Annotated in this window: 44 protein-coding genes; 20 read left to right on the top strand and 24 right to left on the bottom strand. The window is 69.9% G+C overall.

All coding sequences use genetic code 11. The features are described from left to right. Positions 1–110: 110 nt before the first annotated feature. The 4 genes from ABZ319_RS25635 to ABZ319_RS25620 all read right to left on the bottom strand — a co-directional run bounded on the left by ABZ319_RS25635 (position 111) and on the right by ABZ319_RS25620 (position 3,440). The gene (locus ABZ319_RS25635; protein ID WP_354989025.1) at positions 111–1,505 is read right to left on the bottom strand and encodes an amino acid permease; all 1,395 of its coding nucleotides are present in this window, start codon (positions 1,503–1,505) and stop codon (positions 111–113) included. A gap of 152 nt (positions 1,506–1,657) precedes the next feature. Further along, positions 1,658–2,077 (bottom strand): pyridoxamine 5'-phosphate oxidase family protein, encoded by a 420-nt coding sequence (locus ABZ319_RS25630; protein WP_354989024.1) that lies wholly within the window; start codon positions 2,075–2,077, stop codon positions 1,658–1,660. 73 nt (positions 2,078–2,150) lie between these two features. Continuing rightward, a complete protein-coding gene (gene ligD / locus ABZ319_RS25625) occupies positions 2,151–3,146 on the bottom strand; it encodes a non-homologous end-joining DNA ligase (RefSeq protein WP_354989023.1) in 996 nt (331 codons plus the stop codon). Positions 3,147–3,251: 105 nt separating this feature from the next. Then, positions 3,252–3,440 carry a hypothetical protein gene (locus ABZ319_RS25620; protein ID WP_354989022.1) on the bottom strand — a complete coding sequence of 63 codons (189 nt, stop codon included), beginning with the start codon at positions 3,438–3,440 and terminating at the stop codon, positions 3,252–3,254. 138 nt (positions 3,441–3,578) lie between these two features. Between ABZ319_RS25620 and ABZ319_RS25615 the strand changes: the two genes are divergently transcribed. Together ABZ319_RS25615 and ABZ319_RS25610 are read left to right on the top strand one after the other, a co-directional pair. Next, positions 3,579–4,481: an aminoglycoside phosphotransferase family protein gene (locus ABZ319_RS25615; protein WP_354989021.1), complete on the top strand. Its 903-nt coding sequence runs from the start codon at positions 3,579–3,581 to the stop codon at positions 4,479–4,481. Between the two features lie 183 nt (positions 4,482–4,664). Beyond that, the gene (locus tag ABZ319_RS25610) at positions 4,665–5,462 is read left to right on the top strand and encodes an SDR family NAD(P)-dependent oxidoreductase (protein ID WP_354989020.1); all 798 of its coding nucleotides are present in this window, start codon (positions 4,665–4,667) and stop codon (positions 5,460–5,462) included. 77 nt (positions 5,463–5,539) lie between these two features. Here the strand turns inward: ABZ319_RS25610 and ligA are convergent, their stop codons facing one another. After that, entirely contained in the window at positions 5,540–7,528 is a 1,989-nt protein-coding gene (gene ligA, locus ABZ319_RS25605; RefSeq protein WP_354989019.1) for an NAD-dependent DNA ligase LigA, read from the bottom strand. Between the two features lie 83 nt (positions 7,529–7,611). After that, a complete protein-coding gene (locus tag ABZ319_RS25600; RefSeq protein ID WP_354989018.1) occupies positions 7,612–8,346 on the bottom strand; it encodes an HAD family hydrolase in 735 nt (244 codons plus the stop codon). A 164-nt stretch (positions 8,347–8,510) separates the two neighbouring features. Here ABZ319_RS25600 and ABZ319_RS25595 point away from each other — a divergent pair, with 164 nt between their 5' ends. From ABZ319_RS25595 to ABZ319_RS25580, 4 genes are all read left to right on the top strand, one after another. Further along, positions 8,511–8,978, top strand: a complete 468-nt coding sequence (locus tag ABZ319_RS25595) for a hypothetical protein (RefSeq protein WP_354989017.1) — start codon at positions 8,511–8,513, stop codon at positions 8,976–8,978. A 9-nt stretch (positions 8,979–8,987) separates the two neighbouring features. Continuing rightward, positions 8,988–9,143 (top strand): hypothetical protein, encoded by a 156-nt coding sequence (locus ABZ319_RS25590; RefSeq protein WP_354989016.1) that lies wholly within the window; start codon positions 8,988–8,990, stop codon positions 9,141–9,143. Between the two features lie 51 nt (positions 9,144–9,194). Then, complete coding sequence (locus ABZ319_RS25585) at positions 9,195–10,109, top strand: 2-hydroxyacid dehydrogenase (protein ID WP_354989015.1); 915 nt, start codon at positions 9,195–9,197, stop codon at positions 10,107–10,109. A gap of 262 nt (positions 10,110–10,371) precedes the next feature. After that, the gene (locus tag ABZ319_RS25580) at positions 10,372–12,456 is read left to right on the top strand and encodes a heavy metal translocating P-type ATPase (RefSeq protein WP_354989028.1); all 2,085 of its coding nucleotides are present in this window, start codon (positions 10,372–10,374) and stop codon (positions 12,454–12,456) included. 4 nt (positions 12,457–12,460) lie between these two features. Here the strand turns inward: ABZ319_RS25580 and ABZ319_RS25575 are convergent, their stop codons facing one another. Continuing rightward, positions 12,461–13,063: a hypothetical protein gene (locus tag ABZ319_RS25575; protein WP_354989014.1), complete on the bottom strand. Its 603-nt coding sequence runs from the start codon at positions 13,061–13,063 to the stop codon at positions 12,461–12,463. A gap of 442 nt (positions 13,064–13,505) precedes the next feature. Between ABZ319_RS25575 and ABZ319_RS25570 the strand changes: the two genes are divergently transcribed. From ABZ319_RS25570 to ABZ319_RS25560, 3 genes are all read left to right on the top strand, one after another. Beyond that, positions 13,506–14,426: a universal stress protein gene (locus tag ABZ319_RS25570; protein WP_354989013.1), complete on the top strand. Its 921-nt coding sequence runs from the start codon at positions 13,506–13,508 to the stop codon at positions 14,424–14,426. Further along, positions 14,423–15,418, top strand: coding sequence for a hypothetical protein (locus tag ABZ319_RS25565; RefSeq protein WP_354989012.1), 996 nt, complete (start codon positions 14,423–14,425; stop codon positions 15,416–15,418). Before ABZ319_RS25570 ends, ABZ319_RS25565 begins: the two co-directional genes overlap by 4 nt. 93 nt (positions 15,419–15,511) lie before the next feature. Then, positions 15,512–16,933 (top strand): protein kinase, encoded by a 1,422-nt coding sequence (locus ABZ319_RS25560; protein WP_354989011.1) that lies wholly within the window; start codon positions 15,512–15,514, stop codon positions 16,931–16,933. A 3-nt stretch (positions 16,934–16,936) separates the two neighbouring features. Here ABZ319_RS25560 and ABZ319_RS25555 read toward each other — a convergent pair whose 3' ends face one another. Further along, positions 16,937–17,692 (bottom strand): M15 family metallopeptidase, encoded by a 756-nt coding sequence (locus tag ABZ319_RS25555; RefSeq protein ID WP_354989010.1) that lies wholly within the window; start codon positions 17,690–17,692, stop codon positions 16,937–16,939. A 407-nt stretch (positions 17,693–18,099) separates the two neighbouring features. On the opposite strand from ABZ319_RS25555, the gene ABZ319_RS25550 reads away from it, so the two are divergent. Beyond that, on the top strand, positions 18,100–18,834 hold the full coding sequence (locus tag ABZ319_RS25550) for a TerD family protein (protein ID WP_354989009.1): 735 nt from the start codon (positions 18,100–18,102) through the stop codon (positions 18,832–18,834). 8 nt (positions 18,835–18,842) lie between these two features. Here the strand turns inward: ABZ319_RS25550 and ABZ319_RS25545 are convergent, their stop codons facing one another. From ABZ319_RS25545 to ABZ319_RS25515, 7 genes are all read right to left on the bottom strand, one after another. Further along, on the bottom strand, positions 18,843–20,018 hold the full coding sequence (locus ABZ319_RS25545; RefSeq protein WP_354989008.1) for a YhjD/YihY/BrkB family envelope integrity protein: 1,176 nt from the start codon (positions 20,016–20,018) through the stop codon (positions 18,843–18,845). Between the two features lie 678 nt (positions 20,019–20,696). Next, on the bottom strand, positions 20,697–21,746 hold the full coding sequence (locus ABZ319_RS25540) for an ABC transporter ATP-binding protein (RefSeq protein ID WP_354989007.1): 1,050 nt from the start codon (positions 21,744–21,746) through the stop codon (positions 20,697–20,699). Further along, positions 21,743–22,504: a molybdate ABC transporter permease subunit gene (gene modB / locus ABZ319_RS25535; protein WP_354989027.1), complete on the bottom strand. Its 762-nt coding sequence runs from the start codon at positions 22,502–22,504 to the stop codon at positions 21,743–21,745. Before modB ends, ABZ319_RS25540 begins: the two co-directional genes overlap by 4 nt. 106 nt (positions 22,505–22,610) lie before the next feature. Next, positions 22,611–23,387 (bottom strand): molybdate ABC transporter substrate-binding protein, encoded by a 777-nt coding sequence (modA, locus tag ABZ319_RS25530; RefSeq protein ID WP_354989006.1) that lies wholly within the window; start codon positions 23,385–23,387, stop codon positions 22,611–22,613. Positions 23,388–23,392: 5 nt separating this feature from the next. Next, a complete protein-coding gene (locus ABZ319_RS25525; protein ID WP_354989005.1) occupies positions 23,393–23,794 on the bottom strand; it encodes a helix-turn-helix transcriptional regulator in 402 nt (133 codons plus the stop codon). A 43-nt stretch (positions 23,795–23,837) separates the two neighbouring features. After that, a complete protein-coding gene (locus ABZ319_RS25520; RefSeq protein WP_354989004.1) occupies positions 23,838–25,046 on the bottom strand; it encodes a molybdopterin-binding protein in 1,209 nt (402 codons plus the stop codon). A gap of 115 nt (positions 25,047–25,161) precedes the next feature. Further along, positions 25,162–25,716, bottom strand: a complete 555-nt coding sequence (locus ABZ319_RS25515; RefSeq protein ID WP_354989003.1) for a cytochrome C5 — start codon at positions 25,714–25,716, stop codon at positions 25,162–25,164. Between the two features lie 230 nt (positions 25,717–25,946). Between ABZ319_RS25515 and ABZ319_RS25510 the strand changes: the two genes are divergently transcribed. Next, positions 25,947–26,351 carry a pyridoxamine 5'-phosphate oxidase family protein gene (locus tag ABZ319_RS25510; protein ID WP_354989002.1) on the top strand — a complete coding sequence of 135 codons (405 nt, stop codon included), beginning with the start codon at positions 25,947–25,949 and terminating at the stop codon, positions 26,349–26,351. 266 nt (positions 26,352–26,617) lie between these two features. On the opposite strand, the gene ABZ319_RS25505 is transcribed toward ABZ319_RS25510, so the two are convergent. From ABZ319_RS25505 to ABZ319_RS25495, 3 genes are all read right to left on the bottom strand, one after another. Continuing rightward, positions 26,618–27,538: a TauD/TfdA family dioxygenase gene (locus ABZ319_RS25505; RefSeq protein WP_354989001.1), complete on the bottom strand. Its 921-nt coding sequence runs from the start codon at positions 27,536–27,538 to the stop codon at positions 26,618–26,620. Beyond that, the gene (locus ABZ319_RS25500; protein ID WP_354989000.1) at positions 27,535–28,194 is read right to left on the bottom strand and encodes a TetR family transcriptional regulator; all 660 of its coding nucleotides are present in this window, start codon (positions 28,192–28,194) and stop codon (positions 27,535–27,537) included. Before ABZ319_RS25500 ends, ABZ319_RS25505 begins: the two co-directional genes overlap by 4 nt. A 74-nt stretch (positions 28,195–28,268) precedes the next feature. After that, positions 28,269–29,465 carry a nitric oxide synthase oxygenase gene (locus ABZ319_RS25495; protein WP_354989026.1) on the bottom strand — a complete coding sequence of 399 codons (1,197 nt, stop codon included), beginning with the start codon at positions 29,463–29,465 and terminating at the stop codon, positions 28,269–28,271. Positions 29,466–29,935: 470 nt separating this feature from the next. On the opposite strand from ABZ319_RS25495, the gene ABZ319_RS25490 reads away from it, so the two are divergent. Next, positions 29,936–30,424, top strand: a complete 489-nt coding sequence (locus ABZ319_RS25490; protein ID WP_354988999.1) for a hypothetical protein — start codon at positions 29,936–29,938, stop codon at positions 30,422–30,424. 1 nt (position 30,425) lies between these two features. Here ABZ319_RS25490 and ABZ319_RS25485 read toward each other — a convergent pair whose 3' ends face one another. Next, positions 30,426–31,622: an LLM class flavin-dependent oxidoreductase gene (locus tag ABZ319_RS25485; protein WP_354988998.1), complete on the bottom strand. Its 1,197-nt coding sequence runs from the start codon at positions 31,620–31,622 to the stop codon at positions 30,426–30,428. A gap of 452 nt (positions 31,623–32,074) precedes the next feature. Between ABZ319_RS25485 and ABZ319_RS25480 the strand changes: the two genes are divergently transcribed. From ABZ319_RS25480 to ABZ319_RS25470, 3 genes are all read left to right on the top strand, one after another. Continuing rightward, positions 32,075–32,854 (top strand): M50 family metallopeptidase, encoded by a 780-nt coding sequence (locus ABZ319_RS25480; RefSeq protein WP_354988997.1) that lies wholly within the window; start codon positions 32,075–32,077, stop codon positions 32,852–32,854. Positions 32,855–32,991: 137 nt separating this feature from the next. After that, positions 32,992–33,801, top strand: coding sequence for an SAM-dependent methyltransferase (locus ABZ319_RS25475; RefSeq protein WP_354988996.1), 810 nt, complete (start codon positions 32,992–32,994; stop codon positions 33,799–33,801). Positions 33,802–33,835: 34 nt separating this feature from the next. Continuing rightward, the gene (locus tag ABZ319_RS25470) at positions 33,836–35,107 is read left to right on the top strand and encodes a sensor domain-containing diguanylate cyclase (RefSeq protein WP_354988995.1); all 1,272 of its coding nucleotides are present in this window, start codon (positions 33,836–33,838) and stop codon (positions 35,105–35,107) included. 4 nt (positions 35,108–35,111) lie between these two features. Here ABZ319_RS25470 and ABZ319_RS25465 read toward each other — a convergent pair whose 3' ends face one another. Then, on the bottom strand, positions 35,112–35,903 hold the full coding sequence (locus ABZ319_RS25465) for a 3-oxo-5-alpha-steroid 4-dehydrogenase (RefSeq protein WP_354988994.1): 792 nt from the start codon (positions 35,901–35,903) through the stop codon (positions 35,112–35,114). A 123-nt stretch (positions 35,904–36,026) separates the two neighbouring features. Here ABZ319_RS25465 and ABZ319_RS25460 point away from each other — a divergent pair, with 123 nt between their 5' ends. Further along, positions 36,027–37,037 (top strand): hypothetical protein, encoded by a 1,011-nt coding sequence (locus tag ABZ319_RS25460; RefSeq protein ID WP_354988993.1) that lies wholly within the window; start codon positions 36,027–36,029, stop codon positions 37,035–37,037. A 13-nt stretch (positions 37,038–37,050) separates the two neighbouring features. Here ABZ319_RS25460 and ABZ319_RS25455 read toward each other — a convergent pair whose 3' ends face one another. After that, positions 37,051–38,469 (bottom strand): cytochrome P450, encoded by a 1,419-nt coding sequence (locus ABZ319_RS25455; protein WP_354988992.1) that lies wholly within the window; start codon positions 38,467–38,469, stop codon positions 37,051–37,053. Positions 38,470–38,539: 70 nt separating this feature from the next. Here ABZ319_RS25455 and ABZ319_RS25450 point away from each other — a divergent pair, with 70 nt between their 5' ends. After that, positions 38,540–39,187, top strand: a complete 648-nt coding sequence (locus ABZ319_RS25450) for a TetR/AcrR family transcriptional regulator (RefSeq protein WP_354988991.1) — start codon at positions 38,540–38,542, stop codon at positions 39,185–39,187. Here ABZ319_RS25450 and ABZ319_RS25445 read toward each other — a convergent pair. Next, a complete protein-coding gene (locus ABZ319_RS25445) occupies positions 39,154–40,479 on the bottom strand; it encodes an NAD(P)/FAD-dependent oxidoreductase (RefSeq protein ID WP_354988990.1) in 1,326 nt (441 codons plus the stop codon). The genes ABZ319_RS25450 and ABZ319_RS25445 overlap by 34 nt on opposite strands. Positions 40,480–40,830: 351 nt before the next feature. Between ABZ319_RS25445 and ABZ319_RS25440 the strand changes: the two genes are divergently transcribed. Beyond that, entirely contained in the window at positions 40,831–41,829 is a 999-nt protein-coding gene (locus tag ABZ319_RS25440) for a pyridoxal-phosphate dependent enzyme (protein ID WP_354988989.1), read from the top strand. Positions 41,830–41,839: 10 nt separating this feature from the next. Here ABZ319_RS25440 and ABZ319_RS25435 read toward each other — a convergent pair whose 3' ends face one another. After that, positions 41,840–42,427: a TetR family transcriptional regulator gene (locus tag ABZ319_RS25435; protein WP_354988988.1), complete on the bottom strand. Its 588-nt coding sequence runs from the start codon at positions 42,425–42,427 to the stop codon at positions 41,840–41,842. A gap of 100 nt (positions 42,428–42,527) precedes the next feature. Between ABZ319_RS25435 and ilvD the strand changes: the two genes are divergently transcribed. Then, on the top strand, positions 42,528–44,381 hold the full coding sequence (gene ilvD / locus ABZ319_RS25430; protein WP_354988987.1) for a dihydroxy-acid dehydratase: 1,854 nt from the start codon (positions 42,528–42,530) through the stop codon (positions 44,379–44,381). 233 nt (positions 44,382–44,614) lie between these two features. Next, entirely contained in the window at positions 44,615–45,550 is a 936-nt protein-coding gene (locus tag ABZ319_RS25425; RefSeq protein WP_354988986.1) for a hypothetical protein, read from the top strand. Positions 45,551–45,657: 107 nt separating this feature from the next. Here ABZ319_RS25425 and ABZ319_RS25420 read toward each other — a convergent pair. Further along, positions 45,658–45,844 (bottom strand): hypothetical protein (locus tag ABZ319_RS25420; protein ID WP_354988985.1); only part of this gene is annotated, 187 nt, incomplete at its 5' end.

Raw genomic sequence — 45,844 nt, 5'->3', positions numbered from 1 at the left:
CCGGGGTGGTGGGCGGTGGACTTTACGGTGCTTTAAATTGTGGGCAGTACACCGCTTTGGGGGGGGGGGCGCCCCGGGGCGGGGCGGGCCGCCACCGGCACGCGAGAAAGTCAGGCGGCGCGTCGGCCGCGCGCGAGCAGCGGGTAGGCCGCGCACACCAGCGCACCCCACACCACGCCGACGATGATCGCGGTTCGACCGGCCTCGGTGAAGAACAGCAGCACCACCACCAGCAGCAGGAAGCCCAGCGCCAGCGCTGTGCTGACCGGCGCGCCCGGCAGCCGGTAGTCGCTCGCGGGCAGCAGCCCCCGCCGTACCCGGGCCCGGTACAGGAAGTGGCAGACCAGGATCATGCCCCAGACGAAGATGATGCCGATGGTCGAGACCGAGGTGATGTACGCGAACGCCTTGTCCGGGGAGAAGTAGTTCACGCCGACGCCGATCACCATGACCGCCGCCGACAGCGCGATGCCGGCCGAGGGCACCGACCGAGAGCTGAGCGCGCCGAGCCGGGCCGGGGCCTCCTCCCGCTGGGCGAGGCTGCGCAGCATGCGCCCGGTGGAGTAGATGCCGGAGTTGCAGGACGAGAGCGCCGCGGTGAGCAGCACGAAGTTGATGATGGCGGCCGCGCCGGGGATGCCGATCTGCTCGAAAACTTCCACGAAGGGACTGCGCCCGGCGTGGAAGGTCCGCCAGCTCGAGACCGACATGATGATGACGAGCGCGCCGATGTAGAACAGCCCGATGCGGAACGGCAGCGTGTTGATGGCCTTGCGCAGGGTGTTCTTCGGGTCGCGGGCCTCGCCGGCGGTGACGCCGACCAGTTCCACGCCGACGTAGGCGAACAGCACGATCTGCAGGACCAGCAGGGTCTGGCCGAAGCCGTTCGGGAAGACGCCGCCGTCGTTCCACAGATTGGCGACCGTCGGGTTCGTGGCCTGTCCGAAGTGGAAGATGAGGACACCAAGGCCGATGAGGATCATGGCGATGATGGCGGTGACCTTGATGGCCGAGAACCAGAACTCGCCCTCGCCGAACAGGCGCACCGAGACCATGTTCGCCAGGAACATGATGCCGAGCACCACGAGCGCGGTCACCCACTGCGGTATCGCGAACCAGTACTGCACGTACTTGCCCGCCACGGTGATCTCGGCCATGCAGGTGGCGACCCAGACCGCCCAGTAGGTCCAGCCGGTGGCATAGCCCGCGAAACGGCCCAGGAATTCGTTGGCGTACTCGGCGAAGCTGCCCGCGACGGGCCGATAGGTCAGCAGTTCGCCCAGCGCACGCATGATGACGAAGATGGCCAGACCGGCCGCCAGATAGGCCAGGATGAGCGCCGGGCCCGCCTGCTCGATCGCGCCGCCCGCGCCGTAGAACAGGCCGGTGCCGATGGCGCCGCCGATCGCGATCATCTGGATGGTGCGGGGCGAGAGGCCGCGCGCATACCCCTCGTCGGTGGTGGCCGAGCCCGGCTCGGTGGCCTGTCTTTCCGAGGCTGTCACAAACGTTCCTTCCACACGTGCGTGCGGCCGCACCGAGCCTCGCCGTCGTGCGCGCGGGACGCCGGGGACCGCGCCGAGCTTGCCGACGGGTTGCCGAGCTCGGTCCGAGGCGTGTCAGATTACCGGAGGCGAACCACACGTCCAGACCGGAGTTACCGGTCGGTATCCTCGTCCACCAGCTCCAGGCCGGTGACCACCTCGGTCTCGATTCGAATGACGTGATCGCTCGGCATGTTGACCCACGGGTCCAGCAGGGTCACGTAGCGCCGCACCTGTTCTCGGTCGGTGACCACCCGGGCGACGCCGGTGACGATGACGCTCCAGCCGCTGCGGGTCTGCTCGTCGAAATCGTCAACCTCGTAGGCGACGACCTGCCCGTCACCCCGCAGCAGACTTGCGCCCAAATGCGCACGCACGACGACGGCGTCCAGCTCCACAATGTGATTGACGGGCCGAATGATCGGAACACCGCGGCGGGAGAAACAGATTCGGCCGTATTGCGCCCCGGCCAAGCGTTTCAGTGAATCGGCAGCCGAGAGCTCGCGGAGCTTTCGAACACCATCGCCGACCATCTCTCCGATTGTGGCCGAAACATCCGATTTATGCCAATTGTGTTGCCGCAACGCGCGGTTCGGGATGAGATTCTCAGCGCACCGGGGGCACGTCTACCTGGGCCGGAACCTTGTCCGTGCGCAAGCCCTTCCAGCTCGGCATGCGCAGCCGCCCACCTCGGAATTCGCGGTACTGTACGTCTCCCACCAGGATGGTCTCGACCCAGCGCCAGCCGGCGGCGGCCGCCTCGGGCGGCGTCTGCTCGAAAGGACTTGCCGGGACCGCGATTTGATCGAGCGTGTCGCGAATGGCGCGGCGCGCCGCATGGGTGAATCCGGTACCGACATTCCCCAGGAAGACCAATCGCCCGTTCTCGTCGTGCGCGCCCAGCACCAGCGAGCCGAAGGTCGATTCCATCGCGCCGGTCCCCGGCGTCCAACCGGCAACCACCACTTCGGTGTTGTTCCGCAGCGCGGTCTTGATCCAGGCGGGTGAGCGGCGGCCCGGAAGGTAGACCGAATCGATGCGTTTGGAGACGATTCCCTCCAGCCGGTGCTCTTCCGCGGCGTAGAGCAACTTCCGGGCGTCCATGCCGACCCAGTGCGGCGGGGCGGACAACGGCGCGGGCAGGTCCAGGTCGGCGAGCCGGGCCCGGCGGTCCAGGTAGGTCTCGCCCGTGACGTCCAGGTCGCCGACGGTCAGGACGTCGAAGACGAAGAAGCGCACGGGCACCTCGGCGAGCAGTTGCTCGCCCGGGCGCTCCACGTGCATGCGGCGCTGCAGCAGCCCGAAGGACGGCGCCCCATCGCGTTCGGGGGCCACGATCTCACCGTCGAGCACGAGGGTTCCGTTGCCCGGCACCGCTTTCAGGGCCGCCACGATCTCGGGGTACGAGGAGCCCACGGCGTTGCCGGCACGACTGTAGAGCGAACACTCTCCGTCCCGGCGCACCGCGATGATGCGGACGCCGTCCCATTTCATCTCGACTGCCCACTCGGGGCCGTTCGGCGGGCGGCCCGCGGTCGCCAGCATGGGGGCGGGAACGTGTGCGAGCGGCCAGACCACGGCGGCCGCTACCCGCGCCGGCAATCAGACATGGGGAACATGCCCGGGAGTTTGCCTCCAGATCGCGCGCGGGTCGCGGCGGCTCGCCGTGGTCGACCCGGTTGTTACGCCGCGGGGCGGCTGTCCGCGCTACTTGGCGGAGATGCCCTGCTGACGCAGTACGTCCAGGACCTCGCCGTAGCTGAGCGAGGAGGTGACGTCCAGGGTCTCCGACGCGGCGTCGGTGCTGACCGCGCTGACCGAATCCATGCCGCGCAAGGTCTGCTCGGCGAGGTTGGCCTCGCTGGAGAAATGCGGCAATTCGAACCTGTAGCCCATGACGGCCACCCTTTCTACGGGGTTCCACTGACACGGACGCAGTAGCCGGATCGGCGCGGGTCAAACCTGCCGGACCCGGTCGCGCCCCGTCTCCTTTGCGCCACAGCCCTTCTCACCGCACCGGCCTAGAGTCGGTTCATGATCGCGATTCCGGACGCCTTCGCCCAGCTCACGATCGCCCGCGAGGGAGCGGCCGGGCGAACCTGGATCGCGGCGCTGCCGGGCCTGTTCGACGAACTGCTGGACAGCTGGTCCTGCACCCCGGCGGGTGCGGCGATGCACGGTCATGTCGGGGTCATCGTCCCGGTCCGGCACGCGGAGCTGCCGCCGGCGGTGCTGAAGGTCTCGTTCCCCCATCCCGGCAACGTCCACGAACCCCATGCCTTCGCCGCGTGGAACGGGCGCGGGGCGGTACGGCTGTTCCGGCGGGCCGACGACCGCTTCGCCATGCTGCTGGAGCGGGCGGGTTCGGACACCCTGGCCACGGTCACCGATCATGAACGGGCGCTGCGGATTCAGGGTGACCTCGCGCGGCGGCTGGCGGTGCCCGCGCCGCCCGGGGTCCCCGCGCTGGCCGACGCCGTGCCGCGCTGGGAACGCGACATGACTTCGACCGCGGCGGCTTTCGATCATCCGCTGCCGCCCGCCGTGTACGGCGCCGCGCTGGCCACGCTGCGCGAACTCGGTCCGGAGCGGCCCGCGACGCTGGTGCACGGCGATCTGCACGACGCCAACATCCTGGCCGCCGAACGGGAACCGTGGCTCGTCGTGGACCCCAAGGGGCACTCGGGCGACCCGGCCACCGACGCGCTCAACGTGATTCGCAGTCCCCGGTACCTGGAAGTGCTGCGCGGCCCCGATCTGCGGGCTCGGGTCCATCGCCTGCTGCACGTGTACTGCGACGCGGCGGACATCGACTTCGACCGCGCCCGCCGCTGGACGCAGGCCGGGGCGGTGCGCGAATCCCTGTGGGGCAGAGCGCACGGCGACCCCGACTGGCTGGTGGCGGCCACCGACGACCTGGCAGCGGTTCTGACCTGATGGTTCGTGCCGAGACCGGCGGCGGCGACCGCGACGTGGCGGGCACGCTGTCGCGAACATCGCTCGCCGCGACGGCGGGTTCACCCATCGGCTCGCGGCGCGAGCGACGCCGCGGGCTGTCATTGTATTGGGCGACAACAGGACGATGGATGCGCCGACGCGCGTCCCGGTGAGGAACGAACAATGAGCTTCGCGGACAAGTACGGCCCCTGCGCGCTGGTGGTGGGCGCGGCCATCGGATTGGGGGCCGAGTTCAGCCGGCAGCTCGCCGCGCGGGGTCTGGATCTGATCCTGGTGTCGCTCGAGACCGACGAACTCGCCGCGCTGGCCAAGGAACTCGAAGCAGCGCACGGGATTCGGGCGCAGACCGTCGTGGGCGACATCACGGCGCCGGAGACCCTGGCGCAGATCGAGCTGTGCGGGGCGGGCACCGAGATCGGCCTCGTCGTCTACAACGCGGGACTGTCGATCTGCGGGGAGTGGGTCGATACGCCGCTGGAGAGTCATCTGAAGGTGCTGGACGTCAACGTCACCGGCATGTACCGGGTCGTGCACCGCTACGCCGCGCCGATGCTCGAGCGCGGGCGCGGCGGCGTCATCCTGCTCAGCTCCATGTCCGGATTGCTCGGCACCCCGATGTACGCGTCCTACGCGAGCACCAAGGCGCTCACCCTGCACCTGGCCGAAACCCTGTGGGAGGAATGGCGATCCAAGGGCGTGGACATCACCGCCGTCATCCCCGGCGCGACCGAGACCCCGGGGTATCGCAAGGACAACCCCCGCGAAAACCGTTCCACCCCCGACGTCATGGCGGTGGGCCCGGTGGTGGCCGCGGGCCTGAACGCGCTCGGCCGCCGGCCGTCGGTGATTCCGGGTCGGCTCAACAGAATCAGCGGCACGCTGCTGACGAGACTGCTCCCCCGCCGGACCGCCATCGGCATCATGGGACGCTCGATGCGCTCGACCTACGGAGGCCGGTAACCCGGGAAACTCACCGCGTGGGAATCCGTTCGCGGCCGACGTGCCCGGCTGCGAACGGATTCCGCGTTCTCGGCCGGCTAGACGACCTTCGCGTCGATGAGCAGGGTCCAGATCTCGGCCTGATCCACCACCTGCACGCCGAGCTTCTCGGCCTTGGTGAGCTTGCTTTCGCCCACGCCCGCGCCGGTGATCAGCATGTCGGTGTTGGCCGAGACCGAGGACGCGGCGGTGGCGCCGGCCTTCTCGCACAGCCGCTGGAAGGTCGGCCGGGCCACCTTCTCACCCGAGCGGGGATCCGCCAGCGCGCCGGTGATGACGACCGTCTTGCCCGCCAGCGGCGCGCCCGCGGCCACCACCGGGGGCAGATCCTCCGCGCGAACGTCCAGGGAGACACCGTATTCGCGCAGGCGCTCGAGCTCGGGCCGCAGCCGCGCCAGGTGCGAGGTCAGTGACGCGGCCACCTTGGCGCCGATGTCCTCGACCTCGACCAGGCGCTCCTCGCCCGCGTCGGCGACCTCCTCGAGGGAACCGAAGCCCGCGCGGGCCAGCCGCGCCGCGGTGCCCTCCGAGGCCATGGGAATCGACAGGCCGATGAGTGCGCGGCGCAGGCCGACCTGGCGGCTGGCGTCGATCGAATCGATCATGCGCTGCGCGGAAACCTCACCGACGCGGTCGAATTCGAGGAGCCGATCCTTGGTGAGGGTGTAGAAGTCCGAGGGGTTCTCCAGGATGCCCGCCTCGGCCAGGCGCTCGATCCACACCTGGCCGATGGCGTCGATGTCCGCCGCCGCGCGCGAGGCCCAGTGGATGAGCCTGCGCACCGATTGGGCGGGACAGGAGGCGTTGGTGCAGAACAGTTCCCGGCTGTTGCCCTGTTCGGTGACCGGCTGGGCGCAGGACGGGCAGACGGTCGGCGCGACGATGTCGATCTCCTCGCCGGTGCGCTTGGCGGCGTCGAGAACGCCCGCCACGAACGGGATCACGTCGCCCGCGCGGCGCACCAGCACCGTGTCGCCGACCTTGATGTCGCGGGCGCGGATCACCTCCTGGTTGGCCAGGGTGGCCTTGGTGACCGTGGTGCCGCCCACGAAGACCGGCTCGAGCCAGGCCACGGGGACGATCTTGCCGGTCTTGCCCACATCCCAGATGACCTCGCGCAGCAGGGTGGTCTTCTCCTCGGCCGCGAATTTGAACGCCAGTGCGCCGCGCGGGGAGTTGGAGCGGGTTCCGGCCGCCGCGTAGGCATCTCGATCGGCCAGGCGCAGCACCGCGCCGTCCAGGTCGTAGTCCAGGTCGTTGCGATCGGCCTCGATGACGCCGATCGCGGCCTGCGCCTGCTCGGCATCGGCGCAGTGCCGCATCCGCGCGCCGGCAATGCCGAGCGTGCGCAGCCCCTCTTCCAGGTCGACCGCGGTGTCCTCGTCGGTGTCCAGGTCGAAGCCGAAGAACTGCAGCCGCCGTTCGGCGACCGTGGCCGGGTCCTTGGCGCGCAGTGTGCCCGCCGCGGCGTTGCGCGGATTGATCAGCGGCTTGTCCGGATGCGCGGTGTTGTAGGCCAGGAAGGTCGAGCGCAGCATGACCGCCTCGCCGCGCACCTCCACCCGTCCCGGGGTGTCGATGCGGTCGGGCACGCCGTCGACCAGCGCGCGCACCAGCGGGGTCACGTCGTCACCGGTGGTGCCGTCGCCGCGGGTGGCCGCGACCTGTAGCCGCCCGTCCTCGTAGACCAGGGACAGTGACAGCCCGTCGAGCTTGGGCATCACCACGACCGACTGCCCCGGGAACCGGTCCAGGAAGGCCGCGACCTGCTCGGGCTTGGTCGCCTTCTCCAGCGAGAGCATGGGCCGCGAATGCCGGATCGGGGCGTGCAGCACGCCCGGCGCGCCGACCTCGTCCAACGGGTTCGGGTCGGGCGCGAGTTCGGGATTGGCCTCGATCAGAGCGCGCAGCTCGTCCTCGACGGCGTCGTAATCGGCGTCCGCGACCAACGGCGAGCCCTGATAGTAGGCCTCGCGCAGCTCCACGATGCGTGTCGCGAGCTCTCGGATGTTCTCCCCAATTTCCACGACATGGGACGCTACCCATACCCACTGACAGCCGCATGAACCGACCGGTACTGCCGGGCGGCGGGCCGGGCCGGGCACCCGCGTCAGCGGGGATCGCCGTGACCGGCGACGAAGGCCGCGACCCGGCCGAGTTGCCGGGTGGCCGGGTCGGTCAGCGGCTCGACGATCAGGGCCGGCATGCCGACCCGCCGCGCCGCGCCGTCCCGGTTCTCCCGATCCCCGACCATCAGCGTCGCCGCGGCCCGGGTTCCGAGCCGCGCGAGCATCTCCTCGAAGATCGCCGGGTCCGGTTTCTGCACGCCGGCCTCGCACGACAGGACGAAGGCCCGCTCCGGGATTCGATCGAACGGCGGGTCGCGGAAGAACGGCCTGATGTCGAAGTGGATATTACTCAGCACGCCGACCGCGCGACCGCTGTCGAATAGGGCGGCAACGGTTTCGGCGGCGTCGGCGGCGAAGGTGTTGTACGACGGATCCGAATCCACGTCCCAGAGTGCCCGGGCGAGAGCGTCATCGAGCCCCGCGTCGGCGAACACCCCGAAATAGGTTTCGCGATGGCGTTTTTCGCCGATGTTGCCGTCCGGGGCCTGGAGCCGGCGGCGGAGTTCGGGGGTGTGGATCCTGCTCAGTACCGCGTCGATCGCCGCGTCGTCGACGACCGCGCCCGAGGCTGCGGCGTGGCGTCGTCGCAGCGCCTCGCGCACCCATCCGCGCGCGTCGAGTTCGCTGACAAGGGTGCCGCGCCAATCGAAGACGACCGCGGCGATCCCGGAGGCGGGCGAAACCGGCAGCTCGGGACTGTCAGGTGAATTCGGCATGATGTCCGACATCAGATCAGGCGCGGCCGTGTGGCCGACGCGGGACCCGCGCACGGCGACCGCAGAATTCCTACGCCCGCAGGCGCGAAAACCGGGAGCGGCGCGCCGCGAACAACGCTCCGATCGCCAGGTTTGATGCCTCGAGCAGCGGGAATTGCAGCACCATGTTCACCATCATCGGGCTTATCGCCCTCCTCGGCGCGGTGGCCATCGGTGTCGCCGGCATACAGGCCAACAGCGGCGAAGACCACGTGCTCGCCAATGGTTTCACCGTATTCGACCACGCCTACGGCGGCTCCTCGGGGCTGTTGTTCGCCTATGGCATCCTCATCGGCGCCGTGGGTACCTGCGGGCTCATCATGATGCTCGCGGGGCTGTGGACCACATCGCGGCGCGGCGCCATCGCCCGCCGGGAGCTGAGACAGTCACGGCGCGAAATGGCCGCGGCGCGAACCGAACTCAGCAAGCCCGTACCCGCCCCGACTGCGCCGAAGCCCTCGGCGCCCGCGGCTGCCAAGCCCGCGGCGGCCGCACCGGCTCAGGAACCGACCTGGTCGTTCAACAAGTTCCTGAACCGCACCCAGAGCTCCAAGCCGGTGGGCTCCGGCGCGGCCGAATCGCTCTCGAAATAGGAATCGATCATGGTTATTTTAGGTCTTGTCCTGCTCATCGCCGGTTGGCTCCTCGGCTTCTCGCTGCTGACCACCCTCGGCATCATTCTGCTGGTGGCGGGCGTGGTCCTGTGGGCGCTCGGCTCGGCCGGCCGGCCGGTCGGCGGGAGACGCTGGTATTACTGACCCACTGCTAGGTACAGAGCGCCGCGGGGCCCATCCGCTAGCGTCGCACCCATGACGGTGACGGTGCTTGTTCCGGATGATTACGGCCTCGCGGCGCTTTCGCGCGTGGACGGGGTTCGCGCGCTGCGCTTCTCCCCCGGCAAGCCGTTGCCGGACGGCGCCGAGAAGGCCGAGATCCTGGTCCCCGGATTCCTGGTCGGTCCCGAGGCCGCGCGCATCGTGCACGCGCTGCCCGGCCTGCGCCTGGTGCAGTTGCTCACCGCCGGCGCGGAGTCCTGGGTCGGGAAAGTGCCCGAGGGCGTGCGCATCTCGATCGCACGGGCCGCGCACGGGGCCAGCACGGCCGAATGGGTCATGACCGGACTGCTGAGCGTGTATCGCGAATTCACCGGGTTCGCGGTGGCACAGCGCGAGCACCGCTGGACCCAGCATCAGACCGATACCCTGCACGGCAAGCGAATTCTGATCGTGGGCGCGGGAAATCTCGCCGAGGAACTGCGGCGCATGCTCGCCCCGTTCGGCACCACGGTGGCGCTCGTAGGCACCACCGCTCGCGACGGCGTACACGGGATCGACGAATTGCCCTCGCTGCTCGGCGATTTCGACGCCGTCGTGCTCATGGTCCCGGTGACGAGCCGGACCGTCGGCATGGTGGACGCGGCCTTCCTGGCCCGCATGGCCGACGGCGCGATTCTGGTCAACGCGGCACGCGGCCCGGTGGTCCGCACAGATGATCTGCTCGCCGAACTTCACACCGGCCGCCTGCGCGCGATCCTCGACGTCACCGACCCCGAACCCCTGCCCGCCGGCCACCCGCTCTGGGACGCGCCCGGCCTGCTGCTCACCCCGCACGTGGGCGGCAGCAGTCGCGGCAGCATGGAACGCGGCTGGGCCGTCGCCACCGAGGAGATCGCCCGCTACGTCGCCGGCGAGGAACCCCGCAACCTGGTGCACGGCGAGTACTGACCCGAGAATCCGCAGCTCAGCCGCCCGGCCACCGGCCGAAACCCCGCCCGCACGCCGAAAGCACCTCCCGACAGATACCCACCTAGGGTATATAGTCGAGATCATGTCCACTGATCATGCTTCGTCCGGTTCCGGCACGGACCCGACCCATTCGGGCCATGAGCACGACGGACACGCGGGCCACACCCCACCGGCCACCCACCCGCCGACGGTGGCCGATTCGGGCAACGGCACCGGATCCGCGGGTTCCGGCCCGGCCGGCATGACCAGCCATTCGGACCACGCCGACCACAGCACACGGCCGGACCACGCCGGGCACGACGGGCACGGACAGCACAGCGGCCACGGCGGGCACGGGGACCACGTCGCCATGTTCCGGCGGATGTTCTGGATCATGCTGGTGATCGCGATCCCGACCGTCGCGGCGGACATGATGTTCGCGGACCTCGTCGGGTACAGCGTGCCCGGGGCGCTGAAGTGGGTCTCGCCCGCGCTGGGCACGCTCATGTACGTCTGGGGCGGGCGGCCGTTCCTGACCGGGGCGGTGTCCGAGATCCGGGCGCGGCAGCCGGGGATGATGCTGCTCATCGCGCTGGCGATCACGGTGGCGTTCGTCGCGTCCTGGGGCTCGACGCTCGGGCTGCTCTCGCACGAGCTGGATTTCTGGTGGGAGCTGGCGCTGCTCATCGTGATCATGCTGCTCGGGCACTGGATCGAGATGCGCTCGCTCGGGCAGGCGTCCAGCGCGCTGGAATCGCTGGCCGCACTGCTGCCCGACGAGGCCGAGCGGGTCGAGGACGACGGGACGGTCACCACGATCGCGCTGGATCAGCTGCGGACCGGCGAGCTGGTCGTGGTGCGGCCGGGCGGGCGCGTGCCCGCGGACGGCGTCGTGGAATCCGGCGCCGCGGACGTGGACGAATCCATGGTGACCGGCGAATCCCGCCCGGTGCGGCGCGGCCCCGGCGATCCGGTGGTCGCGGGCACAGTCACCACCGATTCCGCACTGCGCGTGCGCATTTCGGCGGTCGGCACCGACACCACGCTGGCCGGGATTCAGCGCCTGGTCGCCGAGGCCCAGAACTCGACCTCGCGCGCGCAGGTGCTCGCCGACCGGGCGGCGGGCTGGCTGTTCTGGTTCGCCTCGGGTTCGGCGGTGCTGACCGCGATCGTGTGGACCCTGCTCGGCGAGCCGGATTCGGCGGTGACGCGCACCATCACCGTGCTGGTCATCGCCTGCCCGCACGCGCTCGGCCTGGCCATCCCGCTGGTCGTGTCCATCGCCACCGAGCGCGCGGCCAAGGCGGGCATCCTCATCACCGATCGCCGGGCGCTGGAAGCCATGCGGACCGTGGACGCGGTGCTGTTCGACAAGACCGGCACCCTGACCCGCGGCGAACCGGCCGTGGTCGGGGCCGCGGCGACCACGGCGGCGATCAGCGAGGACGAGGTGGTTGCCCTGGCCGCGGCCGCGGAATCCGACAGCGAGCACCCGCTGGGCCGAGCCATCGTGCAGGCCGCGGCCGATCGCGGGCTGACCGTGCCAACGGCCGGAGACTTCGCCGCCCGCAACGGAATCGGGGTCACGGCGACCATCGGCGGCGCGACCGTGAGCGTGGGCGGTCCCGGCATGCTCACGGAGCACCAGCTCGATCCCGCCCCCGAGGCGGCGCACTGGGCCGAGCAGGGTTCGACCGTGCTGCACGTGCTGCGCGACGGCGCGGTGGTCGGCGCACTCGCCCTGGCCGACGAGATCCGGCCCGAATCCGCCCGCGCGGTCGCCGATCTGCACGCGCGGGGCATCCACGTCGCCATGATCACCGGTGACGCCGAACCCGTGGCCCGCACGGTCGCCGAGCAGCTCGGGATCGACGAGGTGTTCGCCGGGGTCCTGCCGCAGGACAAGGGCGCGAAGGTGCAGGCACTGCAGGACTCGGGTCACCGGGTGGCCATGGTCGGCGACGGCGTCAACGACGCGCCCGCCCTGGCTCGCGCCGACGTCGGCATAGCCATCGGAGCGGGCACCGACGTGGCCATCGCCTCGGCGGGCGTGGTGCTGGCCAGTGACGATCCGCGCTCGGTGGTCTCGGTGATCACGCTCTCGAAGGCGACCTACCGCAAGATGATTCAGAATCTGGTCTGGGCGGCGGGCTACAACATCATCGCCGTACCGCTGGCCGCGGGCGTGCTGGCGCCGTGGGGCGTCACCCTGCCCATGGAGGTCGGCGCACTGCTCATGTCGGCGTCCACGGTCGTGGTCGCGGTCAACGCGCAGTTGCTGCGCCGCCTGGATCTGCGGCCCGCCCCGCTCGAGCCGGTGCGCGAGCCCGCGGCGGCGACCGGGTAACCGATCAGAGCGTGTCCTTGCCGATCGGCCGGTTCAGCTCCCGCCATTCCCGCTCCCACCGCGCGTTGCGCCGGGACTCCAGCACGGCGCTCGCGATCCACACCGAAGCCGCTGCCGCGCACCAGGTCTCGACCAGCAGCGCCAGCCCGGTACCGATCCCCTCGGCCGCCGCGGCGCCCGGCCGGGTCGGCGCGGCGGCGGGTTTGCCGTCGCGCCCGATCCACAGCGGCACCTGCTCCCCCACCTGGGCCAGGGTGTCGACCTCCACCTTCGCGGTCTCCTCCGCGCCCGCGAAGGTCCAGCGCACCCGCGCCTCGTAGCGATCGTGGTACGCCCCGTAGCGATCCGAGGTCCCGAGCCGCACGGCCTGTTCGGTCACCTGCGCCTCCACCCGGGTCTTGCCCGCGTCCTGTGCCGCGATGCGCGCGGCTGCCCCCGTGTAACTTGCCGTCCCCACGGCCCCCGCCACCGGTACCGACACCACCACCGCGATCGCCGCCAGGAACCGCAGCAGAACCTCGAATCGGTCCGAACCTCGCATGAGCGGACTGGGATTCCAGGGCAGCACCCGCCACCACCGAACCGACCAGGACGGAGTCTCCGACACCCGGCCCACCTCCTCCCGGTGCCACACCACCGACTACCCGTTAGCAATACCCACTTCGATACGCCCCGAAAAGTGGTTTGTGCAGGGAAAACGCAACGACACGCTTAAGTGACACGCCGAAGCGACCGAAACTTGCCGATTCCGTTCCCGGCCCGAGCACTTCGGCACCGGCGCGAACTCGAATCCGCACCGCCGGCGCCGGATTCGGCGAGCACCGCGCCCGCGTCCGGCGGCGGACGCGCCGCGCCCGATGCGGGCTCACCGGCCGAGCCCGGAAGCGGCCGCCGCCCGGGAGCGAGCCGTTCACGACACCGCAATGGATGCTGAAAGTTAGCCAGGTAAGGTCGAGGCTGAGCACACGTTCGACCCGGATCCCGCATGTTCGACCCGGGTCCCGCACGTTCGACCGGGATCAGCCGTTCATCGACGAGGGAGGCTTCGGATGGATCTCGCCGCCGACAATCCGCATCAACTGGCTTCGGCCCCGATCGTGGTGGGCGTCGACGGGTCACCGGCGGCCGCCGACGCGGTGCGCTGGGCGGCCGGGGTCGCGGCCGAGCGCGGTCGTGAACTCCTCGTCGCCACCGGCACCAACCTCGACGTGACGCGGGCGCTGCTGGGCTCGTACTCGCAGCTGCAACCCGACGTGACCGAGTCTATTCACCAGTACGGTGACGAAAAAGTCGCCGCGGCAAGCGAACTCGCCCGCGAACTGTATCCGGCGGTGGTCGTGCGCACCGAGGTGAGCAGCGCCCACCCGGCGTCGCTGCTCATAGACCTGTCCGCGACCGCGCATCTTCTCGTGATCGGCGGGCCGGTCGATCGCACCGGTGCGGGCCGGCTCGGGTCGATTCTGCTGTCGGTGGCGAGCAAGAGCGAGGGCGCGGTGGTCGTGGTCCGCGGGGCCGAGCGCCGCTGGAGCGACGGTCCGGTGGTCGTGGGCGTCGACGGCAGCGCCACCAGCGCGGCGGCCACGGCCGCGGCGTTCGAGGAGGCCGCCCTGCGCGGTGTCCCGCTCGTAGCCGTGCATGCCTGGCAGGAACCTCTCTTCGAAAGCTATGCCCGGCTGCTGCAACCACCCGCCGACCCGCAGGACATCCTGCGCGCGGAGGAAGAGGTCCTGGGCGAGCGACTGGCGGGCTGGCAGGAGCGATTCCCCGAGGTGAACGTGCGCCGGGAGGTGACGCTCGGCGATGCCCGGGAGCTGCTCGCGGACTGGTCCGAACGCGCGCAGCTATTGGTTGTGGGCAGCCGCGGGCGCGGCGCGATCGTGGGCGGGCTGCTCGGCTCGACCAGCAACACCCTCGTGCAGCGCTCGCACTGCCCGGTCATGGTCGTGCACGAAGCACGGAACCGCGCGTGAGTCCGGCGCCGGCCGGGGGCGCCGCGACCCCCGATCTCCAGACGGTCGAAGCGGCCCTGCACCTGGCCTCGCGCGCCCCGTCGGTCCACAATTCGCAGCCGTGGCGGTGGGAGTGGCAGAACGGCGTCCTGCACCTGTACAGCGATCGCAAACGTCAACTCCCCCTCGCGGATCCGCGTGGACGACAGCTGGTCATCAGCTGCGGCGCGATGCTGCAGCACGCCCGCACCGCCTTCCTCACCCTGGGCTGGGGCACCGAGATCACCCTGCTGCCCGAACGCGAGCGCCCCGATCATCTCGCGGCGCTGCGGTTTCGAGCCGGCCCGGAGCTGCCCGACGCGGTGCGGATCCGCGCCGAGGCCATCCCCGAGCGCTACTCCGAGCGCCGTCCCATGCGCGCGCCCCGGGACTGGTCCGAAACCCCCGACGAACTCGCGCACCTGGCCGCGCGGTTCGAGATTTTGCTCGATGTCCTGGACGAGAACGCGCGCGCGGAATTGACAAAGATGTCCGGGCGCACCGCCGCGCTGCAACGCTACGACATGCCGTACCAGGCCGAATTACGCTGGTGGGCAGGCCATTCCGAACAGTCGACGGGCATCCCGGAGCGCGCGCTGATAGCGCCCGCGACCGCCGCGCTGGTGGCGGTCGGCCGCGACTTCCCGCAACCGGAGGGCGCCGCCGCACCGGTCGACCGCACCCCCGACGCCGCCACCCTGCTGGTCCTGAGCTCCCCCGCGGACACCCCCGCCGACTGGATCCGCACCGGCGGCGCCCTGTCCATCGTCCTGCTCGAGTGCACGGTCGCCGGAACGGCCACCTGCACCCTCAGCCACATCACCGAACTGGCCCAGGCCCGCAATCTCATCGCGGGCCTGCTGCCCGATCACACCGTGCCGCAGTTGGTCATCCGGGCCGGCACGGCTCCCGGCGACGGGCCGCGCATCGCGACCCCGCGCCTGCCGGTCTCGGATTTCCTGGTCGTGCGATAACGCCCGAACGGACGTCGTGCTGCCGCGGGCGGCGGGCCGGAGATATGTTTGTAGCCGGAGCACTGTTGGACGGCATACAGGGTGGGCGGATCGTTGGCGAGTCTCACACCGGGGTCGGTGCTGGCGGGCTACACGATCGTGCGTGCGCTGGGCACCGGCGGCATGGGCACGGTGTATCTGGCCAAGCATCCGCGACTGCCCAAGCACGTCGCGCTCAAGGTGCTCGCGCCCGCGCTGGGGATCGATCCCTCGTTCCGGGTGCGGTTCGAGCGGGAGGCGCATCTGGCCGCGCAACTCGATCACCCCAACGTGGTCTCGGTGCACGACTGCGGGAGCGCGGACGGGCTCATGTGGCTGGCCATGCAGTTCGTCGAGGGCTCCAACGCCGCGATGCTGATGAGCGAACGGGCCAACGGGCTCGATCCCGCACAGGCGCTGGACATCCTGGCCCAGGCCGCCCGCGGGCTGGACGCGGCGCATCAGCGCGGCATCCTGCATCGCGACATCAAACCCGCGAACCTCATGGTGACGCCCGGGTGGGACGGTTCAGCCGATTCCGAGCGAGTTCTGGTGAGCGACTTCGGAATCGCACGCACCCTGGACAGCGCGACCGTGCTCACCCAGACCGGGAGCTTCCTCGGGACGCTGGCCTACGCGGCGCCGGAACTGATCGAGGGCGTCGAGGTCGACCATCGCGCCGACATCTATTCGCTCGGCTGCACCCTGCACGCCATGCTCACCGGTTCGGTCGCGTTCCCCCGCTCCAATCCGATGGCGATCATGCACGCGCACATGGCCGCGACGCCGCCGCGGCCGAGCGAGACGCATCCGCACCTGCCGCCCGCGATCGATACGGTGATCGCGACGGCGATGGCCAAGGACCCCGCGGATCGGTATCCGACCTGCCGCGCGCTGGCCGAGGCCGCGGCGAGCGCACTGGCCGCCCCGCATCTGGCCGTCACCGTGACCTCTCCGGTGCAGGCGCCGGCGCCGCCGACCCGGCCCTCGCCGGCGCCCGGGCGCTCCCGGCGCGGAATCGTTGTGGGCGCGGCGGTTTCGGCGGTGCTCGCGCTGCTCGTGGTGGCGGGCGTGATCGCCCTGCGACCGGACGACACCGGCGACCCGGGCGCGTCCGCGACGCCGTCCGCGACGTCCCCGACCGGTCCGGGAGCGGGCACCCGGCCGTCAACGCCCGCTTCGTCGCTGACCGGCCGCTGGTCCGGCACGGTATCGGGTGATCAGTCGGGTTTCGACGTCGTCGCGGACATCTCCGACGGCCCGCCGCTGCGCGCGCTGGTGAACTATCCGCAGCTGAACTGCCGGGGCGTGTGGACCGAGACCGGGTACGCCGACGGCACGGTACGCAAGCTGACCGAGTCGATCGATCAGGGCACCTGCGTGCAGTCCTCGATCACCCTCACCCCGAAAGACGATGGCACGCTGGAGTTCACCTCCACCTATTACGCGGCGTCGAAGAACCGCAACCTCACCATTCACGCGACCCTGCGCCGCTGACGGTCACCCCACCGGCACATCGAGAATCGGCCGTTCGACATACGCGCCGGGCCCGTCGAAGTGCCACCACTCCCCCGGGTACACCGCCAGCCCGCCCGCGAGCATCGCCTCCCGCAGCCGGGCGCGTTCGGCCTGTGCCGCCGGTTCGACCCCGGTGGTCGCGAACGCCTGTGCCGCGGGGGAGAACTCGTCGAAGTCGGTGCCCATGTCCGCTCGGCACCGGTCGCCCAGCCGCCGTTCGGCCGGGCACGGCGCGGTGTTCCGCGCGAACGTCACATCGACCGACCGCCCCGCCTCGTGGCTGCGCGCGAACGCGCCGGGGCGCGCCACCCAGGCCGGGTCCGGCACCGCTTCGAACATCCGCACCTGGGTCTCGTGCGGCCGGTAGCAGTCCCAGAACACCAGTACCGCGTCCTGGGCCCGCAACCGCTCCGCCGCAGTCACCAGGCCGGGCGCCATGGACTCGTGCACCAGGCACCGCGCGGACGGCGGGTAGAGGGCAAGGCCGACGAAGTTGTCCGGCCTCGCGTAGCGCAGATCGAGCACCGCGTCCGGCACCACCGTGCGGACGTCGACGAAGCCGGCCGTGCGGGCCTGCTCGGACACCGGCGGCACCACCGAAACCGGCGGCACGGCAGTGGTTTCCCGCACCCCCGGCGCGGATGTGGGCGGCACTCCACGCTCCGGCCCCCCGGATCCGCAGCCCACACTCAGCCCCAGCACCGTGAAGACCACCAGCCACCGTCGCAGACCAGCCATGGCAGCAGGCTAGTACGCCGCGTCGGATCCCCCGCGGAGCTACGCCGGGATGCACCGCAGCACACGGCCCTTCGAAGAATTGCCGCGAATCCCGCGCGAATCGCCGTCCGCCGGGCGCGAATCGCGCCGTGCCACCGCGTGCACGGGCCGACACACTGGACCGCTCGCTTCCCCGTGATCGCCGATAGCGCGCGGTATACTGTGGGCACGCGGATGATTGTGCGAGACGAACCCCGTTGCGGCGCAACCACAATGCGTCACGGGTGGTTTTCGGTCGGAGCCCAGCCGCAGTGAACCCTACGCCGAAGGTATCGGCGAAATCTGCTGCGAGCGGGGTGCAATCGCGCCCGCGAGGCGGCCCTTTCCCCGGGTTGGATTGCTCTGTGCGGCGGGATCCGGTTCGGCACATGGGAGAACAGGAGCTGCCCATGCAGGGAACGATCCAGCGAGATATCGAGCGCGCGGTGTGGAACGAGTCGGCCAACCGGCCCCGGACCGGACATCGAGTCCGAATCGGTCGATCCAGTACACGGCGGCAATCGATTTCGCGGATCGCGCATCCCGTGGGGCAGGGACCCGTCACGGCTCCGCTCGCGGGGTTCGAACCACCCGGCGCCGGACACAATGACACCGTTCGTCACGTACGGATGGGACTGGGCTGGGGGCGAGCCGGCGGTGACGGCGCAATTCCTTCCGGCGCCGCCGATCTCGACGCGGCGGCCCTGGTGTTCGACGGGCACACGCTGCTCGACGCCGTCTATTTCGATCGGCTGACCTCGGACGACAACGCGATTCGCCATCACGGCGGCAGCCTGCTGAGCACGGGCGCGGGCGAGTGCGAGGTCATCACGGCCGATCTCTCGCGGGTGCACCCGCGGGCGACCGCGATCGTCTTCGTGGTCACCTCCTACCACCGGCACACCTTCGACGCCGTCCCGAACGCCTACTGCCGGATCATGGACGGCATCACGCGCGCCGAGCTCAGCTTCCTGGACCTGACGTCCACCGCGACCACCGGCATGGTGGTCGCGGCCGTCCAGCGCACGGCGGCGGGCTGGCGATTGCGGCCGATCGGGCACCCCGTCAACGCCTCACACCCGCTCGAGACGCTCCCGGCGCTCACCAAACATCTGCGTCGCTAGCGAACCGCTCAGCCGGCGCTACTGAGGTGCGAATCCTTGTCGCGCGCCGGCGCGTCCGGCTCGGCCCGGTGCTCCAGCAGCCGGGGCTCGGGCACCCGCTCGGCCGCGCTGGGTTCGATCTTCGGCGTGCTCGGGTCCGTCTCGGGTGTGCTCGGCTCCGCCTTGGGCCTGCTCGTATCAGCCGTCGCCGCGCCGGGCTCGACCTTCCCCTCGTCGGGTCCGGCCGCTTCGTCCTCCGCCGGCGGCGGAGCGTCCCGGGGCGGCAACACCGGATCGTCCTCGGGCGAACCACCCTGTTCGAGTCGCCGCCCACGCGCGAGATCGGCGTCGAATTGCGCACCGAGCAATACCGCGAGATTAGTGAGCCACAACCAGATCAGGAATACCACCGCACCCGCCAGCGAACCGTACACCTTGTTGTAGGTGCCGAAATTGGCGGCGTAGAAAGCGAATCCGGCCGAAGCCACGATCCAGAGAAACACCGCGAGAACGCTTCCCGGTGTGAGCCAGCGGAATCCGAGCTGGCGCGCGTTCGGCGCGATCCAATACAGCGTCGCCAGCGCCAAACTCACCAGTAGTGCGAGCACCGGCCATTTGGCGATATTCCAGATGGTGATACCCGCCGAACCCATTCCGAGCCAGTGCCCGAGTTTGTCGGCAATGGTTCCGCTCGCCACCACGCCGAGCCCGCACAGGGCGACCAGCACCATCATGATCGCGGTGAGCCCGAGTTGCAGCGGCACGGTCTTCCAGATCGGCCTGCCCTCCTCGGTGCCGTAGATGGAATTCACCGCGCGAATGAACGCCCCGATATAGCCCGAGGCGGTCCACATGGCGGTGACCAGGCCCGCGATGGCCAGCGGCCCGGCCAGGGCGCTCGACCCGTCGAGTTCGCGCAGCGCGTCCACCAGCAGCGCGGTACCGCTGCCCGGGCCGATCTCACGGACGGTGTCGATCAGCGATCCGGTGGCGTTCGGGCCGAGCATGCTGAGCATCGCGGACAGCACCAGAATGCCCGGGAAGATCGAGAGCACACTGTAATAGGTAAGTGTCGCAGCCCAATCGGTGAGTTTGTCCTTCAGCAGTTGCCCGGCGGTCCGGCGCAACACCCACAGCCACGATTCCCGGCGCATGTCCGCGGGCGTCGCTGGATGATCTTCGGCCACCACTACCGACTCCGACATACCGAACCTCCCGCTCGAGGTGCGAATACCCGGCCCACCCCGGAACAAACGAGCAACCCCGCCCCACCCGCGGCCACATACAGCATCGGCACCCGAACCGCGAGCCCGACATTCAAATTCACCAAAATCATCCATCCTGTGCGGGCGTGTTAAAACCACCTGACTCACACCCGGTTGTATCGTCGAAAACCATGACAGCAAAGAAACCAATCGGCCTTCTGTTTGGCGTGGTGGTATCGGTTGCCGTTCTCCTCCTCCCGCCCGCCAACGCGCTCGCCTCCGGCGACGTTCCGCCCCCCGCCGGTCCCGGCAAAGGCGCCATAGGCCCCGAGCGCCCGATCCCCGCCCCCGAGAAGATACTCCCGGCCGCGCCGCCCGGCGGCGGCTGGTGCCCGGCATTCCTTTCCGGTCCGTCCCTGTAAATCGACCTAACACACATAATCTGGCGTCAGGGCCGATCCGAACCCGGCCCTGACCCCAACCATTTGCTCGACTTCGATTGTGCGAAATGTAGTGCGGCACCCAGACTCCGGATGTGGCGTGGCAGCGCCCCCGGAGACAATTCCCGGGACCGGGCCGTGCAGTCCTCCGGCCGGACCGGTGCGGTGCCCGAATCGAGCTCCCCCGCACGCCGCTCCCCCGGCTCCGTGAATGTGCGATGTCCCGTGGCGGACACCCTCACGCGGGATAGGTGTGAATCTCGGTGGCCTTGACCGCCGCCCAGAGCGGACGCCCGGGATGCAAGCCGAGCTCGGCCACGGCCGCGGGGGTGATGTCGGCCAGTACGGGCGGGGCGCCGTCCAACTGGACCCGGGTGATGTTGGCGTGCTGTTCGAGACCGGTGACGGTGACGGGCCAGCAATTGCGCGGGCTGCCGGTAGGCGGGGCGGGGTGCAGGCTGACGGCGGTGGGCGCGAAGGCGAGAAAGACGGGGCCGGACATGGGGTCGGTGGTGGTGAAGTGCCCGTCGGCGGGCAGGGTGACGGTGGTGCCCGCGGCCTCGCCCCGGAACAGGTTGAGGCCCACCAGGTTCGCCACGTAGTCGGTGCGGGGGCGGCGCGCGATCTCGGCGGGCGCGCCCTGCTGGACCACGCGCCCGTGCTCGAGGATGACGAGACGATCGGCCAGCACCATGGCGTCGAGGGGGTCGTGGGTGACCAGGACGGTGTGGCCGCCGTAGTCCCGCAGGTGCCGGGACAGGTCCGAGCGGACCTGTAGCCGGGTGCCCGCGTCCAGGGCCGCGAGCGGCTCGTCGAGCAGCAGCAGCCGGGGATCGGTGGCCAGGGCGCGGGCCAGGGCAACGCGCTGGGCCTGACCGCCGGACAGCGCGCGGGGACCGGCGGCGGCGTGCTCGCCCAGCCCGACCCGGTCCAGCCAGTCCGCGGCCCGGCGGCGGGCCTCCGCGCGCCGGACACCCCGGGCGCGCAGTCCGAACGCCACGTTCTCCAGGGCCGAAAGGTGCTGGAACAACAGGTAATCCTGGAAGACCACGCCCACGCGGCGGTGCTCGGCCGGCACGAAGAGCGCGGGCGGCGCGTCCCAGACCTCGTCGGCGACGGTGATCGTTCCCGCGGTCAGCGGCAGCAATCCGGCCAGGGCGCGCAGCGCGGTCGTCTTGCCCGCGCCGTTGGGCCCCAGCAGCGCCACCACCTCCCCGGGTTCGGCTGTCAGGTCGATGTCCAGGTCGAAAGCGGCACGCTCGATCCGCAATCGGGCACGCAGGGTCATACCGGTCCTCGAATCCAGCGCTCGCGCAGCGAGACCAGGACGCCGACCGACACGAACAGCAGCACCAGGCTCAGGACGATCGCGGCGTCCGGATCGGTTTCCAGCGCGAGGTAGACCGCCAGCGGCATGGTCGTGGTGGTGCCGGGAAAGTTTCCGGCGAAGGTGATGGTGGCGCCGAACTCGCCCAGCGCCCGCGCCCAGCACAGCACCGCCCCGGCGATCACGCCCGGCAGCACCGCGGGCAGGGTGACGCGCCGGAAGGTGTACCAGGGCGAGGCCCCCAGGGTCGCGGCCGCCTCCTCGTATCGCGAATCCGCGGCCCGCAGTGCGCCTTCCACCGAGATGACCAGGAACGGCATGGCCACGAAGGCCTCGGCCACGATCACGCCCGGTGTCGTGAACGGCAGCGACACCCCGAACCAGTCGTACAGGTACTGCCCGAGCAGACCGCGCCGGCCGAACACCAGCAGCAGCGCGACGCCGCCCACCACCGGCGGCAGCACCAGCGGCACCGTGACCAGCGCGCGGATCAGCCCCCGGCCCGGCACCTGCGCCCGGGCCAGCAGCCAGGCCAGCGGGATGCCCAGGATCAGGCAGATCAGCGTCGCGGCACTGGCGCAGATCAGCGAAAGCCGCAGGGCCTGACCGACTTCCGGGCTGAACAGCCGCTCGGGCAGCGTGGCCCACGGTGCACGCACCAGCAGGCCGAGCAGCGGAACGGCGAGGAACGCCAGCGCCAGCAGGGCGGGCAGCACCAGGACGGCCGGTCGCCGCCCCCGTGCCGCCCGCCTGCGTGCGGCGGGGCCGAGCTTGCGTGCGGCGGCCCCGCTCACCGCGATCCCGCTGTGGCGCGGCGCGTTCGACTCACGGGGTGTCGAATCCGGCTGTCGCGAAGACCTTCTTGGCCTGGTCGGACTTGACGAAGTCGACGAAGGCGGCCGCGGCCGCGGCGTTGGGCGCCTTGGCGAGCGCGGCGATCGGGTAGGTGTTGACCGCCTTGGCCGACTCCGGGAACTCGATGCCGTCCACCTTGTCGCCGGCGGCCTGGACGTCGGTGCGGTAGACCAGCGCGGCGTCGACCTCGTCGAGGGTGACCTTGGTGAGCACCGCCTTCACGTCCTGTTCGCGGGTGTCGGGCTGCGGGGTGATGCCGGCGATCTCGAAGACCTTCTTGGCGGCGGCCCCGCACGGAACCTGCTCGGCGCACAGCGCGATGCGCGGTTCGGATTTGCCGAAGTCGGCCAGACCGGTGATCTTGCCCGGATTGCCGTCCGGCACCGCGATCTCGAGCCGGTTGCTCACGAACGTGGCGGGCTGCCCGGTGACTTCACCGGCGTCGACCACCTGCTGCATGTTCGCGGGCGCGGCGGAGGCGAAGACATCGGCCGGGGCGCCCTGTTTGATCTGTTCGGCGAGCGCGGAACTGGCGGCGAAGCTGTACACGACCTTCACGCCCGGGTGCGCGGCCTCGAACTGCTTACCCAGTTCGGTGAACGTGCCGGTCAGCGACGCGGCCGCGAAGACCGTGACCGTACCGGACACCTTGTCCGAGCTGTTCTCGGACGTGTCCGAACCGCATCCGGCCGCCGCGGTGACGGCGAGCAGGGCCAGGGCGGCGCCGAACGTACGGAATGTCTTCATCCTCATCAACTTTCTGGTATCTCGACCACGACGTGGGTCGATTTGATCGAGGCGACAGCGATGCTGCCGACCTCGAGACCTAGTTCATCGACCGATTCCCGGCTCACCAGCGACACCAGCCGGAAGGGCCCGGCCTGCATCTCCACCTGCGCCATGACGGTGTCCTTGACGATGCGGGTCACGATGCCGCGCATGCGGTTTCGTGCCGAGGCGGCCACGGTGGCGCCGAGCGCGGTCGCCTCGGCGTTGGTGGCGCGCAGCACCTCGGCCAGGTCCGAGCCCCGCACGCCCTTGCGGCCGTTCTCCAGCTTCACCTCGGGCAGCCGGCCCTGGTCGATCCAGCGCCGCACGGTGTCATCGCTGACTCCGAGCAGCGCCGCCGCCTCACTGATCCGCAAATTCGTCACAGGAGGAATGATATTGCCGCTTGTGCGGCTCGCAAACCGGGACTCATCGCGGAATCGGCACGATTTCCACGAGCGCGCCGCGCCCGGTCCCGGCCGGGAGCACGGCCAGCGCCTGGGCCCCGAGCAGGTCGGCCAGGTGCGGGGTGCGGGTCGCACCGTGGGTGCGCCACACCCCGCCGTCGAGCTGGCGTGCGGGGACGATGCGGGTCGGCCCGTGGGCGGGGGCCGCCGCGTCCGCGATCCGGCCCCACAGCGGCGGATCCGGGCGGCGGCCGGTGCGCACGCCGGCCAGCGCCCGGCCGGTCACCAGCAGCGTGATGACCGCGGCGAGCGGGTTGCCCGGCAGGGCGAGCAGGGTCCGGCCGTCGGGAAGCTCGGCCACGATCTGAGAGCCGCCCGGTCGCGCGCGCACCCCGTCGATCAGGATGCGCGCGCCGAGTTCACCGAGCACGGCGCGCAGCCGGTCGGCCGAGCCCCGCCCGGTGCCGCCGACCGAGACGACGAGTTCGGCGTCGGTGTCCAGCGCGAACCAGGACCGCAGCAGTTCTCGATCGTCCGGCATGGGCCAGATCCGGCGGCATTCGATGTCACAGCCGCGCAGATAGTGCGGCAGCACCGCGCCCAGCGCGTCCCGCACCTGCCCGGGCCCCAGCGCGCCGGCGGCGCGAATCTCGTCACCGGTCAGCAGTACGTCGGCGCGCAGCGGGCCGCGGACCGCGACGACGGGCGCTTCCGCGCTCAGCGCCACGGACATCAGCGCGGCGTCCACCCGGGCGCCCGCGGGCGCGAGTTCGACCCCGGCGGACCAGTATTCGCCGCGAGCTCGTAAGTCGTTGCGGCGCGGGGCATCCGGCAGCGCGCGCAGCGACCAGCACCGTCCCGCACGCTCGATGTGCACGTATTCCCGGCGGAGCACGGCGGTCGTCCCGCCCGGCACCGGCGCGCCGGTGGAAATCCGGATCGCCTCGCCGTCGGACAGGGTGCTGCCCGCCGAGCGCCCGGCGACCTGATTGCCCAGCCGCAGCGACCACCGCGGCCCGGCGCCGTTGACCGCGAATCCGTCCATGGCGGCGGTGTCGACCGCGGGCAGGTGCGCGGCGGTGACCAACGGCTCGGCCAGGGTCGCGCCCAGTGCGTCGACCACGGGCGCCGTCCGCGCGGGGACCGGCGTGAGCACGGCGCGCAACAGCGGGTCGAGGTCCTCGACGGCCACCCCGGCGCCGTTCATCGCCTCGACGGATCGACTCCGCACCCCCGCACCCGCCCTTCCGCAGCGACCGTTTCCACGACGAAACCGGCTCCGGGGCTAAATCCTCATCTGCGGAGATTTCGGGTCATTTTCTACGCAGTTGCAAGTTGATTGCCGCCTACTCACCTGAACCGGCGGCCCGCTGTGCGTTGCCGTCCCCGGCCGCGCTCAGGTGATCGAGAAGATCGTCGAGACTGCCGAACTCGACGGCCTCGGCATCGTCGTCCTTGGGATCGACCACGACGCCGTCGAGCTCGAGTTCGGTATCGAGCTGCACGCGAATCCAGCTGTCGGGGAACTGATTCGGGGCCGCGAAGGACAGCAGGAAGGCGTCGTGGAAGACGACCGTGGAGCGCAGCGTCAGATCCGCGCGCAGGTCGGTCTCCTCCCGGACGGGCTGATCGCCGACGGCTTCCTCGATCTCCAGCGCGATCTCGTCGCGGACGCGGGCCCATTGCTCGGCGGACAGCCCGAGGAGCCGTTCGATACCCGAGGTCAGGGTCGCGACGTCCAGGTCGTCGCGATCGTCGAGTTCGGGGTCGACGTTGACGGTGACCACGACACCGAGGGCGGGCACCCGCGCGGTGCCGAAGATGATCCCGGCCCCCGACTGCGGATCGGCCAGTAGTTCCCGGCGCGCGATCTCCTCGCCCAGCCGATCGATCGGGTCCATCGATTCTCGCCTCTCCTCCACCGACAGCGGTCCCCCACCGTACCCAGGCACGAGCCCGCGCGGCGCGCGCCCGCCGCGTCCGGACATCGGCCCGCCATCGACGGCCGAGCACCGAAGAGGCCACACAGCGACAACTCGGCTAACCGCAAATGCGGAACCCCGTGGCACTTCGAACCTCATCCACGGCAAAATTGACGCGCATTCGTCGCGAACTCGCCTACCCTGGGAGCATGGACGCGCCCGAGCTGCCCGCCGAACTGGTCGAGCTGATCGCCCGGTACGACCTCGCCTTCCTGGTGAGCATCGGCGAATCCGGACCGCACACCACCCCGCTGGAACCCGCGCTGACCGGAGCCAGGTTCCGCATCCCCGCACCGGGCCCGGTGACCTGCCGCAATATCGCCGCCAATCCGGCGGTGACCCTGCTCTGGCCCCCGCCCCGCCCCGACACCCACGCCCTGATCATCGATGGGCACGCCGCACTGGAAGACGGTGCGCTCGAGGTGCTCCCGAGCCGGGCCGTCCTGCACCACGTCTACAGCTCGGGCGCAACCGAACAGCGCTGCTCGGGCTGCCGCCGCTTCAACCTCACCCCGGCGCACCGAACAGGCAGCGCCACACCCGCATTCGACTGATCCACACCCACTCGCCAGAGCCACAACCGCACTCCGCCAGGCCGCAACCGATTCCCCTGCGCCGCGCACAATCAGCTGAGCGGCAAGCCCACTCGGCGCAGCGGACCCGCGGATCAGTCGAGCAGGTGTGCCGCTCCTTCACTCTCACGCCGGCGCACCGAAGCGACCGAGCCAGGGGCGGAGCACACCCCGCCGATCGGTCGCGCAGGTGTGCCGCGGGCCGCCCGGGCGAGGCGTGGACGACCCCGCCCGGACGACGGGCAGCCTCAGATCGGCCGATCGCCCAGGATCGCGGCGCGTTCCATGACGCGGCGGCTCGGGAAGTAGTCGTTCACCGCGTAGTGCTGGGTGGCGCGGTTGTCCCAGAAGGCGATCGAGCCCGCGGCCCAATGGAACCGGACCTGGTACTCCGGAACGCGCGCCTGCTGGAACAGCTGACGCAGGAGCTCCTCCCCCTCGGCGGGCTCCAGGCCAACGATGTGGGTGGTGAAGACCGCGTTGACGAACAGCGTCTTGCGCCCGGTCCGCGGGTGGGTGCGGACCACCGGGTGGGCCACGGGCGGGAACTCGGCCTGGCGGCGGGCCAGTTCCTCCGGCGACAGGAACTGGCCGAACGGGAGCGTGAAATCGTGTACGGCCTCGAGGCCGTCGATACGCTGCCGCAGTTCGGCGGGCAGATTGTCATAGGCGGCGGCCATATCCGCGAAGAGCGTGTCACCGCCGGCCGGAGGCACCTCGAGCGCGCGCAGCACCGACCCGAGCGCCGGGCGCTCCCGCCAGGTCACGTCGGTGTGCCAGGCGTTCTCCACGCCCGGGTTCTCCGCGTCCTTGGCGAAGCGCACGATCTCGGGCACCTCGCCCTGCGGCAGGAACGGATGCACCTCGAGTTCGCCCCACAGCCGCGCGAAGTCGCGATGCTGTGTGCCGGTGAGGTTCTGGTCGCGGAAGAACAGGACCTTCCACTCCAGCAGCGCGCGATCGAGTTCGGCGAACAGCTCCGGGCCCACGGGCTCGCGCAGATCGATGCCGGAGATCTCCGCCCCGATCAGCGCGGTCTGCGGGGTGAGGGTGAACAGCTCGTACGGCGCGCCGGGCGCGCCCCCGGGCAGGCGGTGCAGGGTGCGGGGTCCGGCGGCCAGCGAGCGGCCGATCAGCATCTCGCCCAGGGTGGCGTAGGCAGCGGTCATGTCGATCCTTGTTTCGTTGGGACACTGGGGCTTCGCGGCGGGACCCACGGGGCGGTGAGAATCGCGGTGGCGGCGTCGGCGAGCACCTCGAGGCCGAGCCCGGCCAGGTGATCGGGCGGTTCCGGTTCCTGCAGCCGGCGTTCGCGGTCGGCCAGCGCGGTCACCACGAGCATGGCGACCAGGCGAACGCGTTCGCCGAACACCGCCGCGGGCAGGCCGTCCAGGCGCTTCGCGAGCCCGTCCACGACCAGCCGGACGCTCTCGGCCTCGGCGCCACGCATGGTGTTGCCGACGGCTTCGAACGGTGGCCGCCACAGGGTTTCGGCGATGAAGCGCAGATACCAGCCGGGCTCGCCGTCGAGTTCGGGCGCGTGCAGGGTCGCGGCCAGCGGATCGATCAGCGCGCGCACCAGGTCCGCGACCGAGCCCGAATCCCCGAGCTCGGCCAGCCGGGCCAGCCGCCGCGCGTTGACCGTGGTCATCCGCCACTCGTAGACGGCCTCGACCAGGGCCTGCTTGCTGCCGTAGTGGTACGCGACCGCCGAGGTGTTGCGCTGCCCGGCCGCGACGGCGATCTGCCGCAACGACACCGACTCGATGCCGAACTCGGCGAACAACCGCTCCGCCGCGGCCAGGATCTGTTCCTTCGCCGCCATGCAACGCAATTTAACGCAGTTGCGTTAAACGCGAACGGGATCAACTCACGCTGATCCTTATTCGCCCCGCCGCACTACTCCCCCCGCTCCGCGCCCGACCGCCGGAAGGCGCGACCCATGCTGCGCCACAACGAGCTTCGCGGCGCGGGCTCCGGATCCGGCACCGCGTGCACCGGCTCGGGAACCTCCGCGTCCCGCCGCACGAACGCCGGCCGCATATGCGGATCCGGAGCGTCGTAGTACCGATGAAAGGTCGGGGTGAGACTGGCCGAGAGCGGCGGATTGATCCAGCTCCAGTCGGTCGGGCAGGTCCGCCCCGCCGCCTCCTCGCGATTGACGTGGTCGAGGAACTGCCGCGCCACGGTGTGGTGGTCGACCAGATGCACCCGAGATCGCTTGTAACTGTGCAGAATCGCGCGGCTGAGCTCGATCAGCGCCTGATCCCGCCACAGCGTGCGATCGTTGCTCAGGTCCAGGCCCATCCGGTCGGCGATGGTCGGCAGCATGTCGTAACGATCGGTGTCGCCGAGATTGCGCCCGATCTCGGACGAGACGTACCAGCCGTTGAACGGCGCACAGGTGTAGCTGAGCCCGCCGATCTCCAGATCCATGTTCGAGACGGCCGGTACCGCATGCCATTTCAGGTCCAGGTCGGCGAACCAGCCGAAGTCCGGATGCCGCAGCGGCACTTCCAGCACCAACTCCGGCGGCACCTCGAAACACCGCACCGTGCCGTCCGGTTCCTGGATCAGCAGCGGCAGCACGTCGAAGCGCCCACCCGTCCCGCGCCAGCCGTGCTCGCGCGCGAGATCCGTCAGTTCGACATTGGCCGGATCGCCGAGAATATCTCCGCCCGTTCGGTATCCGGCATATCGAATGAGCTGGGAATTCACGATGCGGAACCCGCGCCCGTCCGCGGCGGCCGGCGGCGCGACGGTAATGATCGACCGGACCGCTCCCCTATTGGTCGCCAGGCGCAGGTGTTCCCAGCAGGCGTCGGCGATCTCGGCCGCGGTGGTGGCGGCGCGGGCATCGCGCAATTCCAGCGCGCGCCAGTGTTTGCGGCCGACACACCGATCGTGATTGCGCCACGCCAATTTCGTGCCGACGCTCAATTCTTCGAGCGTATGGCGATAGGTGCCGGTTTTCCGCAGTCGCCGGACCACGGTAGCGCCGCGACCGGGCGGCAGATGCGCCAATTCGGGCTGTGCGAAGAACTCCTCGCATTCGACCGCGCGGTCCGGAATCGAGACCGAGCGGTGTGCCAGCATCGGGTGCGCCGATGAGTTGCGGTGCGGACAAACGAGATCGGCCGCGGCGACGAGCTCAGGCTGCGCGGCCACGGTGTTGATCGACATTGAACCGGTGCCTCCATGGGTTGTGCCGGTGACCACCGGATCGGCCCGGCAATCCGCTTCACATCCCCCCTCCCGGGAACCAATATCGCACGATCACGCCTGAGATTTGCCCGGAATGACCAAGAAGAACCGGAGTTACGGTCGGCAAATACCCAGCGACACAGCCGATGTGTCGCAGGCGATACAGAAAAGATCAACTGCATCCTCGGGACCCCGGTGTGGCACAGGCACGGGAAAGCCCAGCGTGTCCTGTTCAACACTCCGCGTATGTGTCTCGAGTTCTGCGTGGCGAAACTCGGCGCGCCGCGCCCGGAATGGGGCGCTCGGTGTGATCGGATGTGCCGCGACCTGTTCGTGCGTTGTCACCGTGGGGAGCGTTGAAGATGAATATCGCTGATGTTGTCGCCGAGCGTGTACACGAGACGCGAGCGGTGTTGGCGAATTTGAGCGGCTACTACGAAGCCCTGGTCGATCTGGAAGCGGACGTGGAACCGAACTCGGAATTGCGGTACGAATGTGCACGATTCCTCTCGGTCGCCCGGAAGCTCGACGACGCCCGCACCTACCGGAGACTGGCCGCGCAGGCCGATCCGGTCGGACCGGTCATGAGTTTGGTGCGCGAACTGCTGTCCGAGTGCGGTGCGAGTATCGATCCCCCGGCGATCGGTGCGGCACTGGAGATCAACGGCTGGGAGCCGCCCGCCGGGTTGCCGGACCGCCTGGAACTGATCGAGGCGGCGTGCGCGCGCCTGGCCGAGCAGCCCAACAGCCCGGTACGCCGCACGCACAGCGGCGAATACGTCTACAGCCGGGCCGGCACGCCGCTGCCCGAGCGCCCGGCCGCCCGGGTGAAGGTGTCGGTGTCGGTGTAGTTCAGCCGGCGCTGGTGGGCTGCCGGCGCAGCCGATCCGCCAGCCACAGCAGCACCCCGTAGCCGAAGGCCGCGTCCGCGTTGGAGACCAGCGCGGACGACGGGAAGATGATCGGATGGCGCAGGCCCGCGTCGGCCAGTTCCCGAATGCGGGCCAGCACTTCGGCCGGGGTGCCGACCGTGAGCCAGTCCCGCAGCACCTCGTCCGGAACCTCGGCGATGGCGTCCTGGATCTCGGCGCGGGTGAGCCGGTGCGGCATCAGATCGATCAGGCCCCGATAGTCCTGCCCGAAGGGATGTTTCGCGCCGTACCTGTCCCAGACCGCGGGCGGCGCGAACAACCCGAGGTAGCGCACGGCGGGCGAGGCCAGCACGCGACGCACTCCCTCCTCCGTGCGGGCGGTCACGATGCTGATCAATTGGGACGGCACGATCGCGCCGGGATCGCGCCCGGCGGCGCGGGCCGCGGCTCGCACCGCGTTCCAGCGCCGCTCGTACTCGTCCGGGGGTGCGGTCTCCCAGGGGTACCAGCCGTCGGCGAACCGGCCGGTCAACTCCAGCATGCGGGGGCCGTGCGCGCCGATCCAGATCTGCGGCATGTTGCCCGGCGGCGCCGTCAGATCCATCGGCGCGCTGTCGAGCCGGTAGTACTTGCCGGCGAAGTCGATGGGCTCGGTCGCGCTCAGCGCCGTGCGCAGCAGCCCCAGCGCCTCCTCCAGGCGATCGACGGGCCGGTTCCAGGTGAATCCGTACGGATCGAGGTTCTCGTGCTCTCCGGAGCCGATACCGAGGATCGGCGGGGCCTTGGTCATGTGCGCCAGGGTCAGGAAGGTCTGGGCGAGCAGTACGGGATGCCTGCGGTGCGGGTCGGTGACCCCGACGCCCAGCTGTACCTTGCCCGCGCCCGGGGCCAGATGCGCCAGCAGCGGCGCGAAGTCGAATTGCTCGTCCGGGCTGGCAGCGCCCTTGGCCTGCGCGGTGAAGTCGGCGTCCCAGATCGCCCGCGGGAACACGCCGATCAGATGATCCGGCGCGAGAATGGAATCCAGGCGGCCCAGCCGGGCCATGCGGGTGACGAAGCGAGCGGCGGCCAGTGGCGGATTGACCCCCACCATGGTGCCCACCGAGAACGACGTGGAGTTGCGTGAGTCCGGCACGGTGGTCTCCTCCCGGCCGATCAACCCGGATCGGTCCAGCACCGATTATCCCGACGGGCCCCGGTCACGTCCGGTGAACGCGAGCATTGCCCGCGCGAGCCCCTCGGGATAGGCGGTGGCCGAAAACTCCGGCCGGTCAATCCATCCCGCGCCCCGCGGGTGAATCGGGCCCGTCGGGATGCATCACTTCATCCCACCACGATGCCAGCGGACTCGGTTCGGGCCAGCACACGTCTTCACGCCCACTGGGGATCTGGCCTTGATTGTTCGTCGGACGAGGAATTTTCGTTTTCCCGCTCACGCTGAGACAACTCCTGCGTTTATGCCCGCCGGACTCGCTGGGCGGGCGGTATGGGCAACAGAGCAGTGCCCGTTTTTCCGCTTTTGAAACAATTTTCGGCGCCACGGTGGTTTCCATGACCTGCCCGACAGGCTATCACCGCACGTCCGCCGGATATCTGGCCGCGAGCGCGCCGAGTCGCTAATCTGCGGCGGTGAACACCGCAGAGTTCGTCGAGCGCGGCACCTCGATCATGGATCGGCTGACCACCACGCAGACCCCGCCGCCCTGGCAACTCGTGATCGGCACCGGCGTACTCGCTCTGGCACTGGTGGCGTTTCGCCCGAGCTGGCGGCTGCTGCGCAATGTGGTGACCCTGGCGCACGAGGCCGGGCACGCGTTCACCGCGCTGCTCACCGGACGACGGCTCGACAGCATCCGATTGCATTCGGACACTTCCGGACTCACCGTCTCGAGCGGGAAGCCGTACGGGTTCGGCATGATTCTGACCTCGGCCGCGGGCTATCCCGCCCCGGCGCTGCTGGGCCTGGCCTACGCGGGCCTGCTCGGCGCACACCGGATCACCCTGATGCTGTGGCTGACGATCGCACTGCTGGTGGTGCTGCTGATCAAGGTGCGCAACGTGTTCGGCGTGCTGACCGTGCTGGTGGTGGGCGGCATCCTGTTCGCCGTCTCCTGGTTCGGCACCGACCTGGCGCAGGCCGCGCTCGCGTACCTCGCGGCGTGGTTCCTGTTGCTGGCGGCCGTGCGCCCGGTGATCGAGTTGCAGCGCAATCGCAAGCACGAACCCAATTCCGACGCCGATCAGCTGGCGCGCCTGACCCGGGTGCCCGGCATCCTCTGGGTCCTGGTGTTCGGCGCGATCGCGGTGTGTTCGCTGATCCTGGGAGCCCGGTTGCTGCTCGCCGACGCCCGCGGGGTGTGTGTGCCGCCGCTCACGCACAGCACGTGCGAGGCGTCAACCGCTCGGTGAGCATTCTCCCACCCGCGATCGGGAACCGTACGAGTGCAAGAATTCTCGAGAACGACGGCTAACATTCGCGATGCACCGTCCGGGTGATCATGAACACGGATCGCCGGGCGTTCGATCGTGATCGCAGGAGGGTTGGGATGGACAGACCGGCGTGGGCCCCGGAGGGCGTGGACATGGCGCAGGCGAGCCCGGCTCGCATGTACGACGCGCTGCTGGGCGGGTCGCACAATTTCGAGATCGACCGCCGCGCCGCGGAAATGGGTAAGCAGCTCGTCCCGGATCTGCCCCGGGTCGCCCTGAGCAATCGCGCGTTCCTGCGCCGCGCCGTGCGGTTCCTGGTGGACCAGGGCGTGCGCCAGTTCCTCGACATCGGCTCCGGCATCCCGACCGCGGGCAACGTGCACGAGGTCGCCCAGCAGCTCGATCCCGCCTGCCGGGTGCTGTACGCCGATATCGATCCGGTGGCCGTCGCGCATTCGCGGGCCATCCTCGGCGGCAACGACCGGGCCGTGGCGATCGAGGCCGATCTGCGCAAGCCCGCCGACGTGCTGGCCGCGGCCCGCGCCACCGGCCTCCTCGATTTCGACGAGCCGGTGGGCGTGCTGCTGATCGCGGTGCTGCACCTGCTCGCCGACGACGACCACCCGGCCGACGCGGTGGCGGCCCTGCACGCCGCGGTGCCGTCCGGCAGCTATCTCGCTCTCTCCCACCTGTCCTCGGCCACCCGCCCGGAGGACGCCGCCAAACTGGGCGCCAACGCCGCCGCGCAGAACAAGATCGGTATTCACTTCCGGTCCCGCGCGGAGATCACCGGGCTGTTCGGCCCGTGGACGCCGGTCGAGCCGGGCGTGGTGGAGCTGCCGCTGTGGCGGCCCGAATCCGAGCGCGACGTGCACGAAACCCCCGGCCGCTCACTCGGTTTGGCGGGGGTTGGCCGGAAAGACTGAGCGGGAGTACGACTTCGGGCAAGGGGGGTTTCCGGTGGGAGCACACGAGCTGGCGGTGCGCTGGGCCGGCATGCTGGACGGCGCGGTCGCGCCGGTGCTCACCCGGGCGCAGGTCGAGGACCTGCTCGACCCTTTCGCCGCCGAACTGATCGAGGTCGTGCGGGGCACCGGCGATCCGAAGGCGGCCCAGCGCGCGGCCGCCGCCCTGGTGGCGGCGAACTACCGGGACCCGCTCGCGGTGCAGCGCTCGGTACTGGTGCTGTGCGCGGATCTGGTCGATCACGCGTGCGCGAATCCGCGCTGCCCGGACATCGATTCGGTGCGCGCGCGGGCCATCGAGGCCGCGGCGGGCTTCGCCGCCGAGTTCAGCGCGGGCCTGCGCGCCGCCGCGCTGGCCGAACAGGAGGCCACCATCACCGCGGCCTTCACCGCCGCCCGGGAGGCCGAGGCGCGCAGGCAGCTGTCCGAGGCGCGCTTCCAGGCCATCTTCGCGGGCGCGTCGGTGGGTATCGGCACCATCGACATCGACACCGGCCGCGTGCTGGACGTCAACAACGCGATGGCCGAAACCCTGGGCGTGCCCGCAGAATCCATGCCCGGGCGCTCGGTCGCGGACATCCTCGGCCCGGCCAACATCGGCGCGGCCTTCGAACGCTTCCAGCGGCTGCTGGCCGGCGAGGTCGACAGCTTCCGGATGGAGACCACACACAACCGCGCGGACGGCGCGGTGTGCGTGGTGGACCTGTCGATGTCCGTGGTGCGCGACAGCGCGGGCGCGCCGCGCTTCCTGGTCGGGGTCACCGTCGATGTCACCGAGCGCAAGCAGCTCGCCGATCAGCTCTGGTACGACGCGCACCACGACTCGCTGACCGGGCTGCCCAATCGGCTGCTGTTCTTCGACCGGCTCACCGCCGCCGACGGGCAGGTCGGGGTCTGCTACCTGGATCTGGACGGATTCAAGGAGATCAACGACCGGCGCGGGCACACCGCCGGGGATCGCGTGCTGTGCGACGTGGCCGAGCGGCTGCGCGGCGCGCTGCCCGCCAACGCGGTCGCGGCACGCCTGGGCGGAGACGAGTTCATCGTGCTGGTCGAAGAGTGCACGGGCCGAGCAGAATTGGCGGAGGTGTCCGCGAGCATCCTGGCGGCGCTGCGGGATCCGTTCGATGTGGCGGGGCTGTCGGTGACGGTGGGCGCGAGCATCGGCACCGCCCTGGTCGACACCCACTCCACCGCCATCGACGAACTCATGCACGCCGTGGACACCGCCATGTACCGGGACAAGGCGACCCGGCAGGGGCGGTAGCGGGCTAGATCACGTACGGCACGAGGGCCTTGCGCTCGGCCGGGTAGTCCGCGAACTTCTCCCGGTACCAGGTGTGGGTGGCGAACGCGCGCGGGACGAGATTGCCGAAGGTGATCAGGAAGATGATCACGCCCGGCAGCGCCCAGGTGAGAATGGCGAAGCCCGCCCACGCCACCAGCTCGCCGAGGTAGGTGGGGCTGGTGACGAACTTGAAGCCCAGACCGTAGGGCACCTTGTACTCGGTCGCGCCGGGGTTGTTCTTGTCGCGCAGGTTGCGCACGATGCGCTCGGAGCTCACCAGGAGCGCGAATCCACCGAGATAGATGATCAATCCGATGATGAAGCGCGGGTCGGTCAGCCACTCGCTGCCGTACTGCCCCAGGTAGTCGTGGCTGAACAGCGCGCCGTTGAGGTAGCCGTGCAGCGAGGTGACCAGCATGCCCATGCCGAGCACCGAGACGTTGAAACTGCTGGTCTTGCCGGGCACCTGGCGAATCGAGAGGGGGAAGAACCACCCGCGATTGCCGTAGTGCAGAATCCAGATGGCCGCCAGCGCCAGGGAAGTCGGCTCGAAACGGTTCGGACCGCTGAGGTACGCCACCGCGAAGACCACGGTGGCTGGAATCTCCATCAACCACCACCCCAGCTTCGGGTTCAGGTTCAAACCGAGGCTGTCGGTGGCGAAGCGGCCGTACGGGCTCTGCGCGAACAGTCCGCCCACCAGCACGAACACGGTGAAAGCGATCGCGATGGTGAGGACGGTGTCATAAACGGTGTTGCCGGTGTACCAATTCATTCGTGGTCCTTCGTCGTAAAACTAGAACACGTTCTATCATGGCGGCCGCTGTTCCGATACCCGTAGCCGGCGGATGGCCCGGGGCCGCCCGGTAGGTTGGCGGGGACCCGCAGGGAGGCGTAGATGGGTGCAGAGGGATGGGATGTACTTCTGAAATGGATGCCGTTCTTCCTGGAGGAGGAGGACGAGGAGACCGAGGGCGGCGGGCTGGAGTGGAATCCGCGCTTCATTCAGGTCCGTGACGAGAGCGGCGGACGCCACGTCCACTTCGCGCAGCAGGGGTCCGATATCGAGGTGGTCATCGCCGTGCCGGTGGACGCCGCCGACGCCGACCACCTGCTGACCACGCTGCGCGCGCAGCCGGAGGGCCTGTGGGATCCGTGCCCGCTGGCCCTGGAATCGGATGCGACAGCGCCGGATCCGCACCTGCGCGCGGCACAGCGCGTGCGGCGCGAACCGCGACTGGCCCGCGAGTGGAGCACGGGCTGGCGGCGCGGGGCGAGCCTGGATCAGCGCCGCAGGATCGCCGATTCGGTGGTCACGGTGCTGCGCGACGGCCTCGACATGGAGTCCGGCGGCCTGCGTTTCACCGCCTGGAGCCTGGACGCGCCCGACACCGTCGGCGACTACGGCCTGATCGCCGACCGGCCCAGCGAACGCGGCGCGCCCGTATTGTGCGCGGACTGGGACGATTTCGAGGCCAGGCTGGCCTGGGCGCTGACCACGCTGCCGTGGGACGGGGTGATCAACGTCAGTACCCCGCATCCGGGGCCGGATCCGTGCTTCGTGCAGTTCCTGCACGGTCGCCAGCTGTTCAACGAGGCCAGCGGCTGGGACGTGGCGGGACTGGGCGGGGACGAATTCGACCGGCGCATGCGGGATCTGGGCTGGAGCTTCGCCCCGCACAGCGTGCCCGGCGGCGCCGCCCTCATCTGGGAGGGTCCGGCAGCTCGCACCGGATACAACCCGAGCCTGCGGGGCGCTCCGTTGCGCACGGTCACCACCTTCCAGGAGGTGTTCTCGGTGCGGCATCCGCAGGACCTGGTGTTCCGCGCCTTCCGCAACGGACGCCGGCGGGACCCCGAACTCCGTTATCTGGACGTGGAATTGGGGGTGCCGCGCGACGTGCGCTGAGCCGGCCGGATTCTCACAGCCGTTGCAGGCGGATGGGTAGCCCGTCAGCGGGTTTGGGACCGGTTCCGGCCACCAGGGGTACCCGGTAGTCGTCGGGGACGCTCCAGCGGTAGTTCAGCAGCATCTGGTACAGCACCGCTTTGACCGTCATCCCGCCGAAGTACCGGCCGATGCACTTGTGCGCGCCGCCGCCGAAGGGCGGCCAGGCGAAGCGGTGGGATTTGTCCTCGGCCCGGGCGGGATCGAAGCGCTCGGGATCGAAGACGTCCGGATCCTTCCAGTACTCCTCGGACCGCATCATGACGTAGGGCCCGATCATGACCAGGGTTCCCCGCGGGATGAAATACCCCTGGATCTCGGTGTCGGCGATGGCTTCTCGCACCTGCTGCCCCACCGGCGCGTACATCCGCAGCGCCTCGCGGAAGGCCAGTTCCAGATCGGGCAGGCGGTCCAGGTCCGCGTACTCGAGGGCGGGCTTGCCCAGCGCGCGGGCTTCCGCGCGCAGGCGCTCCTGCCATTCGGGATTGCGGGCCAGCTCGTACACCAGCATGGCGATGGCGATGGTGCTGGTGTCGTGCGCGGCCATCATGGTGAAGATCATGTGGTCGACGATGTCCGCGTCGGTGAAGGATTCGCCGTCCTCGGTGACCGCGTGGCACAGCACGCTGAACAGGTCCTCGCCGTCCCCGGCGCGCTTGTTCGGCAGCTCGCGGCGGAAGTACTCCTCGAGCACGCGCCTGCCGCGCAGGCCGCGGTGCCAGACCCCGCCGGGCACATTGGTGCGGATGACGGCGGTCCCGCCGACCACCGCGTCCTCGAAGGCGCGGATGAGCCGGGTGCCCTCGGCGCCGAGCTCCGCCCCGGCGAAGACCACGGTCGCCTGTTCCAGCAGCAATTGCTTGACCCGGTCGTACAGCGGGAAATCCGGTGCCGGACGCCAGCTCTCGACCCCGCGGGTGATGCGCGGCGTGCTCAGGTCCAGATAGCCGATGAGGCGGGGCCGGGTGAAGGCCTGCTGCAGGATCCGCCGGTGATAGCGGTGGTCGTCGAAGTCGCGCAGCAGCAGCCCGCCCTTGAAGAACGGGCCGATGAGAAATTCCCAGCCGCGCTGGGCGGAGAAGGCGTGCTTGCGATCGAGCAGGAACTCCTCCACGCCGGCCGGACTGTGCAGCCCGACGATCGGGCGGCCGAACGCGCCCATCCAGTGCACCGGGCCGTAGCGGCGCATGGTCTTGCGGGCGTAGCCGAGCGGATCGGCGAGTTGGCTCAGGACATGACCCACGCCGGGCGGGCCGAAATCACCCATGATCGGTGCGAGTCCACTGCCCGGCGGCGGGTCCGCCAGGGCGCGGGTGCGGGCCGGGTACCGCTGCAATACCCCGGCGACATGACACTGAATTCTGTGATTCAGCACGGCTTTTCGAGGCGCCATGGCTGCACGTTATCGGAAACGATCGTTTCCGTAAACGGTCGTTTCCTGACTTGTGTGCGAAGCTTGCGGAGTGACGCGCGCTTTCCAGGGGACCTACCGCGGAACCAGCACCGACGAGCGCCGCGAACAACGCAGGCGGCGGCTCCTCGATGCCGCGCTGGAAATCGTCGGGACGCAAGGGCTTTCGGCGCTGACCGTGCGCGGGCTGTGCGAACAGGCCAAGGTCGGGCCGCGCTTCTTCTACGAATCCTTCCCGGACCTGGACACCCTGGCCGGCGCCCTGCTGTTCGAGGTGCAGCAGGAAGCCCTCGACAGGGCCATTGACACCATGCACGCCACCCCCGGCTCGCCCGAGGACAAGATTCGCGCCGGGGTGGCCACGCTCATCATCGCCGTCACCGATGACCCGCGCCGCGCCAATATCGCCTTCGCGCAGGCCCACGGCAGCGAGCGGCTGACCCGGCTGCGTTTCGAGGGCATGCGGCGGGTGGCGACCGCGATCATGGGACAGGCCCGGGTCATCCTCGACATCCCCGAGGGCGAGGACACCGCGCTGATCGCGCTCACCCAGCTCATCACGGGCGGGGCGGCGGAACTGATCCTGGTGTGGCTGGACGGCGGGTTGAAGGTCGAGCGGCCGGTGCTGATCCAGATCGTCGCGGACTACGTGGTGACGGTGGTCGATCAGCTGCCCGCCATGATGGACAAATTGCACTGAGGACCGGCGGCCACGATCTCCTCGACGACGATCTTGGCGGTCTCCGCGCAGGCGCTGGTGCCGCCGTGCGCGTATTCCTTCACCGCGTCGCCGACGTTCCAGAGATTGGGGATCGGGGTGGTGTGCGGCAGGTCGTAGCCCGGCACCGTGCGCTGGGGCGGCCAGTCGTCGCGGCTGACCGCGATGGACAGGATGCGGGCCGCGTCGAATCCGGGCAGGTGCCTGCGCAGGTCCCCCAGGACCAGCGCGGTCTCGGCGTCGGCGTCGAAATCCCCGATGGACGGTTTGGGCACGCCCGTCCCGACGTACAGGTGCCAGCCGTCGGGCGCCATCTCGGGGCAGGTGACGGTGAGGTCGGCGACGTAGCAGAGCCTGCGGGCGCCCGCGAAACTCAGCAGCCCGGGCGCGTCGACCAGGGCATCGCGGCTCGCGAAGTTCACCGTGATCATCGCCGCGGGCAGGTCGCCCTGCAGCACCGTGCCGATATAGCTGGCCGGAAAGCGTTCGGGGCCAACCAGATCGAGCGTCGCGGCGGGCCCGATATCGCTGATGGCCACCCCGCAGGTCACCTCCACGCTCTCCCCGCCGCGCACGATCGTCGCGCCGGTGACCCGGCCGTCGGTGACCGCGACGTGCCGCACCTCGCTGTCCAGCCAGACCTGCCCGCCGTTGCGCTCGACCACCTCGGCCAGCGCCTTCCAGAGCCCGAGGGTGCCCTCGGGGCAGAAACCGAAGGGCCGGAACACCGATTCGGTGGCGAAGTAGGTCAGGAAGACACGCGCGGGCAGTTCCTCGGCCCCGACCGCGAAGGCCGATCCGCACAGGGTGCGGAAAATCCCCTGCACCACTTCGTTTCTGGTGTGCCTGCGCACCCATTCCGCGGTGGACAGCTCCCGCCCGGGAAGCTCGCCGGCGGGCGGCGGGGGCGCCGTATCGCGCAGCAGGGCGGCACCCTGCCGGATGAGCTGGGCGAACAGCAGGGCCCAGCCGCCGGTGGTGACGTCCACGGTGCGCTCGCCGATGCGATACAGCAGGGACGGATCCGCCGGGCGCACTTCGAATTTCGCGCCAACCTCGGCGAAGGTTTCTTCGGTGACACCGCCCAGCTCGACCGCGATGGCGCCGGTATTGACCTTGAATCCATCTATGTCGTCGGTCGAGGCGCGGCCCCCGACCCGATCCAGGCGTTCGGCGACCAAGGTTCTGTAGCCCAGGTGCGAGAGCCGGGCGGCGGTGCACAGGCCGCCCGCTCCGGCTCCGACAACCAGTGCGTCCCAATCATTCCCGCTCATGGCGAGGCTCCTGACAACATGCCCGGCCCACGGGGTTCGCCCCGGGCCGGGCGGCGGCCGTATCGGTGCTGCGACTCCAATTCTCCCGCACCTCAGCGTTACTCGGCAGCGCTACGGTGTGTACCGGTTCCTTCGCGGGGTTCGCAGCCGCGAATCGCCCTCGACCGTCCGGTCCCACCGCTCGCCCGCGGTGCATCGGTCATGGCGAAGCGCTCTACCCGGACCGCCGATGGACCGTCACCGTCCGGGGGTGGCCGCCGATCGGGCGGGGTCCAGGACTCATAGTCCCGGATGTCCGGTGTGTGCCCCGCCACGCTCGTAATAGAACTGGGCAGTCGATACGTTGGGGGTGTGACGCCGCACCTGCATCAGCTCTATCCAGAACTCGCGCACACGCTGCCACACGTCTGTCTGGGGTCCGGGCCCACGCCCGTGCGGCAGTTGTCCGCGATCGATTCCTGCGGCGCGGATCTCTGGGTGAAGGACGACGGGGCGTTCGGCGACGGCGGGTGGGGCGGAAACAAGGTCCGCAAACTGGAATGGCTGCTCCCCGAGGCGCGCAGGCGCGGGCGCGAGACCATCGTGACGGTCGGCGCGCTGGGTACCAACTGGGGTCTGGCGACCGCGCTGTACGGCCGCGAGTACGGGCTGAAAACCGTTCTGGCACTGATCGATCAGCCGGTCGACGAGCACGTGCGAGCGCAGCTGGACCGGTTGCGCGCCTCCGGGGCCGAATTGCATTTCACCAGGAGCAAGGCGCGCACCATCGCCAGCGCGCCGTTTCTGCTCGCCCGCAATTTCTCCGGGTGGCGGCCACCGTACTTCCTGCCCGCCGGGGGTTCCTCCCCCGTCGGCGCGCTGGGCTACGTGGAAGCCGCGCTCGAACTCGCCGCCCAGGTCCGGGACGGGGAGCTGCCCGAGCCCACGCATATCGTGACCGCGGTCGGGTCGGGCGGCACGGTGGCCGGCCTCGCGCTCGGCCTGCGGCTGGCGGGCCTGCGCACACGGGTGGTCGGCGTGGTCGTCAACGACTCGCTGCCGCTGGACGCGACCACGCTGGGCAGATTGGCCGACCGGTCCGCCCGGCTGCTGCGCGAGCGGGGAGCGCGCCTGCCCGAGGACCTCTCCCCCACCGGCAACATGGAGATCGTCACCGACTGGCTCGGGCCCGGGTACGGCCGCGTCACCCCGGAAGCCGCTACGGCGCAAACGCTTTCGTCGAAGCTGGAACAGCTCACACTGGAGCCCGTGTACACGGCCAAGGCCATGGCGGCGGTGCTCGACATGAACGCGCACGGGCACTTCGGCCGGGGGCCGGTGGTGTACCTCAATACCAACGGGCCGCGCTGACCCGGGAAACTCAGGGGCGCAGTTCGAGCCTGCGCACCAGCGCCACCAGCGCGGCGCGCTGACTGTCGGGCCGATCCACGTCCGCCCCCAGAATCATGCGAACAACCTGCGGTGCGGCGAACCACCACGCGGCCAGCGCGGCCACGGCGTAGAGCAGATACCCCGCGGGCACATCGTCCGGCAGCGCACCCGCGCGCTGGGCCGCGGCCAGCGCTCGCACCTTCTCCGCGTAGTGCGCCGCGCGCGCGGACTCGGCCGGGAGTGCGCCGGCGTGCGACTGCAGGCCCTCCCAGTGCAGCAGGCGCAGGAACTGCGGGTGGGTGTGATGGAAGTCGAAGACGTGCCCGGCGTACTCGGCCAGGTCACCGGCCGCGTCCGGATGCAGCGGGCTGGCAGCGGCCAACTGCGCGAGTTGATCGGTGAGCACCGCCTCGAACAGGCCCTGTTTGTCGCCGAAGTACTGGTAGATGCGTTCTTTGTTGACACCCGCGCGGGTGGCGATCGCGGCGACCCGGGCGCCGTCGGGACCGCGTTCGGCGAACTCGTGCACCGCCGCTTCCAGCAGCAGCCTCTTGGTCCTGTCGGTGTCCCACGCCATGTCCCCATCCAACCATCTCCAACCGTGCGGTTGTAATTCGGCCCGCCGGTGTGGCAAACTCCAACCGCACGGTTGCAGTTTCAGTCGAGGAGGTGGCATCGTGCCCGAATTGCGTTCACGGACGGTCACGCACGGTCGGAACATGGCGGGGGCGCGCGCCCTCATGCGAGCCAGCGGGGTGCCGTCGGCCGACATCGGCCGCAAGCCGATCATCGCGGTCGCCAACAGCTTCACCGAGTTCGTGCCGGGTCATACGCACCTGCAGCCGGTGGGGCGGATCGTCGCCGCGGCCGTGCAGGCCGCCGGCGGCATCGCACGCGAGTTCAACACCATCGCCGTCGACGACGGAATCGCCATGGGGCACAGCGGAATGCTGTACTCGCTGCCCTCGCGCGATCTGATCGCCGACTCCATCGAGTACATGGTGAACGCGCACTGCGCGGACGCTCTGGTGTGTATCTCCAACTGCGACAAGATCACTCCCGGCATGCTCATGGCGGCCCTGCGCCTGAACATCCCCGTGGTCTTCGTCTCCGGCGGGCCGATGGAGGGCGGCACCGCGGTGCTGGTCGACGGCACCGTGCGCAGCCGGCTGGACCTGGTGGACACCATGGCCGCCGCGGTGTCCCCCGACGTCTCCGACGCCGACATGGCGCTCATCGAGGAGAACGCCTGTCCCACCTGCGGTTCCTGCGCGGGCATGTTCACCGCGAACTCCATGAACTGCCTGACCGAGGCGCTGGGCCTGGCCCTGCCCGGCAACGGGACGGTGCTGGCCACCCACACCGCCCGCCGCGCGCTGTACGAGGCGGCGGGGCACACCATCGTGGAGCTGACCAGGCGGTACTACGAGCAGGACGACGATCGGGTGCTGCCCCGGAACATCGCCTCGCACCGGGCTTTCGACAACGCGATGACGCTGGACCTGGCCATGGGCGGATCAACCAATACGGTGCTGCATCTGCTGGCAGCCGCGCGTGAGGCCGGGCTCGACTACACCCTCACCGACATCGAGAAGATGTCGCCGCAGGTGCCGTGCCTGTGCAAGGTCGCACCCAACGGGTCGTACCTGATGGAGGACGTCCACCGGGCGGGTGGCATCCCCGCCCTGCTCGGCGAGCTGGATCGCGGCGGGTTGCTGCACCGCGATGTCCATGCGGTGCACGCGGATTCGCTCTCGGCATGGCTGGCGGACTGGGATGTGCGCGGCGGCAGTCCCAGCGCCGAGGCGACCGAGATGTTCCACGCCGCACCCGGCGGAAAGCGCTCGGCCACGGCGTTCTCCCAGTCCGAACGCTGGCACGAACTCGACACCGACGCGGCCGGGGGCTGCATTCGTGATCGCGCCCACGCGTACTCGCGCGACGGCGGCCTGGCGGTGCTGCGCGGCAACCTCGCTCCCGACGGCGCGATCGTGAAATCCGCGGGCGTCGCGGACCACATGCACACGTTCACCGGTCCGGCACTGGTCGTGGAATCGCAGGAGGAGGCCGTCGAGGTCATCCTGACCGGGCGAGTGCGGCCCGGCGACGTCCTGGTCATCCGCTACGAGGGACCCCGTGGCGGGCCCGGTATGCAGGAAATGCTGTACCCCACCACGTATCTCAAGGCGCGCGGGCTCGCGCACACCTGCGCGCTGGTGACCGACGGCCGCTTCTCCGGCGGCTCCTCCGGGCTGTCGGTCGGCCATATCTCTCCCGAGGCCGCCGCGGGCGGTCCGTTGGCTCTGGTTCACGACGGCGACTCGATCACCGTCGACATCCCGACGCGTTCGCTGACGGTGCACGTGGATCCCGCCGAATTGGCCGACCGCCGTGCGGCATTGGAGTCGGGCACCGGTTACCGGCCGCGCAACCGCGAACGCCAGGTGTCACTGGCCCTGCGCACCTACGCGTTGCTCACGACCTCGGCGGACAAGGGAGCGGTTCGGGACGCTACAAAGCTGCCGGATTGACAGGGCGCAGCCGAACCGGGGAGCGATCCGCGCGCTGTTGGCGAGGCTGCGGGAACGGCACCGCATCGGGTAGTTCATGTTCGCAACGCCGCTGCTCGCGATCGAATCGTGCGGTGCCAGAGCGCAATCAGGCGACCGCGCACGATCGCAGCCAGCTGCCAGGCCCTGACCTGTTCCACCCGTCCGCCATCATGGGTCTCGATCCACGAACGAACCGTCGTTAGTCTCAGCGGATGTCGAGATCAACCAGGACGAGTCGGCGCCTGGCATTGCTGCTGGGCGCGGCCGGGGTGGGCATGGCGGCGACCGCGACCGTCGCCGCGGGGACGGCGCGCGCGGAGCCTGCCGCGGGTGGACGCCGCTACCCCGGCTATCAGGCCGAGGACTGGGCAAAACCCTTCGCGGAGTTCATGGCCGAGCGCACGGCCCCGGCCCAGTCCCCGGTGCTGACCGCCTACGACTCCGGACCTGTCGCATCGGAGCAGATCCCCGATTTCGCGGCCTGGACGGCGGATCTCGCTCCCACCGGATACTCGCTGACCGAAACCGGTTACGGCTACACCGCTTCCGGTGAAGTGTGGGTCGCGGTGCGCACCGAAATGCCCAGAGTGACGGCGGCGATGTGGGATTGGTGGTTCGGCTGGCATTCCACCGATTCGGCACGCTACAAGCTGTGGCATCCCGACGCGCACATGTATTCCGAATTGGCCACCGACACCCGAGCCCGCGCACTACCGGACCGGGACCGGTATATCGGCAACATCTCCTATGTGGACGAGTACATCGGCCCCAAGCTCCAGCAATTGGCCATCGCGTTCCACGATCCGGTGACGCGCGGATTCACCGTGCCCGACGATCACACGGTGATCTGCGCCCGCGTCGGCAGCGGCGTGCTACCCGTCGACCTGGGCTGGCTCGCCCACCAGGTCCGCCCGGTACCCGGCGGCGCCGAGATGCGCAGCCGCTTCTACCTGAAGGTGTACGGAACCCACGCTCCCGCACCGCTACCCGCCGCCAGGGCGGTCGAACGCGGTGCCGCCCTCGACCCCGCGGACCTGCTCCCGGACCTCGTCATGGCCCGTGACCTGATGTTGCACTGCGGCCAGGAGATGAATCATCTGGCCCGGTTCCTGCCCGAGCTGTACGCGAGGTTCCGCGACACGCCCTGATCGGGCGGGGGCGCGATGACCGCGGCCGGCGGGGCGGCGATCGGATGGATCGGCGCGGAACCGCGCTTGCGGGATCATTGCGACGACTCCGGAAATGGCTTTCGATTTCAGCCGAGTTTCATTCGATTCTGAATTGCGCGCTTGTCTGAATATCTATGTATCACAATCGAATTGGGGTATTGCGATTTGCTATCAAGGCGTAGAATGGGGGTATGAATTCGGGAGGGGAATCCACAGCCGCGCAGGGTGCACTCGCACTCGGTGCCGCGGCGGAAACCCTGCTCGAAGCGCCCC

This window comes from Nocardia sp. NPDC005978 (genome assembly GCF_040614455.1).
In the GTDB taxonomy this organism is placed as follows: Bacteria; Actinomycetota; Actinomycetes; order Mycobacteriales; family Mycobacteriaceae; genus Nocardia.
Note: the sequence above shows the minus strand (reverse complement) of the source record. Positions and strands in the feature narration are given on the sequence as shown.

Excerpts from the sequence above, each read along its gene's own strand:
- ABZ319_RS25630 (WP_354989024.1), bottom strand. The coding sequence starts at position 2,077 with ATGGTCGGCGATGGTGTTCGAAAGCTCCGCGAGCTCTCGGCTGCCGAT.
- ABZ319_RS25620 (WP_354989022.1), bottom strand. The coding sequence starts at position 3,440 with ATGGGCTACAGGTTCGAATTGCCGCATTTCTCCAGCGAGGCCAACCTC.
- ABZ319_RS25615 (WP_354989021.1), top strand. The coding sequence starts at position 3,579 with ATGATCGCGATTCCGGACGCCTTCGCCCAGCTCACGATCGCCCGCGAG.
- ABZ319_RS25610 (WP_354989020.1), top strand. The coding sequence starts at position 4,665 with ATGAGCTTCGCGGACAAGTACGGCCCCTGCGCGCTGGTGGTGGGCGCG.
- ABZ319_RS25600 (WP_354989018.1), bottom strand. The coding sequence starts at position 8,346 with ATGCCGAATTCACCTGACAGTCCCGAGCTGCCGGTTTCGCCCGCCTCC.
- ABZ319_RS25595 (WP_354989017.1), top strand. The coding sequence starts at position 8,511 with ATGTTCACCATCATCGGGCTTATCGCCCTCCTCGGCGCGGTGGCCATC.
- ABZ319_RS25590 (WP_354989016.1), top strand. The coding sequence starts at position 8,988 with ATGGTTATTTTAGGTCTTGTCCTGCTCATCGCCGGTTGGCTCCTCGGC.
- ABZ319_RS25585 (WP_354989015.1), top strand. The coding sequence starts at position 9,195 with ATGACGGTGACGGTGCTTGTTCCGGATGATTACGGCCTCGCGGCGCTT.
- ABZ319_RS25580 (WP_354989028.1), top strand. The coding sequence starts at position 10,372 with ATGACCAGCCATTCGGACCACGCCGACCACAGCACACGGCCGGACCAC.
- ABZ319_RS25570 (WP_354989013.1), top strand. The coding sequence starts at position 13,506 with ATGGATCTCGCCGCCGACAATCCGCATCAACTGGCTTCGGCCCCGATC.
- ABZ319_RS25555 (WP_354989010.1), bottom strand. The coding sequence starts at position 17,692 with ATGGCTGGTCTGCGACGGTGGCTGGTGGTCTTCACGGTGCTGGGGCTG.
- ABZ319_RS25550 (WP_354989009.1), top strand. The coding sequence starts at position 18,100 with ATGGGAGAACAGGAGCTGCCCATGCAGGGAACGATCCAGCGAGATATC.
- ABZ319_RS25545 (WP_354989008.1), bottom strand. The coding sequence starts at position 20,018 with ATGTCGGAGTCGGTAGTGGTGGCCGAAGATCATCCAGCGACGCCCGCG.
- ABZ319_RS25540 (WP_354989007.1), bottom strand. The coding sequence starts at position 21,746 with ATGACCCTGCGTGCCCGATTGCGGATCGAGCGTGCCGCTTTCGACCTG.
- modA (WP_354989006.1), bottom strand. The coding sequence starts at position 23,387 with ATGAAGACATTCCGTACGTTCGGCGCCGCCCTGGCCCTGCTCGCCGTC.
- ABZ319_RS25515 (WP_354989003.1), bottom strand. The coding sequence starts at position 25,716 with ATGGACCCGATCGATCGGCTGGGCGAGGAGATCGCGCGCCGGGAACTA.
- ABZ319_RS25510 (WP_354989002.1), top strand. The coding sequence starts at position 25,947 with ATGGACGCGCCCGAGCTGCCCGCCGAACTGGTCGAGCTGATCGCCCGG.
- ABZ319_RS25505 (WP_354989001.1), bottom strand. The coding sequence starts at position 27,538 with ATGACCGCTGCCTACGCCACCCTGGGCGAGATGCTGATCGGCCGCTCG.
- ABZ319_RS25500 (WP_354989000.1), bottom strand. The coding sequence starts at position 28,194 with ATGGCGGCGAAGGAACAGATCCTGGCCGCGGCGGAGCGGTTGTTCGCC.
- ABZ319_RS25495 (WP_354989026.1), bottom strand. The coding sequence starts at position 29,465 with ATGCTGGCACACCGCTCGGTCTCGATTCCGGACCGCGCGGTCGAATGC.
- ABZ319_RS25490 (WP_354988999.1), top strand. The coding sequence starts at position 29,936 with ATGAATATCGCTGATGTTGTCGCCGAGCGTGTACACGAGACGCGAGCG.
- ABZ319_RS25475 (WP_354988996.1), top strand. The coding sequence starts at position 32,992 with ATGGACAGACCGGCGTGGGCCCCGGAGGGCGTGGACATGGCGCAGGCG.
- ABZ319_RS25465 (WP_354988994.1), bottom strand. The coding sequence starts at position 35,903 with ATGAATTGGTACACCGGCAACACCGTTTATGACACCGTCCTCACCATC.
- ABZ319_RS25460 (WP_354988993.1), top strand. The coding sequence starts at position 36,027 with ATGGGTGCAGAGGGATGGGATGTACTTCTGAAATGGATGCCGTTCTTC.
- ABZ319_RS25455 (WP_354988992.1), bottom strand. The coding sequence starts at position 38,469 with ATGGCGCCTCGAAAAGCCGTGCTGAATCACAGAATTCAGTGTCATGTC.
- ABZ319_RS25445 (WP_354988990.1), bottom strand. The coding sequence starts at position 40,479 with ATGAGCGGGAATGATTGGGACGCACTGGTTGTCGGAGCCGGAGCGGGC.
- ABZ319_RS25435 (WP_354988988.1), bottom strand. The coding sequence starts at position 42,427 with ATGGCGTGGGACACCGACAGGACCAAGAGGCTGCTGCTGGAAGCGGCG.
- ABZ319_RS25425 (WP_354988986.1), top strand. The coding sequence starts at position 44,615 with ATGTCGAGATCAACCAGGACGAGTCGGCGCCTGGCATTGCTGCTGGGC.